General features: G+C 62.3%; 34 protein-coding genes and 1 tRNA gene. 16 read left to right on the top strand and 19 right to left on the bottom strand.

The window, feature by feature from the left end; genetic code table 11:
• The coding region (locus TX78_RS06115; RefSeq protein WP_044494661.1) for an HNH endonuclease signature motif containing protein at positions 1 to 1,524 on the top strand (1,524 nt) is incomplete at its 5' end.
• Positions 1,525 to 1,572: 48 nt separating this feature from the next.
• Here TX78_RS06115 and TX78_RS06110 read toward each other — a convergent pair.
• Both TX78_RS06110 and TX78_RS06105 read right to left on the bottom strand, forming a co-directional pair.
• Entirely contained in the window at positions 1,573 to 2,874 is a 1,302-nt protein-coding gene (locus TX78_RS06110) for a YncE family protein (RefSeq protein ID WP_049897557.1), read from the bottom strand.
• Between the two features lie 71 nt (positions 2,875 to 2,945).
• Complete coding sequence (locus TX78_RS06105) at positions 2,946 to 3,356, bottom strand: RDD family protein (protein ID WP_044494660.1); 411 nt, start codon at positions 3,354 to 3,356, stop codon at positions 2,946 to 2,948.
• A gap of 236 nt (positions 3,357 to 3,592) precedes the next feature.
• Here TX78_RS06105 and glnA (TX78_RS06100) point away from each other — a divergent pair, with 236 nt between their 5' ends.
• Positions 3,593 to 5,023, top strand: a complete 1,431-nt coding sequence (gene glnA / locus TX78_RS06100; protein ID WP_044494658.1) for a type I glutamate--ammonia ligase — start codon at positions 3,593 to 3,595, stop codon at positions 5,021 to 5,023.
• Between the two features lie 222 nt (positions 5,024 to 5,245).
• On the top strand, positions 5,246 to 6,271 hold the full coding sequence (locus TX78_RS06095; RefSeq protein WP_044494656.1) for an LLM class flavin-dependent oxidoreductase: 1,026 nt from the start codon (positions 5,246 to 5,248) through the stop codon (positions 6,269 to 6,271).
• Here the strand turns inward: TX78_RS06095 and TX78_RS06090 are convergent.
• A complete protein-coding gene (locus TX78_RS06090; RefSeq protein WP_044494654.1) occupies positions 6,259 to 9,309 on the bottom strand; it encodes a bifunctional [glutamine synthetase] adenylyltransferase/[glutamine synthetase]-adenylyl-L-tyrosine phosphorylase in 3,051 nt (1,016 codons plus the stop codon). The two genes, TX78_RS06095 and TX78_RS06090, sit on opposite strands and share 13 nt — an antisense overlap.
• Before the next feature lie 52 nt (positions 9,310 to 9,361).
• The gene (gene glnA, locus TX78_RS06085; protein ID WP_044494652.1) at positions 9,362 to 10,702 is read right to left on the bottom strand and encodes a type I glutamate--ammonia ligase; all 1,341 of its coding nucleotides are present in this window, start codon (positions 10,700 to 10,702) and stop codon (positions 9,362 to 9,364) included.
• 183 nt (positions 10,703 to 10,885) lie between these two features.
• Here glnA (TX78_RS06085) and TX78_RS06080 point away from each other — a divergent pair, with 183 nt between their 5' ends.
• Positions 10,886 to 11,584, top strand: a complete 699-nt coding sequence (locus tag TX78_RS06080; protein WP_044494651.1) for a hypothetical protein — start codon at positions 10,886 to 10,888, stop codon at positions 11,582 to 11,584.
• Positions 11,585 to 11,667: 83 nt separating this feature from the next.
• Here the strand turns inward: TX78_RS06080 and TX78_RS06075 are convergent.
• The 4 genes from TX78_RS06075 to TX78_RS06060 form a co-directional block, all read right to left on the bottom strand.
• Positions 11,668 to 11,754 (bottom strand) — tRNA-Leu (locus tag TX78_RS06075).
• A gap of 118 nt (positions 11,755 to 11,872) precedes the next feature.
• Complete coding sequence (locus tag TX78_RS06070; RefSeq protein WP_044494650.1) at positions 11,873 to 12,130, bottom strand: type B 50S ribosomal protein L31; 258 nt, start codon at positions 12,128 to 12,130, stop codon at positions 11,873 to 11,875.
• 96 nt (positions 12,131 to 12,226) lie between these two features.
• Positions 12,227 to 13,084, bottom strand: coding sequence for a sulfite exporter TauE/SafE family protein (locus tag TX78_RS06065; protein WP_044494952.1), 858 nt, complete (start codon positions 13,082 to 13,084; stop codon positions 12,227 to 12,229).
• Between the two features lie 50 nt (positions 13,085 to 13,134).
• Positions 13,135 to 13,920 (bottom strand): ABC transporter ATP-binding protein, encoded by a 786-nt coding sequence (locus tag TX78_RS06060; RefSeq protein WP_044494649.1) that lies wholly within the window; start codon positions 13,918 to 13,920, stop codon positions 13,135 to 13,137.
• A gap of 60 nt (positions 13,921 to 13,980) precedes the next feature.
• On the opposite strand from TX78_RS06060, the gene serB reads away from it, so the two are divergent.
• The 6 genes from serB (at position 13,981) to pgl (ending at position 22,470) form a co-directional block, all read left to right on the top strand.
• Entirely contained in the window at positions 13,981 to 14,979 is a 999-nt protein-coding gene (gene serB, locus TX78_RS06055) for a phosphoserine phosphatase SerB (protein WP_049897553.1), read from the top strand.
• A gap of 94 nt (positions 14,980 to 15,073) precedes the next feature.
• A complete protein-coding gene (gene tkt, locus TX78_RS06050; protein WP_044494648.1) occupies positions 15,074 to 17,203 on the top strand; it encodes a transketolase in 2,130 nt (709 codons plus the stop codon).
• A gap of 43 nt (positions 17,204 to 17,246) precedes the next feature.
• Positions 17,247 to 18,371, top strand: coding sequence for a transaldolase (gene tal, locus TX78_RS06045; RefSeq protein WP_044494647.1), 1,125 nt, complete (start codon positions 17,247 to 17,249; stop codon positions 18,369 to 18,371).
• Positions 18,372 to 18,440: 69 nt separating this feature from the next.
• Complete coding sequence (locus TX78_RS06040) at positions 18,441 to 20,087, top strand: glucose-6-phosphate isomerase (RefSeq protein WP_044494646.1); 1,647 nt, start codon at positions 18,441 to 18,443, stop codon at positions 20,085 to 20,087.
• Between the two features lie 79 nt (positions 20,088 to 20,166).
• The gene (gene zwf, locus TX78_RS06035; RefSeq protein WP_222704263.1) at positions 20,167 to 21,636 is read left to right on the top strand and encodes a glucose-6-phosphate dehydrogenase; all 1,470 of its coding nucleotides are present in this window, start codon (positions 20,167 to 20,169) and stop codon (positions 21,634 to 21,636) included.
• Positions 21,637 to 21,648: 12 nt separating this feature from the next.
• Positions 21,649 to 22,470, top strand: a complete 822-nt coding sequence (gene pgl, locus TX78_RS06030) for a 6-phosphogluconolactonase (protein WP_044494643.1) — start codon at positions 21,649 to 21,651, stop codon at positions 22,468 to 22,470.
• Between the two features lie 72 nt (positions 22,471 to 22,542).
• Here the strand turns inward: pgl and secG are convergent, their stop codons facing one another.
• From secG to uvrA, 11 genes are all read right to left on the bottom strand, one after another.
• On the bottom strand, positions 22,543 to 22,794 hold the full coding sequence (gene secG / locus TX78_RS06025) for a preprotein translocase subunit SecG (RefSeq protein WP_044494641.1): 252 nt from the start codon (positions 22,792 to 22,794) through the stop codon (positions 22,543 to 22,545).
• Between the two features lie 80 nt (positions 22,795 to 22,874).
• Positions 22,875 to 23,687, bottom strand: a complete 813-nt coding sequence (tpiA, locus tag TX78_RS06020) for a triose-phosphate isomerase (protein ID WP_044494639.1) — start codon at positions 23,685 to 23,687, stop codon at positions 22,875 to 22,877.
• A 62-nt stretch (positions 23,688 to 23,749) separates the two neighbouring features.
• On the bottom strand, positions 23,750 to 24,982 hold the full coding sequence (locus TX78_RS06015; RefSeq protein ID WP_044494638.1) for a phosphoglycerate kinase: 1,233 nt from the start codon (positions 24,980 to 24,982) through the stop codon (positions 23,750 to 23,752).
• A 139-nt stretch (positions 24,983 to 25,121) separates the two neighbouring features.
• A complete protein-coding gene (gene gap, locus TX78_RS06010) occupies positions 25,122 to 26,132 on the bottom strand; it encodes a type I glyceraldehyde-3-phosphate dehydrogenase (protein WP_044494636.1) in 1,011 nt (336 codons plus the stop codon).
• A 208-nt stretch (positions 26,133 to 26,340) separates the two neighbouring features.
• Positions 26,341 to 26,970 (bottom strand): superoxide dismutase, encoded by a 630-nt coding sequence (locus TX78_RS06005; protein WP_044494634.1) that lies wholly within the window; start codon positions 26,968 to 26,970, stop codon positions 26,341 to 26,343.
• A 129-nt stretch (positions 26,971 to 27,099) separates the two neighbouring features.
• Positions 27,100 to 28,077, bottom strand: a complete 978-nt coding sequence (gene whiA, locus TX78_RS06000) for a DNA-binding protein WhiA (protein WP_044494632.1) — start codon at positions 28,075 to 28,077, stop codon at positions 27,100 to 27,102.
• 81 nt (positions 28,078 to 28,158) lie between these two features.
• Complete coding sequence (locus TX78_RS05995) at positions 28,159 to 29,181, bottom strand: gluconeogenesis factor YvcK family protein (RefSeq protein WP_049897552.1); 1,023 nt, start codon at positions 29,179 to 29,181, stop codon at positions 28,159 to 28,161.
• Positions 29,181 to 30,074 (bottom strand): RNase adapter RapZ, encoded by an 894-nt coding sequence (gene rapZ / locus TX78_RS05990; RefSeq protein WP_101750625.1) that lies wholly within the window; start codon positions 30,072 to 30,074, stop codon positions 29,181 to 29,183. The genes TX78_RS05995 and rapZ overlap by 1 nt, the downstream gene beginning before the upstream one ends.
• Positions 30,075 to 30,129: 55 nt before the next feature.
• Positions 30,130 to 32,097, bottom strand: coding sequence for an excinuclease ABC subunit UvrC (gene uvrC / locus TX78_RS05985; RefSeq protein WP_044494630.1), 1,968 nt, complete (start codon positions 32,095 to 32,097; stop codon positions 30,130 to 30,132).
• Between the two features lie 5 nt (positions 32,098 to 32,102).
• Positions 32,103 to 32,780, bottom strand: coding sequence for a lysophospholipid acyltransferase family protein (locus tag TX78_RS05980; RefSeq protein ID WP_044494945.1), 678 nt, complete (start codon positions 32,778 to 32,780; stop codon positions 32,103 to 32,105).
• A gap of 74 nt (positions 32,781 to 32,854) precedes the next feature.
• On the bottom strand, positions 32,855 to 35,836 hold the full coding sequence (gene uvrA / locus TX78_RS05975) for an excinuclease ABC subunit UvrA (RefSeq protein ID WP_044494942.1): 2,982 nt from the start codon (positions 35,834 to 35,836) through the stop codon (positions 32,855 to 32,857).
• 184 nt (positions 35,837 to 36,020) lie between these two features.
• Between uvrA and TX78_RS05970 the strand changes: the two genes are divergently transcribed.
• The 6 genes from TX78_RS05970 (at position 36,021) to uvrB (ending at position 44,277) form a co-directional block, all read left to right on the top strand.
• The gene (locus TX78_RS05970) at positions 36,021 to 36,767 is read left to right on the top strand and encodes an HAD hydrolase-like protein (RefSeq protein ID WP_044494628.1); all 747 of its coding nucleotides are present in this window, start codon (positions 36,021 to 36,023) and stop codon (positions 36,765 to 36,767) included.
• 71 nt (positions 36,768 to 36,838) lie between these two features.
• Positions 36,839 to 37,507, top strand: coding sequence for an MBL fold metallo-hydrolase (locus tag TX78_RS05965; RefSeq protein WP_044494941.1), 669 nt, complete (start codon positions 36,839 to 36,841; stop codon positions 37,505 to 37,507).
• A gap of 40 nt (positions 37,508 to 37,547) precedes the next feature.
• Positions 37,548 to 40,163: a DEAD/DEAH box helicase gene (locus TX78_RS05960; RefSeq protein WP_407635381.1), complete on the top strand. Its 2,616-nt coding sequence runs from the start codon at positions 37,548 to 37,550 to the stop codon at positions 40,161 to 40,163.
• A gap of 10 nt (positions 40,164 to 40,173) precedes the next feature.
• Positions 40,174 to 41,508: an alpha/beta fold hydrolase gene (locus TX78_RS05955; RefSeq protein ID WP_044494939.1), complete on the top strand. Its 1,335-nt coding sequence runs from the start codon at positions 40,174 to 40,176 to the stop codon at positions 41,506 to 41,508.
• Positions 41,509 to 41,511: 3 nt separating this feature from the next.
• Entirely contained in the window at positions 41,512 to 42,126 is a 615-nt protein-coding gene (coaE, locus tag TX78_RS05950) for a dephospho-CoA kinase (protein WP_324603310.1), read from the top strand.
• 9 nt (positions 42,127 to 42,135) lie between these two features.
• Positions 42,136 to 44,277, top strand: a complete 2,142-nt coding sequence (gene uvrB, locus TX78_RS05945) for an excinuclease ABC subunit UvrB (RefSeq protein ID WP_044494624.1) — start codon at positions 42,136 to 42,138, stop codon at positions 44,275 to 44,277.
• Positions 44,278 to 44,395: the final 118 nt, after the last annotated feature.

The raw sequence follows: 44,395 nt of genomic DNA, 5'->3' as shown, positions 1-44,395 counted from the left end.
CCCGAACTGTCTGCCGCCTGGGAACAGCAAGTCACCGCCAGGCGTGCTGAAGCAGCCACCATCACCGCACTTCTTGACTACCGGCAACGGACTGCCGCGCATTATGCCCGGGAACCCCTGGTCACCCGGTCTGAGGCAGACCGTGCCGCTGTTCGTGATGCCGCCCGGATCCTCGGGGTCAGTGACCGTACTGCTACCACTGTCCTGAACACCACACAGGAGGCTAAGTGCCTTCTCCCCCGCACGTGGGGAGCATTCTGTGAGGGTCTTATTGACCTGCCCCGGGTGCGGAAAACCGTCGACGCCGCCACTAGTGACCTCCCCGACGACCTGCTGCGACAACTGGACCAGGCCGCAGCAGAGCAAGCCCAACGCCGTAGTCTCTCAGAGTTTCATCACTGGCTCACCCGCTACATCGCCTCACTAGACCCAGAGGCCTACGCCAGGGCTTGTGAGAAGGCGTCCCAGTCCCGGTTCGTACGGTTTCAGCACCAGTCCCACGGAATGAGTTATCTGCAGGCGTATATCCCGACCTTGGAAGCTGCCGCTATCGAGAAACGACTCAAAGCCGCGGCCCGCGGACTCGACCAGACCAGTGACCCGCACACCAGTGATCCCCAAGCAGCGGATCCCCGCACCGGTGCCCCTCGCACCCTGGCGCAGCGGGAAGCAGACCTCCTCACCGCATGGCTTCGCGATGGACGCGTCTATGACGCCGCGGTTGATGCCAAGATCATGATCATGATCCCCGAGGCCAGCCTCACCGGAGAAACAGATGAACCGGCGATGGCAGCAGATCGGTCATGGATGATCCCCGCCGAGCAGGCACGCCACCTTGCCGCAGATCCCGAAGCCAATCACCACTGGTACCAAGGCCATACCCGCAAGGATCCCAAGAACGCAGAGTATGACCTGCTCAGTGCCCGCTATATCGGACGCTACCCACCAGCACACCTACGCGACGCACTGATCTTCCGAGACGGGACCTGCCAAGCAGACGGATGCACCATCAGCGCCGAACGCTGCGACATCGACCACCAGACCCCCTGGGAACAGGGTGGGGAAACCACTGCCAGCAACCTCTGGGCACTGTGCCGACGACATCACCGCATGAAATCCCACGGCTTCCTCCACCCACCACCACAAACCAAAAGCTCAAACAGCGGCGCAGAAACCGGCGGCGGAACTGGCAGTGGAACTGGCGCTGGCGGCGGGGCAGACACAGTCAGTCATACCCGACAGTGGGATGGCGCGGGAAGAAACCGCGATCCCTACAACGCACCAAGGTCAGGCTGTAGTCCGGGCGAGTACCTCAGCCAGCCGGGACAGCGAACTCACAGGCAGCGAACTCACAGCCCCTGGGAAGCACTCCTGGAGGAGAACTACAGCGATTCTGTTCCGCCTGCCGAACAGCAGACGTATGTAAGCTGCGCCCAGGCCCCGTCCAATCAGCAGGGCGAGGGCAGGCGTTCGCCCGATCTGCTCTGGCATAGCCTGGCAGTGACACACGGCCTCGCGGCCTAAGATCCCTGCCAGCACAGGGGGCCAACGACTCAGCCTGAACCGAATGCGTTAACGCGCGTTGGAGTGATCATCGTAGATACTGATCGTGCCCGAGTAGTTCGCCACCCACACACTGGCAGTGACCGGATCGTACGTCACTCCAATCGGCAGATGCCCCGTGGGCAGGCGTTCGATCTCCTCAAAAGTCTCCGCGTCGAATTTCGAGACGGTGTCCTCAAAGTAGTTCACTACGTAGAGCGCCGTGCCATCAGCTGAAATATCCATACTGCGCGGCTCCCGGCCCGTACTGGCTGTACGAATGACCTCATTGGTCTCAGTGTCGAATGCGACCAGCAGATCCGAGTGCGCAAACGTCACGTAGAGAGTTTTCGCATCAGGTGAGAGTGAAAGATGGCGAGGAAACTCTGCCTGGTTATAGATGACTTCCTGCTCACCTGTTTCCAGATCCAAGCGATACAGCTCGTTGGCGTACATAGCCGCCACAAAAACCGTCCTGTTATCTGGCAACGCCGCGATACCGCGAGGCTGAGAGTTCACCGGTACCCGATTGATCTCCTCCCCTGTTTCAGTGTCCACCACTGATAGGTCATGATCACACCAGTTCGAGACCAGCAGCCGTGAGCCATCCGGGGTCAGCTCCACAAATTTTGGTACCCGTCCGACTTCAATGAACTGATCCCAATCCTGATCTGCCACGCTGTACCGATAGACCGCCGACGGGGCTACAGCATCGCCGTTACGGCAATCGTCATACGCACCGGCGCCCATGTCCTCAAGCCGATACTGAGAGACATACGCATACTGTCCGTCCTCGGTCCACACCGCCTCCACCGGGGCGCCAACCACCGACTCCGGGTATCCCGAGGCTCCTAAGGCCCCTGGGCTCACACGGTCCGACAGTTCCTGGACCAGTTCCTGTGCCTCAGTGTCATAGAGGGTCACCGTGTTCTGGTACATCATGTTGTTGGCGATCGCCAGGCCATGATCATTGGAGACTATCGACTTAGGTGAGATCACCGGCTCCGAAATCGTGGACTCAGCAGCCATCGTGGTGGTGTTCGATGCTGGCCATTGAGTTGCCGCAGCCTCCTCGTCATCTTCTGCGGCTTCTTCGCCCTGCTGGTCTGCGTCCTGCTGGTCTGCGTCCTGCTGGTCCTCGGCAGGCTGCGGTGACTCTTCATCAGCAGTGTCCGCGTCGTCCTCGCTGGCCTGCACAGTGGGGCCGGGGATAGTGGATTCATCCTGCGCTGCGTCCTGATCTGTCGTGTCCTGGGAACCACAGGAGGACAGCACCAGGGCCAGGCCAAGCGCCCCGGCGGTCAGGTAGTGCGGCAAAGGGCTGGAAGTCATGGGGTCCTCAGTCAGTCTCAGGTGCGTTGCAGGAAGCATCGCAAACGTAGGCGTGGGAGGGATCAGTTGCGCTACATGCGCACCTGAACCGTTCCTGCGATTTTGTCATGTGCCCCGCGCCCATCGGGGGAAATCACCACGGTTGGCAGGACCAGAAGCAGCAACCCGGAGCGAACCAACGCCCAGACCGGCCCTGGCGTCCGCGCAGGCTCACCGGGCACCAATCGCACCACCTGTAAGCGCACAAGTCGCTTGCCGATCGTGACTCCTAGCAGCCCAAGCAGTACAACATGCATCAGCAGGAAGATGCCCAGGGTCACCCAGACGTTGAGGTCGAACCAGGTCGCTGAGATGAGACTTGCAATACCCCAGTCGATAAACAGCGCAAGAATCCGTCTGCTCCAAGGCGCCAGGGAACCAGGGCCCTCAGCGGGCAGGCCCAGCTGCTGTCCGGGCCAGGCGTCGTCGTTGGTTGTGCTCACGAGGTGCCAGTCTACTTTTCTTCCACACCGTCCGCCCGAGCCGAAGGCCGCTGCTGCGCAGCGCGGTCGGCGCGCGTGCAGACTTTGTAACATGCCCGAAACAAATGCGTGACCGCGGGGAAATCGCAGTGTCGGTAGGGTGAGGGGTGAGCGCCGCCGCTTTACCCGGCACGTCCCCGCCTAGGGAATCGCTGCGGCTCACAGTAAAAGTCACTCAGATGAGGAGCACGGACGCAATGTTTTCCAGCCCTGAAGAAGTTCTGAAGTTCATCGAGGAAGAGGACGTCAAGTTCGTTGACATCCGGTTCACGGATCTTCCCGGTCTCCAGCACCACTTCAACGTTCCCGCCCACACCGTGGACCTCGACTTCTTCGAGAACGGCCAGCTCTTCGACGGCTCCTCCATCCGCGGATTCCAGGGCATCCAGGATTCCGATATGCAGCTGATCCCGGATCCCTCCACCGCGTTTATTGACGAGTACCGCGTGGCCAAGACCCTGGTCATGACGTTCTCCATCATCAACCCCCGCACCGGTGAGCCCTATGGCCGCGACCCGCGCGGCGTGGCTCAGAAGGCCGAGCAGTACCTGGCATCCTCGGGTATCGCTGATACTGCTTTCTTCGGCCCAGAAGCCGAGTTCTTCCTGTTTGACTCCGTGTCCTTCAAGTCCAGCCCCCAGGAGTCCTTCTACTCCCTGACGGCACGCGAGGCCACCTGGGGCAATGAGAACTCCCGTGAGTTCGACGGCGTATCTGACGCTCACAAGCTGGCCCATAAGGGCGGCTACTACCCCGTCTCCCCACAGGACAAGACCGCTGAAGTCCGTGACGAGATCGTCCTGGCGCTGGAGCGCGCAGGTCTCTCCGTAGAGCGGTCCCACCACGAGGTGGCTGGTCCCGGCCAGCAGGAGATCAACTACAAGTTCAACACTCTGACCCTGGCTGCCGATGACATCCAGAAGTTCAAGTACGTGGTGAAGAACACTGCTGACCAGTTCGGTCTGGTTGCCACCTTCATGCCTAAGCCCGTCTTCGAAGAGAACGGCTCGGGCATGCACGTCCACCAGTCCCTGTGGTCAGACGGAGATCCGCTGTTCTACTCCGAGACTGGCTACGCCAACCTCTCTGATACCGCACGCTGGTACATCGGCGGCATCCTCAAGCACGCCCATGCTCTGCTGGCGTTCACCAACCCCACGGTGAACTCCTACAAGCGCCTGGTCAAGGGCTACGAGGCCCCGGTCTCCCTGGTCTACTCGCAGGGCAACCGCTCTGCCGCGATCCGCATCCCCATCACCGGTTCCAACCCGAAGGCCAAGCGCATCGAATTCCGTGCGCCTGACGCCTCCGGCAACCCGTACCTGGCCTTCGCCGCCATGCTGATGGCCGGCCTGGACGGCATCAAGAACCGCATCGAGCCCCACGAACCAGTGGATAAGGACCTCTACGAGCTGCCCGCCGAGGAGCTCAAGGACATCCCGCAGGCTCCCGGTTCTCTGGACGAGGCGCTGGAAGCACTCGAGGCTGATCACGAGTTCCTGCTCGAAGGCGGTGTATTCACCGAGGAACTGATCCAGGCGTGGATCGAGTACAAGCGCGAGGAAGAGATCGCCCCGCTGAACCTGCGCCCGAACCCCTACGAGTTCGAGCTGTACTTCTCGGTCTGATCGACTGCGCAGTCTGATCGAGACCGACCATGTGGTTGAGCCCGTACCTGATTCAGGTGCGGGCTCAACTATTACCACCGGCACACGGCCATTGTTCGTCTCCCCCAACCGCTGGAGTGCCCTGTCGACCTGTGCCCGCGGAATGCGACTAGCCCGCAGACGTGGAATTACTCACGCTGATATGTGGGATGAGAACGACGCCGCCTGGCGTTGCCACTGAATATGACCGACTCAGTCTCCCGCCCCCTCTCTGTGCTGGATCTCGCGCGCGTCAGCGAAGGCAGCAGCATCGCCGATGGCATCGCTCGAAGCGTCCGGCTCGCACAATCTGCCGATCAGTTGGGTTATACCCGGCTGTGGTTCGCTGAACACCACAACATGCCCCATGTGGCGTCCTCGGCGACCTCGCTGCTGATCCAGCACATCGCCTCCCAGACCTCACGCATCCGTGTAGGTGCCGGCGGCATTATGCTCCCCAACCATGCCCCGCTGGTGATCGCCGAGCAGTTCGGCACACTGGAGACTCTTTATCCGGGACGCATTGATCTGGGTCTGGGCCGTGCCCCGGGCACTGATGGGGCGACCATGCGAGCCCTGCGCCGCGACGGCACCGAGGCGGATCGGTTCCAGTCCGATGTCATGGAGCTCAATGGCTATCTCACCGGCTACTCTCGTATCCCGGGGGTCAACGCCTATCCGGGCTGGCGCACTGACGTGCCCATGTTCATCCTGGGATCATCGCTCTTCGGCGCGCAGCTGGCAGCCAAGCTGGGTCTCCCCTACGCTTTCGCCTCTCATTTCGCCCCGCAGATGCTTGAGCACGCGGCTCACACCTACCGTGAGCACTTCGATGCCACCCAGTCATTGGCGGGTCCGGATGCCACACCGCATTTCATTGCGGCTGCCAATGTCATCGCCCATGACGACGGCGAGCTGGCTCGCACACAGCGGCGTCGAGCCGAGGATGGCTGGATCAAATCCATGCTGGGCCGGAACAAACCATTGACCGACGACGACGTCGCGATGCTGCGCGATCATCCTGCCGGTCAGCAGGTACTCACTATGCTCTCCAAGACCGCTGCTGGAACACGAGAAGAAGTCACCACCTGGCTCAACGAGTTCGCTGACTCGGTGGCAGCCGATGAGTTGATGCTGGTGAATCTCGCTCCTGATGAGGAGGTCCAGCACCGGACGCTGCAGCTGCTGGCCCCTGAAGGAGTCACGGCACCTGCAGCTCAGGTCTCGTAGAACAGCCGCTCGAAGACCTGCCGGCTGCGCCGGGTGGTTCGCAGATAGTCCTCTTCGAATGCTGACGCGTGCCCGGCGTCGTATCCGCACCAGCGGGAAATCGCTTCAAGGTCACGCCGGGCCGCGGGCAGGACATCAGAGGTCTTGCCGCTCCACACCATGATGGCAGCACGAACCCGGCTGCACAGTGTCCAAGCATCAGCCAGTACGGCAGCGTCAACCGGGCTCATCAGCTGCCGGTCTACCAGTCCGTTCAATGCCGTAAGTGTGGAGGTGGTGCGCAAGAGCTTCTCCTCATGTCCGTGCTGAAGCTGCATCAGCTGAACCAGCCACTCGACGTCGCTTAAGCCTCCGCGTCCGAGTTTCACGTGGCGCGCCGGATCAGCCCCGCGCGGCAGCCGCTCGGATTCCACACGGGCTTTGATGCGCCGAATCTCCCGGATCTGCGCGGAGTCGGGTGGCTCACCGTAACGGATGGAGTCCACCAGTTCCATAAAGTCAGCGGACAGGGCGTCACTACCGGCAAGCGGCCGGGCCCTGAGCAGTGCTTGCCGCTCCCAGACTGCCATCCAGCGCCGGTAATACTCCCGGTAGGACTCCAGAGACCGCGTCAGCAGCCCCTTTCTCCCCTCGGGACGCAGATCAGCGTCAATCTGCAGCGGGAACTCTCCCTTCACCGCTGGTCGGATCGGTTTCGACAGTAACGCTGAGAGGCGCTGGGCGAGCTTCTGCGCCTGTTGGTCGGCTTCTGCCGTTGAGACATCCGGCCGGGCACGGTGTACGTACAGCGCATCCAAGTCCGAGCCGTAGGTGATTTCTCGACCACCTTGGCGCCCCATGGCGACCACCAGAAAATCAATCTTCTGACCTTCGGCTTCGAAAATCTCGTTCTCGGCGACCCTCAGCGCTCCCAGGGTGGCGACTCGATCAGCCAAGGAGAGAGCCTCCCCGACCTCCTCCAGCTGCAACAGCCCTGAGGCATCTGCCACTGCCGTTCTCAGCATCTCGCGCTGACGGACCAACCGGGCCAGCCGCACCGCTGTGGCAGTTTCGCCGTCATGGCGCGCGATCGCGTTCTGGACCTCCGCCCAGAGCGTCTCAAAACTGCGGGGCTTCAGGGCGTCGTCGTCGCCCAACCATCTAGTGGACTCTGGAGAGTGCTCCAGCATCTGAGAGATCAGCTTCGAACTGGAGAGAATGTGGCACAGCCGCTCTGCCGCCATGGACGAGTCCCGAAGCATCGTCAGATACCACGGGCTCGTGCCCAGGGATTCGCTCAGCCGCCGGAAGGCCAAAAGTCCGGCATCGGGATCGACTCCTTCGGCGAACCAGCCCAGCATGGCCGGCAAGATCCGCTTCTGCAGCGTAGCGCGCCGGGCCACACCCTGGGTCAGGGCATTGATGTGCCGCATCGCCCCTGCCGCGTCGCGGTACCCCAGTGCCATCAGGCGCGCTTGTGCGGCCTCAGCGGAGAGCCGCACATCGTCGTCGGAAAGCACGGCTGTGGTGGACAGCAGTGGGCGGTAGAAGATCTTTTCATGGAAGGTGGAGACCTCACGAACCACTTTCCGCCAGGCGTCGAGGACTTCATCTGGCGCTGGACGTCGAAGCTCGCCTGGTGGACGGCTGGCTTGCGCAAGGGCGCGCAGTTGGTCCTCTTTTTCCGGCATGAGGTGGGTGCGGCGCATATGCGTCATCTGAATGCGGTGCTCGTAGAGGCGCAGCTGCCGGTAGCACCGCGACATGGCCTCCGCGTCCTTACTGGACATGTATTCGCCCTCGGCCAGGGCCGTGATAGCGCTGAGGGTGTCTCGCACGTGCAGGTTCTCATCTACCCGGCCGTGCACCAGCTGCAGCAGCTGAACGGTGAACTCGATGTCACGCAGTCCACCGCGGCCCAGTTTGATCTCCCGATGCGCCTGTCCTGCGGGTATATTCTCGAACACTCGCCGCCGCATGCCCTGAGCGTCCTCCACAAAACCCTCCCGAGCGGAGGACTGCCAGACCAGCGGCCAGATGCTGTCCATATACTGCTGTCCCAGCTCAGGGCTGCCAGCAATAGGGCGTGCTTTCAGCAGCGCTTGGAACTCCCAACCGTGGGCCCAGCGGCGATAGTACTCCTGGTGGGAGGCTAGCGTGCGTGAGAGCGGCCCGTCCTTCCCCTCGGGCCGCAGATTCGCATCAATCTCCCAGAGTGCGGGCTCCCCGTGGGATGCCCCCAGGGCCTGGGAGATACCGCTGGCCAGTGCGGCGGCGCAGTTCAGCCCTTCAGTGTCGTCCATCTCCTCGGGTGCCCGGTGCACAAAAACCACATCCACATCGGAGATGTAATTCAGTTCCCGGGCACCGCATTTGCCCATGCCGATCACGGCCAGATCGACCCGTTCAGCTGAGGGTCGACGCTGCTGCAGGTGCGCGCGTGAAATCGCCAGACCTGCCTCAATGGCGGCTGAGGCGGCGTCGGCGAGCTGACGTGAGACTGCCGGCTGATAGGCCAATGGATCCGCGGCGCACAAGTCACGCAGCGCCAGCCGGGTGATCTCACGGCGGTAGGCCACCCGTACCTGGCAGGCTGCCTCGGTGGCGGTGAAATCTTCGCTGAGTCTGGCGAGCGGATTCCCAGGGGCTTGCGGGTCGGCTCCAGCCGCGGTCAGCATCGTGGTGCGCAATGTGGACGACGAGACCTCCGCCGGCTCTGCGGAATAGTCCTCGAAGAGGACGTCGGTGTTCTCCGGATGCCGGATGAGAAACTCCGTGAGCGCTTCCGAAGCCCCAAGCAGACGGGCCAGCGGGAGCGCTTCAGGATAGACCTCGCCGTCGTCGTCCGCGAAGAGGCGGCGGATCTGCGGTGCCCGCTCGAGGAGCCGGATCAGGAGCAGAAGCGCTTGATCCGGCTGCGGGGCATGGCGCAGCGTGGTGATCAGGGCATCGGTGTTGAAATCCTGAAGCTGTTTGTCGCACAGGAAGGTCTTAGCGCGTTCAAGCTCCTGAAAGCCTGCCGCGATCAGGTCACGTGCTGAAACAGTGCTGGTGCTCAAGGAGTCCTTTTCTGCCGCAGCCTATGTGCTGCCACTTGCTGACCCGCCGTGGTTAGACAGCCCCGAGGTACTGGCTGACCTCAAAGGGAGAGACATTGACCCGGTAGGCGTCCCATTCCTGCCGCTTATTGCGCAGGAAGATCTCGAAGAGCTGCTCCCCGAGGATCTCTGCCACCAGCTCGGACTCCTCCATCTGACGGAGGGCCTCGTGCAGGGTGCCCGGGAGCGGATTGATGCCCAGGGCTTTGCGCTCGGCGGTGGTCAGCGCCCAGACGTCCTCGGTCACTGCCTCACCGAGTTCATAGCCTTCCCGGATGCCCTTAAGACCAGCGCCGATGACCGCCGCATAGGCCAGATAGGGGTTGGCTGCAGAGTCGATACCGCGGAACTCAATACGTGCGGAGCCGCCCTTAGTCGGCTTGTACAGCGGTACGCGCATCAGCGCTGAACGATTGTTATGACCCCAGGAGACATGGCTGGGGGCCTCTCCCCCGCCCCAGAGCCGCTTATAGGAGTTCACGAACTGGTTGGTGACAGCGGTGATCTCTGGTGCGTGAAGCAGAACGCCGGCAATGAACTGGCGGGCCGTAGTGGAGAGGTTGAACTCCGCATTGGGGGCGTAGAACGCGTTGGAGTCGCCTTCGAAGAGGCTGAAATGGGTGTGCATCGCCGAACCAGGATGCTCAGAGAAGGGTTTCGGCATGAACGTCGCGAATTTGCCGTGCTGCAGGGCCACTTCTTTGACGATGGTGCGGAAGGTCATGATGTTATCCGCCATGGTGAGGGCATCTGCGTATCGCAGGTCGATCTCGTTCTGCCCCGGGCCCACCTCATTGTGGCTGAACTCTACGGAGATGCCCACGGCTTCGAGCATATTCACCGTGTGACGTCGCAGATCCTGAGAGACCGATCCGGTCAGGTGGTCGAAGTAGCCGGCCCGGTCAGCCGGGTGCAGCTGTCCATGCGCATCTGGCTGTTCTGAGTCCAGCAGGTAGAACTCCACCTCGGGGTGGGTGTAGACGGTGAAGCCCATTTCCGCAGCCTGGTCCAGCTGGCGACGCAGTACATGCCTGGGGTCACCGGCAGCAGGTTCCTGGTCAGGAGTGAGCACATCGCAGAACATGCGGGATGTGGGCTCGTCCTCGCCACGCCAGGGCAGAATCTGGAAAGTAGAGGGGTCCGGCTTCAGCAGCATGTCAGACTCCGAGATACGCGAGAGTCCCTCAATGGAGGAGCCGTCGAAGCCGAGTCCTTCGCTGAAAGCTCCTTCCACCTCAGCCGGGGCCAGCGCCACAGACTTCAGCGAGCCGACGACGTCGGTGAACCAGAGGCGCACGAAGCGGACATCGCGCTCCTCAATGGTGCGCAGTACGAATTCCTGCTGTCGATCCATGCTCAAATGCCTCCTGGAAAGTGCTTTGTCAGCGCCGCGTCTACTCTATCGCCCAGCCGCAGTATCCGCTCACCGCGGCACGACTATCTCTGGCGAAAATGAGCTCGGCACTGAGATCTTGCCTCTGAGCAGCCAGGGCGCAGGGTCTGGTCAACTCCTTCTGCCGCTGTATAGGGTCACGGCATGCGCTCTACTCCCCTGCTGCCCGTCGTCGGTGCCATCGGCGTAATCGTTCTGGCCACCTCCTGCTCGGCCTTCGCATCGACTGCTGATAGTGAACAGACGTCAACCCCGAGCGAGTCTGCAACAGCACAGGTCAGCGGCGGTGAGCACAGCCCTGACAACGAATCCTCCGCCGTTCCGGTGGTGGAAGCACAATTGGCCGAGGGGATGACACTTCCCGAGTGTGTGGAAGACAAGATAGACGTCTTCGTCGATGCCGATTCAGTGTTCACCGAAGATGATCTTCTTCACCTTTGCCCAGCCGAGCCCGCTGAGGATCGAGTATTCCGACCCAGCCAGCAGATTTTCGGGGACGGCCAGAAAATCAACATAGTGCACCTCGACGGCGAAGCAGGCGCTGGCGTCGAGGTCCATCACCTTCGTTGCGATGACGCCGATTCCCTTGCGCATAAGGCTGCCCACAACGCCGGTGGCCAGCCTGTTGGCTGGCCCCAAGAATGGAATGGACAGGGCGTGATGCCCGATCCCTACTGCCATCCCGACTACCTCGAGATTGGTGAGTGGGAGCACTTGGAGGCGTTCGCCTCCGTTTGGGAAGGCATTGAGACGTCAACCCTTGCCGAAGCGGGTCAGCCCCAGGACGAGATCAATCAGTTCCTGTGGCAGCAGTCCCAGGCTCGAGCGGCGTGGACTCCGTAGCTGATGGTGGGGCACCCCCAGACACAAGAAGACCCCGGTCGGGTGAGGATCTCTCCTCCCCAGCCGGGGTCTTCTTACTCGCGTGCGCGGAAGGGGACTTGAACCCCTACCCTCGATATGTGAGGACTAGCACCTCAAGCTAGCGCGTCTACCTATTCCGCCACCCGCGCGAGCGGCCGCCTGATCAGCAGCTTTTCTTGGGATTCCCTCATTGATTCCTCAACGTGGGGCCAAGAGAGCTTAGCACGCCAGCGGCCTGAGTCCCTAATCGGAACCAGGAAGGGCTGGTCAGCCCTTGCCGCCGAAGCCCTTGAAGCGCTGGTTGAAGCGCTCCACGCGGCCTGCGGAGTCCATAATGCGCTGCTTACCGGTGTAGAACGGGTGTGAAGCAGCCGAGATCTCGACGTCGATCACCGGGTAGGTGTTGCCGTCTTCCCACTCCATCGTCTTATCAGAGGTGGCAGTGGTGCGGGTGAGGATCTTCTCGCCGGAAGCCAGGTCGTTGAAGATGACCGGCTGGTAGGTCGGGTGGATATCAGACTTCATGGGTTCGGTGTCCTTTTCGTATGCCGCTGGATTTTGCCAGAAGCTGGAGAAAATAAGTACGTGGGCACAGATGTGCCAGCGATCAACTATATCAGGTCAAACGATGCCGAAGAGATTATTGAGCATCACAGCCAGCGCCACCAGACCCAGCACGATGATAATGCTGCGCAGCACCACCGGACTCAGGCGCCGTCCCACCCAGGCGCCGATGAGACCACCCAGAGTGGATCCCACGGCAATCACCAGCACAATCCCCCACAGGATCACCCGGTCATCCGGATCACGCAGCACATAGTCCACCACTACGTAACTGATCGCCGCGGTGAGGTTCACAAAAGCCACTAGGAGGTTCTTGACCCCGTTGGCCTGCTGCATGGTGGCGGCCAGGAAAATACCCATGATCCCCATCAGCAGAATGCCCTGGGCCGCCACGAAGTACCCGCCGTAGATGCCGGCAAGGAATACCAGGACTATCAACGGCCAGCCCACTGAGTCGGCTGCCTTTTGCGCTGCCGTCTCGGCAGGATCTCCTGGCGAGGGGGTCTCTGGATCAGCTGCTTCTTCTGTTTTCCGTCGTTTAATCCACGCCGCCAGTCGCGGCTGGGCGATGACCATCAACAGCGAGACCAGAATCAGCACCGGTGCGACTTTGCCGAAAACCTCTTCCGGCAGCATGATCAGCAGCGCTGCACCGATCACACCTCCCACAAAGGACGCCGGCACCAACTTCGCAAGCACAGAACGCACTTGCAGGATCTCACGGCGGTATCCCCAAGCGCCGGTGAAGTTCCCCGCAATCAACCCCATCGCGTTGGACACCGTGGCGGAGACCGGAGGCACGCCCATCGCCACTAGAACTGGAAAGGTCACCAGAGTTCCGGAGCCCACCACAGTATTAATAGCACCGGCCCACACAGCGGCCACCAGGATGAGCAGCACCAGCCCAATCCCCAGGCCATGCAGCTCGAACCCGAGAACAGCGTCGATAGCGGCCTCCACAGCGGCTACTGCTTCATAAAGGCGCTGTAGCGTCCATTGCGCTCAGTCAGCTCCAACGGCATATCAAAAGTCCTGCTCAGGCTCTGCGAGGTCAGTGTGGATGAGATGGGACCGGCGTCGACTACTTCCCCGTCGCGCAGCAACAGCACATGTGTGAAGCCCGGCGGGATCTCTTCCAGGTGATGCGTCACCAGAACCGTAGCCGGTGCAGCCTCATCGGCCATCAGCTCAGACGTCCGTGCTACCAGGGCCTCTCGGCCTGCCAGGTCCAGACCCGCACCGGGCTCATCCAGCAGCAGCAGCTCCGGATCAGTCATCAACGCTCGAGCGATCTGCACCCTTTTCCGTTCGCCCTCACTCAAGGTGCTGAAGGGACGGTCGAAAACGGTGCCGACACCCCACGCGTTGAGCAGGCTGAAGGCCCGCTTCTCGTCGAAGCGCTCATACTCTTCGCGCCACCGGCCGGTCACTCCGTAGGCCGCAGTGACCACGGCGTTCAAGGCAGTCTCATGCCCGGGAAGCGAATTAGCGATGGCGTTCGAGCTCAGCCCAATGCGTGGCCGCAGCTCAAAGACATCGACGGCGCCCAGCTGCTCGTCAAGGATCTGCACCTGGCCAGCGGTGGGGAAAAGTCGCGCGGCGGCAATCTGCAGCAGAGTTGTTTTACCGGCACCATTGGGCCCGAGGATGACCCAGCGCTCGTCGTCGTTGACTTGCCAGGAGATGTTGTTCAGCAGCAGCTTGCGTCCGCGACGCACCGTGACGCCGCTGAGAGAAAGGACTGGACTCATGACCTCAACACTATCGAACAGCGACCTGATGTCTGCGCAACCAGTTAGAGTGATCTCGCTATGAGTGCTGCCACTGCCGCTGAGACCGCCCAAGACCTGCCGACCGGGACTGTAGCGATGATCGCCGCAGCTGAGCTCGATCCCGCCCTGATGCGCTCGCTCACGGCCGAGTTCGCTCGGCGCGGTACCGTCCATGCCGCCCAGGCGGAATCTTTCGCCACCCCTAGCAGCGGCATCCAGGCGGTCCGCTGGTCTGTGACACTCGATGACTCCGACGACGATTTCGGCTCGCAGTTCCTCGTGTCCCTGCTGGAAGACGCAGCTGAGCAGCTGCGCGGCCGACAGCCCAGCGACAATCCCGAGGTGACCACCACAGTGCTGTCAGTCCACCATCGCCCCACCGGGCAGATGATGCTGGTCATGGATGTCGACTCCACCCTCATTGACCAAGAAGTCATTGATCTCTTGGCTGCACACGCCGGCAAAGAGGCGGAGGTTGCTGAGGTGACCGAGCGTGCCATGCGCGGCGAACTCGATTTCAGCGAATCTCTTCATGCCAGGGTTGCGGTACTGCAGGACCTTCCCGAACAGGTTCTTCAACAGACCCTGCTGAAAGTGACCCCCACCGAGGGTGCCCCGCAACTGCTGGAGACTTTCCGTCGTCGTGGATACCCCGCCTTTGCGGTATCCGGTGGCTTCGAACAGATTCTGCAGCCCCTGGCCGAGCAACTGGGCCTCACCGGCTACCGGGCCAACATCCTTGAACTGAGAGACCGCAAACTCACCGGCAAGGTCACCGGCCAGGTGGTGGACCGGGCGGTGAAGCGCGAACAGTTGAAGCACTGGGCCCTAGACTCCGGAGTCCCGGTCTCGAACGTGGTAGCAGTCGGCGACGGCGCCAATGACCTGGACATGCTGGGGGCTGCCGGTGTGGGTGTGGCCTTCTGCGCCAAACCCGCACTGGCGGAGCAGGCTGATCTGGTCATCTCGCACCGCAATATGCAATTGATCAGCTATGCCCTGGGCCTAACCCCGCTCGAAGTGCCCGCTCACCGGTAGGCTGGAGTGAGATGCGGCACAAAGGCGTGCTTCCACATGATCCCTTTAATAGAACCACTGCTTGTAATAGAACCACTGCTTGGAGGACGTTCACGTGAACGAAACTGCCGTCAATGAGTCAGCCGCATTCACCGAGGTGGATAAGCGTGCCGTGGACACTCTGCGCGTTCTGGCCGCAGATGCCGTAGAGAAGGTCGGTTCCGGCCACCCGGGCACCGCCATGTCCCTGGCTCCTGCTGCGTATCTGCTCTTCCAGAAGGTCATGCGCCATGATCCCAGCGACCCGCAGTGGATTGGCCGAGACCGCTTTATCCTCTCCCCCGGACACACCTCTTTGACCCTTTACCTGCAGCTGTTCTTCTCCGGCTACGGCCTGGAGCTCGAAGATATCGAGGCGCTGCGCACCTGGGATTCGAAGACCCCCGGACACCCGGAGTACGGACATACCGACGGCGTGGAGATCACCACCGGACCGCTGGGTCAGGGACTGGCCTCCTCCGTGGGATTCGCCTATGGTCAGCGGCGCATGCGTGGCCTGTTGGACCCCGACGCCGCCCCCGGCACGTCCCCCTTTGATCACACGGTCTGGGTGATCGCCTCCGACGGCGACCTGCAGGAGGGTGTGACCTCTGAGGCCTCCTCGCTGGCAGGTCATCAGCAGTTGGGCAACCTTGTGGTGATCTGGGATGACAACAAAATCTCCATCGAAGACGATACCAACATCGCCTTCACCGAAGATGTGACTAAGCGTTACGAAGCCTATGGGTGGCATGTCCAGCGAGTTGACTGGCTGAAGACCGGTGACTACCACGAGGACATCGCTGAGTTGCACCGGGCGCTGGCCGAAGCCAAGGCCGAAACCTCCAAGCCATCCCTGATTGCACTGCGCACCATCATCGGCTGGCCCTCCCCCAAGAAGCAGAACACCGGTGGCATTCATGGTGCGAAGCTCGGTGGAGAAGAGCTTGCTGCACTGAAGGAGGTGCTGGGCTTCAATCCAGAACAGCACTTCCAGGTGGAGGACGATGTCCTCGCCCACGCCCGTCAGGTCGCTGCACGCGGCGCTCAGGCCCACGAAGAGTGGCAGAAGAGCTTTGACGCCTGGCGCGAGGCGAATCCGCAGCAGGCCGCCCTGCTGGATCGCCTCACTTCCGGTGAGCTGCCGGAGGGCTGGGCAGATGCGCTGCCCGAGTTCCCGGCCGGTGAGGATGTCGCCACGCGTGCCGCCTCAGGAAAGGTGATCAACGCCCTTGCCCCGGTTCTGCCAGAGCTCTGGGGCGGATCTGCTGACCTGGCCGGCTCGAACAACACCTTGATCGCCGGTGAGCCCAGCTTCGTCCCGGAGAACCGCTCCACCGACAAATTCGAGGGCAATCCCTACGGCCGGAACCTGCATTTCGGCATCCGTGAGCATGCCGCGGCCGCCATCACCAACGGCATTTCACTCTCCACGCCGCTGCGTACCTACAACGGCACTTTCTTGATCTTCTCCGACTACCAGCGACCGGCTGTGCGGCTTGCCGCTCTCATGGGAATCGGCTCCATCTTTGTATGGACCCATGACTCCATCGGTCTGGGCGAAGATGGCCCCACCCACCAGCCGGTGGAGCAGCTGGCCTCACTGCGCGCCATCCCCAATCTGGACGTCATTCGCCCTGCCGATGCCAACGAGGTAGCAATCGCTTGGCGCGAGATGATCAAGAATAACGACCGCCCCGCTGGCATCGCCCTGACCCGCCAGGGTGTGCCGACGTTCGCCCGCGGTGCGGCTGAGGCCACTGCGCAGGAGTTCGGTTCTGTGGAGGGCGCTGCCAAGGGCGCCTATGTTCTGGCTGAGGCTGTGAAGGACGGCGCTGTGGTGACTCCTGATGTCATCCTCATCGGCACCGGTTCTGAGGTCTCCCTGGCTGTGGAAGCTCGCGAAGCGCTGGCGCAGAAGGGAATTGCGGCTCGCGTAGTCTCAGCTCCCTGCCTGGAGTGGTTCGCTGCCCAGGACGCCGAATACCGTGAGCAGGTCCTCCCAGCGGCAGTCAAGGCCCGGGTGTCGGTAGAGGCCGGTTCCCCGGTGGGCTGGCGCGAGATCGTCGGTGACGCCGGACGGATCATCGGTCTCGACCATTTCGGTGCCTCCGCGGACTACAAGGTCCTCTACCGCGAGTTCGGCATCACCGCGGAAGCCGTTGCCGCAGCGGCCGAGGAATCAATCCACGCCGCCGCTGCCTAATCCGCCTACCGACCTCGAACACCCTCCCGCTAAGGAGCACATCATGACTGCAAATCCCAATACCCAGGCTCTCAGCGACGCCGGGGTTTCCATCTGGCTCGATGACCTCTCCCGCGAACGGCTGAACTCCGGTTCACTCGCCAAGCTCATCGAGACTCACAACGTCGTCGGAGTCACCACCAATCCGACCATTTTTGAGACGGCGTTGAAGCACGGCGAGGCCTACGAACAGCAGCTGAGCGAACTGGCCAACTCCGGGGCAGACGCGGAGCAGGCTGTTTTTGAGATCACTACCTCAGACGTCCGTGAGGCATGTGACCTGTTCTCCGGCGTCTATGCCGCCACCGACGGCGTAGACGGTCGGGTCAGCATCGAAGTGGATCCCCGTCTGGCTCGTGATACCGAAAGCACCATCGCCGCCGCCCGCGCGCTCTACAAGGCCGTTGATCGCGAGAATGTAATGATCAAGATTCCGGCCACTGTGGAGGGTATCGAGGCGATCGCCGCGGTGCTTTCCGAGGGCATCAGCGTCAATGTCACACTGATCTTCTCCCTGGAGCGCTACCGCGCGGTCATCAACGCTTTTATGCTCGGTCTGGAGAAGGCGCATGCCGATGGACTGGACATCTCCAAGATCCACTCTGTCGCCAGCTTCTTTGTCTCCCGAGTGGACTCCGAAGTGGATAAGCGCCTTGAGCTGGCCGCCGAGGAAGGCAAAACCGGCACCGAGAAGCTGCGCGGCAAAGCCGCCATCGCCAATGCACGGCTGGCCCACCAGATCGCCTCGGAGTCTTTCAGCTCCGAGCGCTGGCTGCTGCTAGCTGAGCGGGGTGGACGTCCCCAGCGCCTGCTGCTGGCCTCAACAGGCACCAAGGATCCCAGCTTGTCGGACACCCTGTACGTCACCGAGCTCACGGCCGCCGGCGTGGTCAACACCATGCCGGAGAAGACTCTGATGGCAGTTGCTGATCACGGAGAGTTCGACGGCGACACCATGACTGACACCTATGTGGAGTCCAACCGGGTGCTGGATGGCATATCCGCGGCAGGAATCAGCTACCGCTCCGTCGTTGATCATCTCGAAGCCGATGGACTCAGCAAATTCGAGAAGTCCTGGGAGGGCCTGCTGGGCACCATTACCGAAGGCCTCTCCCGCAACAAGGCCTAACAGCGCCCCTGCCGGCCTGCACTATCCGAGAATGTCCATGTCTGACGCTTGAAGAACCACAGGAGAATCATGAGCTCGCTGTCTCTGTCATTATTGGGTGCGGCCCGCGAGGCCGCCGACGCACAGGTCCCCGGCCTGGTGGACCACGAGTTCGCCTCCCGTCTCGGTGCCAAGGACCACACCCTCTGGGGTCAGGCCGCTGAAGATGAGGCCTCCAAGCGGCTAGGCTGGGTCGCGCTCTTCGAGGACTCTCGGGCGCTGCTGCCGAGAATCGCGCAGCTGCGTGAGGAACTCGCCGCCGAAGGCGTGAACCGGGTGGTGCTGGCCGGTATGGGCGGGTCTTCACTGGCTCCGGAAGTCATCTGCGGCACCGAGGGTTTGGAGCTGATTGTCCTGGACTCCACCGATCCGCAGCAGGTGGGCAAGGCGCTGAAGGATCTCGAGCGCACTGTTCTGGTGGTGTCGTCAAAGTCAGGCTCCACCGTCGAGACCGACTCCCAGCGCCGAATTGTGCAGCGGGCCTTTACCGAGGCCGGAATCGACGCAGCCTCCCGCACGGTGGTGGTCACTGACCCTGGCTCCCCCATGCAGGAGCAGTCTCAGCAGGCAGGTGTCCGGGCGATCTTCGAGGCCGACCCCTCCGTGGGAGGCCGTTACTCGGCTCTGACCGCTTTCGGGCTGGTCCCGTCTGGACTGGCCGGCGCTGACCTGGAAGCACTGCTGGATGATGCTGAAGATGCTCTTGAAGTGCTGACTGAAGATGATGACTCCAACCCCGCGCTGCAGCTCGGCGCCGCTATCGGTGGGACATCGCCGCTGCGTAACAAGCTGGTGATCGTCAATTCTGGATCGCCGCTGGTTGGCCTGGGCGCATGGATCGAACAGCTGGTGGCCGAGTCCACCGGCAAGGAAGGCACCGGGGTGCTGCCGGTCATTGTGGGAGACGGGGAGCCTGAACTCACTCGGGACGCTGACGACGTCCTTGTTGTCGAGCTCATCGATGCCGAGTCAGACGAAGGTTCCTCCGTGGACGGTGATACTGCTGACACTGTCGTCAGCCCCCATGTGGTGCGCACCGGCGGAAGCCTCGGCGCCCAGTTTCTGCTGTGGGAGGTGGCCATCGCTGTGGCCGGGTCTCTGCTGAACATCAATCCTTTTGACCAGCCGGATGTGGAATCAGCCAAGGAGGCTGCCCGCGGCCTTCTGGACTCACCTGCTCCCGCAGAGCAGGAATCAGTCCAGGACGGCGCCGTTGCCATCAGCGTCTCCGGTGATGAGTCACTGCTGTCCTCAGGTCAGACCAGCGTTGCCGAGGCTGTCCAGGCGTTGCTGACGCGAATCCCGGCCCACGGCTATCTCGCGGTGATGGCGTATCTGGACCGACTGGGCGAAGCGGAGCTGGAGGAGATCCGGCCGCATCTGTCCCAGGTCGCTGGCCGGCCGGTGACGTTCGGCTGGGGTCCGCGGTTCCTGCACTCCACCGGCCAGTTCCACAAGGGTGGCCCGCATGTGGGGGCCTTCCTGCAGATCACAGCCGACTCAGATACTGATATCGATGTTCCCGAGCGGCCCTTTACCCTGAGCGAGCTGATCTCCGCCCAGGCTGCCGGTGATGCCCAGGTGCTGGCCGAGCATGGCATGCCAGTATTGCGCCTTCACCTGAAGGACCGCGCTGCTGGTCTGCAGCAGGTCATCGACGCCATCAACTCCCTCTAGGCGGATCACAGTGACAGACAGTGCACAGGAGCCGACAGCGGAGAGCCGTCGGAACGGACGACAGGCCGGGCCCTGCGCCATGGTCATGTTCGGCGTGACTGGCGATTTGGCCCGTAAGAAGCTGCTGCCGGCGATCTACGACCTCGCCAACCGCGGTCGGCTGCCAGAGGGTTTCTCCCTAGTGGGATTCGGACGCCGCGACTGGAGCGACGCAGAGTTCTGCGCGGATATGCTGAAACACGTCCAGGCCGGCAATCGAACCGGGTTCAACCAGGACACCTGGGACCGGCTCGCCGGTGGTCTGCGCTTTGTCTCAGCCTCCGGATTCGACGACGAGACGGCGTATGCCCGGCTGGGTGCTGTGCTGGCAGAGCTGGCCGATGAGCGCGGCACAGGGTCGAACCACGCCTTCTACCTCTCCATCCCGCCCAACTCCTTCGAGATGGTGTGCCAGAAGCTGGCGTCCCATGGGCTGGCCAGACGTTCTGAACTTCCGGAGGACCCCTGGTCCCGGGTCATTATCGAAAAGCCCTTCGGTCATGACCTGGAGTCGGCTCAGGAGCTTAACCGCGAAGTAGAGTCCGTCTTTGCCCAGGACGAGGTCTTCCGCATCGACCACTACCTGGGCAAGGAGACGGTCCAGAACCTGCTGGCACTGCGTTTTGCCAACCGCTTCTTCGAGCCACTCTGGAACAACCAGCACGTGGATCATGTGCAGATCACCATGGCTGAGGACATCGGCATCGGCGGGCGGGCCAGCTATTACGATGGCGTCGGCGCCGCGCGCGACGTCATTCAGAACCACCTGCTCCAGCTGCTGGCACTCACCGCCATGGAAGAACCCATCAGCTTCGACGCAGATCACTTACGGCGTGAGAAGGAGAAAGTCCTCGAGGCCGTCGTCGTACCAGAGGATCTCGAGGCGACCAGCGCCCGGGGCCAGTACACCGCGGGCCAGCAGAACGGCGAAGACGTCGTGGGCTTCCTGCAGGAGGAAGGCTTTGATCCAGGGTCAACAACAGAGACCTACGCCGCTTTCCGGCTGGGGATCAAGACCCGACGTTGGGACGGGGTACCGTTCTATCTGCGCAGCGGCAAACGACTGGGACGACGAGTCACAGAGATCGCAGTGGTCTTTAAACGTGCCCCTAATCTGCTGTTTACGGACACCGATGAAGAACATTTCGGTCAGAACTCCCTGATCATCCGGATTCAGCCGGATGAAGGGGCCACGCTACGGCTGACGTCCAAGGTTCCTGGGACCCAGATGGACGTCCGTGATGTCGATATGGACTTCAGCTATGGCCGCTCATTCACGGAGGAGAGCCCGGAGGCCTACGAACGGCTCATCCTCGATGTGCTGCTGGGCGAACCGCCGCTGTTTCCTCGTCATCGTGAGGTGGAGCTCTCCTGGCAGATCCTGGATCCGTTCATCGAGCGCTGGGAGGCACTGGAAGAACAGCCGGAGCCTTACGCTCCAGGTTCCTGGGGACCGGAATCAGCACACCGGCTCATGGCCCGTGATGGCCGCAGCTGGCGGACCCCCTAAGAAAGGCACCCGATGAACATCGAAGTCAACGAGCACACCGCAGCGCCGCAGCGTGAGGTGTTCGCCGATAAAGACACCCTGACCGGAACTGTAGCCAGCAAGCTGCTTCAGGTCCTGCGCAGGACCATCGAAGCTGATAGCAGTGCCCATGTCAGCCTTACCGGCGGTGGTGCTGGTATCGGTACGCTCAGCGCTGTGGCCGAGATGCTGCGTGAGAATGCCGAAACTCAGCTGGACTGGTCCGCTGTGCACTTCTGGTGGGGAGATGAGCGGCTGCTGCCGGCCCATGATCCGGAACGAAACGATCAGCAGGCCCGCAGTGCTCTCTTGGATTTTCTGGTTGCCGAGCATGATCTCCCTGATGAGAATATTCACGCTGCCCCCACATCCGAGGACGCTGCGAATCCCACTGCAGCCGCGCAGATCTACGCTCAGCAGTTACAAGCGTTCTCGGCAGAGGAGGGCGTAGTTGTCCCGGGCAGCCAGAAAGTCCTCCGCCTGCCAGTCTTCGCGGTGATGCTGCTGGGCGTGGGACCAGATGGTCATATCAACAGTCTGTTCCCGGGTAAATCCAGCCTGGCTGTATCCGAGGTGACTACTGTGGGCGAAGAGGACTCCCCCAAGCCGCCACCGCAACGCGTCTCGATGACCTTCGATGCCATTCACACCGCCCAGCGGGTGTGGACGGTGGTGGCCGGTGAGGACAAAGCAGAAGCGGTGCGCCTGGCGTTCGAACCCGGCACACCTACTGCTGATATCCCGGCCAAGAACGCGCGCGGGGCGAGCGAGACGATCTGGCATATCGATCAGCCAGCAGCCGCCGGGCTCGCATAGAAGCACCAACAGCATAGCGAAGGAGGAGGCTTCCCCAAGGGAGGCCTCCTCCTTCGCTATGCAGCAGCTGAGTTACCAGTCCAGATTGAACTGAATCAGCAGTCCCAGCGCCACAATGATCAGTCCCCAGACAATACCCAGGGTCACAGTCAGTCGGTTCAGGTTACGTTCTGCCACGCCGGAGGAGCCCAGGGAGCTGGTGACACCACCGCCGAACATGTCAGACATGCCGCCACCGCGACCCTTGTGCAGCAGGATCAGCAAGATCAGCAGCAGGCTGATGAGGGCGAGAAGCACCTGAAGTGCAACGGTCAGAGCGGACACAGCGGCCTTTCGTGGACTGTCAGAGAGTCATCGCGATAATTCGCGGACTCCAGGATAACGCGTCAGAGCGGACACTGGGTTCAGCCCACTACGTGCTTTTCGAACTGGGCGATCTTAGCGAACTCCTCAGCGTCCAAAGACGCTCCGCCGACGAGGGCGCCGTCGACGTCGGCCCCTTGAAGAATCGAGGCGACGTTCCCGGATTTGACCGATCCCCCGTAGAGGATGCGGATGGTGTCTGCAAAGTCCTGGCTGAAGAGCCCTGCGAGCTTGGCTCGGATGGCCTGGGCCATCTCCTGAGCGTCCTCCGGGCCGGCGACCTTTCCGGTGCCGATCGCCCAGACCGGTTCGTAGGCGACGACAAGGTCGCTCAGCTGCTCAGCGCTGAAACCCTGCAGCGCTGCCTCCAGCTGGGCCAGGGTGTGCTCCACGTGCTGGCCAGCCTCGCGCACCTGGAGACCCTCGCCCACGCACAGTACCGGCGCAAGGTCATAGCGCAGGGCAGCGGCCAGCTTGCGGTTCAGCAGCTCATCAGTTTCACCGTGGATCTCACGACGCTCAGAGTGTCCGATCAGTACCTGCGAGCAGCCCAGCTTCTGCAGGAAGGCTCCCGAGATATCTCCGGTGTAGGCCCCGGAATCCTGATCGGAGAGGTCTTGTGCCCCATAGTCGAGCGACAGCTTGTCACCGACGACCAGGGTCTGCACTCCGCGCAGATCGGTATAGGGCGGGAAGACTGAGACCTGGACGCGCTCGTAGTCGTGCTCAGCGTCGGTCAGAGTCCAGGCGAGCTTCTGGACCAGGGCGATGGCCTGCATATGGTCCATATTCATCTTCCAGTTGCCGGCGATCAGCGGCCGGCGCACAAACTGGCCATTCTTCTGCAGAGTCATGATGTTCCTCTTCGTTGATGGTCTGGGCTGCGCCGCTGGCACAGAATGGACAGGCGCTCTGGTCAGGCGCCCAGTGCTTCGATTCCTGGTAGTGATTTGCCTTCCAAGTACTCGAGACTCGCACCGCCGCCGGTGGAGATGTGACCGAAGGAGCTCTCGTCGAAGCCCAGGGCCCGTACTGCAGCTGCTGAATCGCCACCGCCGACGACGGTGAAGGCTTCGCTCTCGGCCAGTGCCTGGGCTACCACGCGAGTGCCCCCGGAGAAGGCTTCCATCTCGAAGACACCCATCGGACCATTCCAGAAGACAGTCTTGGAGCGGCGGATCTCCTCCGCGAAGGCTTCAGCTGAGGCGGGTCCGATATCCAAGCCCATCGCTTCGGCGCCGTAACTGCCGTTCTCGAGGTCCTCCACGGGACGCACTTCGTGATCCGCATCGGCTGCGAACTCTGAGGCCATCACGATGTCAGTGGGGAACATCAGTGTGGTGCCGTGCTTCTGAGCCAGCTCCATCAGCCCGGTCACAGAAGGATCCTCGAGCAGGTCGTTCTCCACCAGGGACTTGCCGATGGGATATTTCATAATGGCCTTGGCAAGGGTGAACACCATGCCGCCGCCGATGATCACTGTGTCGGCTTTGGGGATGAGGTTCTCGATCACTGCGATCTTGTCGGAGACCTTGGAGCCGCCAAGCACCACTGTGTAGGGGCGGGCGGGGTTCTCGGTGAGGGTCTTCAGCACTTCAAGCTCCGCAGCCACGAGGTCACCCTGATAGGCGGGGAGCTTCTCTGCAATATCAGCAACAGAGGCGTGCCGGCGGTGGACTGCGCCGAAGGCATCATTGACGAAGGCGCCGTTGCCGGCGGTGAGGGCGGCGAGTTCGCCAGCCAGCTCTGCACGATCGGCGTCGTCTTTGGAGGTTTCCCGGGGATCAAACCGAACGTTCTCCAGCAGCAGGATCTGGCCGTTCTGAAGTTCGGCGGCTGAGGCCTTGGCGCTATCACCGGTGAGGTCGGCTGCCTGCGCCACTGCCACGTTAGTCAGCTCCGCCATTCGGGCTGCTACAGGGGCAAGGGAGTACTGCGGATCGGGCTGTCCTTTAGGACGACCCAGGTGAGCGGTGACGATGACGCGTGCGCCTGCGGCAGCCAGCTTCTCCAGCACCGGCAGCGACGCACGAATGCGACCGTCGTCGGTGACTTTGCCGTCCTTGAGCGGAACATTCAGATCGCTGCGGACCAAGATCTTACGTCCTTCGACGCCCTCGGCGAGCAGGTTCTCCAGTGTGGCTGTCATCGTAGGCGAGCTTCCCTTCTCATCGCTTCGCGAGGGCCGTCTCCCGGCCCCTGCTGCTTTACAGACTATCAATCCGCTCAGGACAGACTGGAGCCCCGGGGAGGTGTTCCCGGGGCCCCAGTCTGTTGAGCAATGCCGCTTAGGCCAGCTTCTTGCCCACGTAGGCCACCATCTCCACCAGGCGGGAGGAGTAGCCGTACTCGTTGTCGTACCATGAGAAGACCTTCACAGTGTTGCCGATGACCTTGGTCAGCGGCGCATCAAAGATGCTGGCGTGAGGGTCGCCCACAATATCGGAGGAGACGATCGGGTCTTCGTTGTAGGCGAGCACACCCTTCAGCGAGCCCTCAGCAGCCTTCTTGAAGGCGGCGTTGACTTCCTCAACTGTGACACCTTCCTTATCCACGGTCACGGTCAGGTCAGTGCCCGAACCGGTGATGGTGGGAACGCGTACCGCGAAGCCGTCGAGCTTGCCGTCCACCTCAGGAATCACCAGGCCGATGGCTGCTGCTGCACCGGTGGAGGTCGGGACTATGTTCACGCCGGCAGCGCGTGCACGGCGTGCGTCCTTATGGGGTGCATCGTGCAGGCGCTGGTCACCGGTGTAGGCGTGAATAGTGGTCATCAGACCCTCGACGATGCCGAATTCGTCGTTGAGCACCTTCGCCAGCGGGGCCAGGCAGTTGGTGGTGCAGGACGCGTTGGAGATGACGGTGTGGTTCTCCGGGTCATAGGTGTCCTCGTTGATGCCCAGGACGAAGGTCCCATCGACGCCCTTGGCGGGTGCCGAGACGATCACCTTCTTGGCGCCAGCCTGAAGGTGCTTGCCTGCGGACTCCTTGTCCGTGAAGAAACCGGTGGACTCGATGACGATATCCACGTCGAGTTCGCCCCAGGGCAGGTTGGCCGGGTCACGATCGGAGAGCAGCTTGATGCGGCGCTCGCCCACCACCAGGTAGTCACCGTCAAGGGACACCGGCGCAGGGAAGCGGCCAAGCACTGAGTCGTATTTGGTGAGGTTCACCAGAGCTGCCGGATCGGTGAGGTCGTTGATGGCAACGAGCTCAAGGTCCTGTCCCTGATCCACCAGGACGCGCAGCACATTGCGTCCGATTCGTCCAAAGCCGTTGATCGCGATCTTTGTCGCCATGGGTTTTTCCTTCCGTTTCCGGCTCGCAGAAACGCGTTGGGGATCAGCGAGCGCCGGATGTCCGGCACCGCTGACCCCCAACAACGTCGTTGTTCTCAGGTTGTCTGCAGAACGTGTTCAATTTTCTTGTGCCAGTATCTCATACCCCTGTGGCAGGGCACGATACCTGGCGTGCACCATCAGATGGTGCCTGCTCATCCCGGTGGAATCAGGCTCCGGGGGTGATGAGCTTGGCAGCGCCCTCGCGTGCCGCCTGGAAGCGAGCAGCAACGTCGTCCCAGTTCACGATGTTCCAGAAGGCCTTCACGTAGTCAGGCTTGACGTTCTGGTAATCCAGGTAGAAGGCGTGCTCCCACATATCCAGCATCAGCAGCGGCACAGTTGCCACCGGAATGCCGTTCTGCTGATCGTAGAACTGCTCAATCACCAGGTTGCCACCGAGCGGCTCGTAGGCCAGGATGGCCCAGCCGGAGCCCTGGATGGTCAGAGCGGCCTGGGTGAACTGTGCCTGGAATGCGTCGAAGGAGCCGAAGTACTCGTCAATCGCCGCGGCGATCTCACCTTCGGGACGTTCCTGGCCGTTGGGGGTCAGGTTCTTCCAGAAGATGGAGTGGTTGGTATGACCACCGAGATTGAACTGCAGGTCCTTCAGCAGCTTTGGTGTGGTGGCGTAGTCGCCCTTCTCGCGGGCCTCGGCCAGCTTCTCCAGGGCGGTATTTGCCCCGCCGACATAGGTGTTGTGGTGCTTGGAGTGATGAAGCTCCATGATGCGGCCGGAGATGTGCGGCTCCAGGGCGCCGTAGTCGTAGTCAAGCTCAGGAAGGGTGTACTCAGCCATGTGTTCCTCCTTGTGACGGGGATTTTCCTCGAGGTCGTGTGGCCTCGTTCGCCATCAATCCTATTGCGCACACCAGCTGGGCATAAGGGATTACCGACTATGACATGGGATGTTCACCAAGGGACGAAATCAGTACTCCATGTCCTCGGTGACGCTGGCCTCGGTATCTGGGATGCCCAGCTCTTCGGCGCGCTTATCCGCCATAGCGAGGAGTCTCCTGATACGACCGGCTATCGCATCCTTGGTCATGGGAGGTTCGGCCAGTCGGCCCAGCTCATCAAGGGAAGCTTGCTTATGCTGCAGGCGCAGTCGGCCGGCATATTCGAGGTGCTCAGGCACCTCTTCGCCCAGAATCTCCAGTGCACGCTCAACCCTCGCACCGGCCGCCACGGCAGCCTGCGCCGAACGCCGCAAGTTTGCGTCGTCGAAGTTGGCCAGTCGATTGGCCGTGGCACGCACTTCCTTGCGCATGCGCCGCTCCTCCCAGACCAGAAGCGTCTGGTGGGCGCCCATGCGGGTCAGCAGCTGGGCGATCGCATCTGCGTCACGGATGACTACGCGGTCCGTATTACGAACTTCACGGGCTTTGGCGGTCAGACCCAATCGACGGGCGGCACCGACGAGCGCCAGAGCGGCCTCTGGACCCGGGCAGGTGACCTCCAGGGAGCAGGAGCGCCCGGGTTCGGTCAGTGAGCCGTGAGCCAGGAACGCCCCGCGCCAGGCTGCCACGGCATCTGCCACAGAGCCGTTGACGATCACCGCGGGCAGTCCCCGCACCGGTCGTCCGCGCCCGTCCAGCAAGCCGGTCTGACGGGCCAGAGCTTCGCCTTCGCGCACGACGCGCACCACATAGCGGGAACCGCGCTTGAGGCCATTGCCGGAGACAACGATGATCTCGCAACCATGTCCGTAGACCTCCTGCAGGGCTGCGCGCAGCCTGCGAGCGGTAGCGGCGTGATCAAGCTCTGCCTCAATGACGATGCGCCGGGAGATCACGTGCAGGCCTCCGGCGAAGCGGAGCATGGCGGAGACCTCGGCCTTGCGCTCTGAGGTGGTGGTGACCTCGGCTCGTGAGAGTTCGTCCTTGACCGATTCGGTCAGCGCCATATCTTTTTCAGTTCCTCGTGGTCTGGTCGGGGCTGTCAGCGGAAGGCCATGCTACTGGACGTTGCTGCAGCTGAGAGAAAATCACTGGTGGAAGACCTCGTTGAAGGCAATCGCCAGGCGCAGCGGGTCGTGGACATCGCTGCGCTCAGAGTGCTTCACTTTGGCATAGGTGATCTCTGCGCCAAGCTGTTGAGCTGCTGCTTCAAAAGCTCCGCGCTCAGCGTCGCTGATCGAGCGCGGGTCCGCGATGATCGCGTCGATATGCAGCTCAGGGGCGTAGTGGTGAAGTACCTGCAGATGTTCCGCTGCTGTCATTCCGGAAGTCTCATCGGTGTCAGCTTTGAGGTTCATCACCACGCAGCGTCGCGCTTCAGTGTCGTAGAGGGCTGAGCGCAAGTCATGCAGCAGCAGATGCGGCAGCACCGACGTGTACCACGAGCCTGGACCGAACACGACCCAGTCCGAAAGCTCGATGGCGGTCACCGCCTCCGTGCAGGCTTCGGCCTCCGCCGGGTGGATCTGAACATCGGTAAGCCGGCCCAGCTGTCCGGCCCGAGCCAGCTCAGCCTGTGAGTAGATCCGCACTGGTTCCCCGTCGGAGTGCACGGGTTCAACGATGCCGGACATGGTCAGCGGGGTCCGGGACATAGGCAACACCTGACCACGGGCGCCCAGCAGCGCCCCCGCCCAACGCAGACCATCCACCGGGTCCCCAAGGAGCTCCCACAGTGCCACGATGAGCAGATTGCCCATTGCGTGGTTGTCCAGACTCCCGCTGACACCGTCCCGCGAGCTGAAGCGGTGCTGCATCACTTCGGCCCACGTGCGGCCCCATTCGGTGTCATCGCACAGCGCAGTCAGGGCCATGCGCAGGTCTCCTGGAGGCAGCACATCCATATCTTGGCGCAGCCTGCCAGAGGAGCCGCCGTCGTCGGCCACCGTGCAGATGGCGGTCAAGTGCTCAGCAGCGATGATCCGCAGGGCTGAGAGCGTGGCTTTAAGCCCGTGCCCTACGCCGAGCGCTGGGACACGTAGTGAGCTGCGACCCGGACTGACCACCGGGGCAGCAATAGTAGGCAGCGGTCCGGTGAACGGCTGGCTCACTATTCACGTCCCAGATCGCGGTGAACGACGTTCACGGTGACATTGGGCAGCTGATCCAGGCGGCGGGCCAGCTCTTCGCTAATGGCCACTGAACGGTGCTTGCCACCGGTGCAACCAACGGCCAGGGTCGCATAGTGCTTATTCTCTCGGCGGTAGCCGTCGAGCGCCGGCATCAGAGCTTCAACGTAGCGGTCCACGAACTCACCGGCGCCCTCATTGACCAGCACATATTCCCGCACCTTCTCGTCCTGACCGGTGAGCGGCCGCAGTTCAGGCACCCAGTGCGGGTTCGGGATAAAGCGCACATCAGCGAGGAAATTGGCATCAGCCGGCACTCCGTATTTGAAGCCGAAACTCATCACGTTCAGCCGCAGGGTGATGGGCCCGTTGTCGTTGAAGAGTTCGTTAATGGCGCTGGCCAGGCCATGGACGTTCAAGTCGGTGGTGTCCAGTACGATCTGCGCTTCGGCTTTGACGTCTTTCAGCAGCTTTCGCTCGGCGGTGATGCCATCCACGATGCGTCCCTGCCCCTGGAGCGGGTGCGGGCGGCGTCCTTGCTCGAAGCGGCGGACCAGCAGGTCATCGGAGGCGTCCAGGAACAGCATCCGATAGTGAATACCGGAAGCCTCGATCTGCGCCAGACCTTCCTGCATAGTGCTGTAGAGTCCGCGGCTGCGGACATCCAGTACCACCGCTAGCTTCTCTACGGATCCGGGGTGCCGCGCGATCAGGTCCATCATGGTGGCAATAAGCCCGGGCGGGAGTCCCTCGACCACATACCAGCCCATATCCTCCAGCGCGTGGGCTGCAGTGGTGCGGCCTGCTCCGGACATGCCCGTAATGATCAGCAGCTCGCTTTCGGGCGGCTTTACCGGCGTCAGGTCCTCGCTCATCATGTGCTCCGTTTCGGCGTCATGCATCATCGTGGCCGGGTGCCGGCCGGTCTGACTACGACTCTACCGGTCCTGCGCCGGCCTCGTCTGTGGTCTTCGTCAGGTGCTCGAGAATGCTGCGTGCAGTGTCCAGGCCGATTCCTGGTACTTCGGCTACCTGCTCCGGGGTAGCTGCCCGCAGATTCGCTACGGAACCGAAATGAGCGACGACGGCGGCGCGACGCTTGGGTCCCAGCCCTGGTACATCATCAAGTGCAGAAGCCGTCATCTGCTTGGACCGTGAGCTTCGGTGGTAGGCAATCGCGAAGCGGTGGGCTTCATCACGAATGCGCTGCAACATATACAGCGCCTCGGAGCTGCGGGGCAGCACCAGGGGGAAATCGTCCTCCGGCAGCCACACCTCCTCAAGTCGCTTGGCTAGCCCGACAACGGGCATATCCGGCAGCCCGATGGCGTCCAAAGCCGAGCGGGCTGCGTTGACCTGCGGTTGGCCGCCGTCGACGACGACAAGGCTGGGTGGGTAGGCGAACTTCGCCGATTCGCGGTCCACTACGGTGCTCTCAATGACGGTATCAGTGCCGCCTTCAGCTGAGGCCTCGGGGACGGGATCCGTGGCCTGCTCGAGCTCCTTGAGATAGCGGGAGAAACGCCGTGTAATGACATCCCGCATCGCGGAGGTGTCATCACGGGCGGCCTCGCCGCGGATGGAGAACCGTCGATAATCTTTCTTCTTGGGCAGACCGTCCTCGAGCACCACCATCGATGCCACCACATTGGTCCCGGAGGTGTGAGAGATGTCGAAGCACTCGATCCGCATCAGCGGCTCAGCCAGATCCAAGGCCTCCTGCAGCTCACGCAGCGCAGCGGAGCGAGTAGTGATGTCACTGGAGCGCCGGGCCTTGTGAAGAGTCAGCGCCTGCTCTGCGTTCTCCTGAACAGTGCCCAGCAATGCTGCTTTGTCTCCACGTTGCGGCACCCGGATCCGCACCCGGGCTCCGCGCAACTGGCTGAGCCAGGTGGTGAGCTCCTGGTAGTTCTCCGGCAGTGCTGGCACCAGGATTTCCTGAGGGATGCGTTCGGTATCTGGGATGGAACCGTACACCTGAAGGAGCAGCTGCTCCACCAGACCGGCGTCGTCGATCTCTTCCACCTTCTCGGAGATCCAGCCGCGTTGGCCGCGGATGCGGCCTTGGCGGATATGGAAGACCTGGGCGGAAGCCTCCAGCTCATCCTGTGCGAACGCGAAGATATCGGACTCCGTGTCCTCCGAGAGCACCACGGCATTTCGTTCGAAGACCCGCCGCAGGGCTTCCAAATCATCCCGGTGACGGGCCGCGTCCTCAAAGCGCAGCTCCGCAACTGCCTCCTTCATCCTGGCCTCAATGCGGCGCATATGCGGTCCGGGGCGACCGGCCATGACGTCGACAAACTCTTGGGCCAGCTCCCGGTGGTCTTCGGCGGAGATATTGCCTACGCACGGGGCCGCGCATTTGTCGATGTATCCCAACAGGCAGGGTCGGCCTGAGGCTTCAGCGCGCCTGAAAACACCCGGTGAGCAGGATCGGACTGGGAAGACCCGCAGCATGGTGTCCACAGTTTCGCGGATCGCTTTGGCCGGATGGAAGGGACCGAAGTACTTCACTCCGGGTTTCTTGTCTCCGCGCATGACCTGCACCCTGGGGTATTTCTCATTCATGGTCACCGCCAGGTACGGGTAGGACTTATCGTCCCGGTACATGATGTTGAAGCGCGGTGTGTGCTGCTTGATCCAGGTGTATTCGAGCTGAATGGCCTCCAGCTCTGAGCCCACCACCGTCCATTCCACGCTGCTGGCCGCGTGCACCATGGCGAAGGTCTTCGGGTGCAGTTGGTGGACCGACGTGAAGTAGGAGTTCAGCCGGGCGCGGAGATTCTTCGCCTTGCCCACATAGACGACTCGCCCATGCGGGTCGATAAAACGATAGACGCCCGGGTTGGTGGGGATCTCACCGGGTTTCGGTCGGTATGAGGCGGGATCGGCCATGAGCCTCAGCCTGCTTCCGCCCCCGCAGGCGGGGCGTTGTAACCGGCCGCCCGCTCCTGACCGGAAAGCTCAGCGATGGCGTCCATAATTCTGCTGGTGGCCTCGCGTCGTACCGGCAGTGGGTGCTTCTCCCCCAGCTTGTCGAAATGCAGCGGCTGGCCCACGTGCATCTCGAAGTGATGGGGTTTGATCATGTTCTTATCCGGAGCCTGAAGGTGCTGGGTCCCTTTGAGGCCGACCGGAACAACCGGAACACCAGTAGCCAATGCCAGCCAGCCGACACCGTTCTTACCGCGGTAGAGACGTCCATCGCGGCTACGAGTTCCTTCTGGGTAGATCCCGACTCCGTGGCCGGAGCGCGCGATGTCGCCCAGTTCGTAGAGCGCCTCCACCGAGGCTGATTGCTTCTGCCGCTCCACAGGTACCGAGCCGACCGACTCGAAGAAGATCTTCATAGCTTTCCCACGCAGCCCCGGCTGTGTGAAGTATTCAGCTTTGGCGAAAAAGCTCACCGGACGAGGGAAAGTCGCCTGAATCAACACCGAATCGAGAAAGGAGAGATGGTTGCTTGCGACGATGAACCCGCCCTCACTGGGCACTTTCTCCAGCCCGGTGATGGTCGGTCGGCAGGTCAACTTCACCACACCAGCGAAGCTCTTGCGGATGGCATCATGGGTGACCACCCGCTTTTCCGGGTGGTCTGCAATCTCTCGGCTCACTGAGCAGATCCTAGTTGCTTCGACCTGGTCAGCGCGATTCACTCCTTCAGGAGCGGCTTGAGGAATGCTCCGGTATGCGAACCGGTCTCCGCCGCACGGGCAGCAACCTCCTCAGGGGTCCCCTCAGCGATGATGCGCCCGCCACCAGTGCCGCCTTCGGGGCCCAAATCGATCAGCCAGTCCGCAGACTTGATGACATCAAGATTGTGCTCGATGGTCAGCACCGTATTGCCTTTGTCCACTAGTCCCTGCAATACCTGCAGCAGCTTCCGGATGTCCTCGAAGTGCAGACCAGTAGTGGGCTCGTCCAGGACGTAGATACTACGGCCATTGGACCGCCGCTGCAGCTCAGATGCGAGTTTCACGCGCTGAGCCTCACCGCCCGAGAGCGTTGTCGCCGACTGGCCCAGACGTACATAGCCCAGCCCGACATCGACCAGGGTATTGAGGTGACGTGCGATCGGCGTGAAGGCGGAGAAGAACTCCGCTGCCTCCTCAATAGGCATATCCAGAACTTCGGCGATGTTCTTTCCCTTGTAGTGGACTTCCAGGGTCTCCCGGTTGTACCGAGCGCCGTGGCATACCTCGCAGGGCACATAGACATCCGGCAGGAAGTTCATCTCAATCTTCAGCGTGCCATCGCCTGAGCAGGCTTCGCAGCGTCCGCCCTTGATATTGAAGCTGAAGCGCCCGGGCTGGTAGCCGCGTGTCTTGGCTTCCTGAGTCTCAGCAAAGAGTTTACGGATGTGATCGAAGACCCCGGTATAGGTGGCAGGATTCGATCGCGGAGTGCGTCCGATGGGGCTCTGGTCCACGTGGATGATCTTGTCCAGGTGGTCCTCGATGCCATCGATGCGCCGATGCCGTCCGGGCACCTGGCGAGCATTGTTGAGCTTATTGGCCAGCGCCTTATAGAGGATCTCATTGATCAGGGTTGACTTACCCGATCCGGAGACTCCGGTGACCGCCAGGAAGATGCCAAGCGGGATGTCCACAGTGAGGTTCTGCAGGTTGTTCTCGCTGGCATCGACGATTCGCAGTGACCGCTGCGGGTCTACCGGGCGGCGCTGGGCTGGCACGGCGATACTGCGCCGGCCCGAGAGGTAGTCGCCGGTGACTGAGCGCTCATTGGCGCGCAGCCCCTCGACCGACCCCGAATGAACGATCTGACCACCACGTTCTCCGGCACCGGGACCGATGTCCACGATCCAGTCAGCCTCTGCGATGGTGTCCTCATCGTGTTCGACCACGATGAGCGTATTCCCCAGGTCCCGCAGCCGGGTCAGCGTCTGGATCAGCCGGGTGTTGTCGCGCTGGTGCAGTCCGATGGAGGGCTCATCGAGAACATAGAGCACCCCTACCAGTCCGGAACCGATCTGAGTGGCCAGACGGATGCGCTGGGCCTCCCCGCCGGAGAGCGTGCCGGCGGCGCGTTCAAGGGTCAGATAATTGAGCCCGACGTCGAGAAGGAAATTCAGCCGCGCAAGGATCTCCTTCAGGACCTGCTCGGCGATTTTTGCATCGCGGGCTGAGAGGGTGAGGCCGTTGAAGAACGCAGCGCACTCATTCAGCGGCAAGCGGGCCACATCAGCGATGGACTTGTCCTGGACGAGCACTGACAGGCTTGCCGGGTTCAGCCGCTGACCATCACAGGCCGGGCAAGGCACCTGGCGCATGTACTGCTCGTAGCGGTCCCGGGCGTTATCCGATTCCACTTCTTCGTGCTTACGCTCGATGTATGTCAGCACGCCTTCGAAGCCGGTGGTGTAGCGCCGTTCACGGCCCCACCGGTTGCGGAACTGCACTTTGACCTTGTAGTTGCGTCCGTGCAGCAGAGCTTTCTGCACCTTCTTGGGAAGGTCTTTCCAGGGGGTGCGCAGCGAGAAGTCCAGCTCATCGGCCAGGCCTTCCATCACGCGCAGCCAGTATTCTTTGGTCCCCTTTCCTGCAGCCCAGGGGGCGATGGCGCCGTCCTCTAGGGACAGGTAGTCATCGGGAACCACCAGGGACTCATCAACTTCCAGCCGGGAACCGATTCCGGAGCAGACGTCGCAGGCGCCGAAGGGAGAGTTGAAGGAGAAAGTACGTGGCTCGATCTCATCGATCGGCAGCGGGTGCTCATTGGGGCAGGCGAGATTTTCGCTGAAGCTGCGGTACTTGGGCCCGCTCAGCTCCTCAGGGACACGGCTGGGGTCGGTGGGGCTGCCATCCTCATCCAGATCCACCATATCGATGACCACTCGGCCTTCGGCCTGCTTCAGGGCGGTCTCGATGGAGTCGGTCAGGCGCTGGCGCATGCCTTCACGGATCACCAGACGGTCAATCACCACATCGATGGTGTGCTTGTACTGCTTCTCCAGTGTCGGGGGCTCATTGAGCTGAATCAGCTCACCATCGACCACCGCACGCGCGAAGCCCTGACTGGCCAGTTCGCGGAAGAGGTCCTTGAACTCGCCCTTGCGCCCGCGCACCACAGGAGCCAGCACCTGAAAGCGGGTCTTCTCCGGTAATGCCAGGATCTGGTCCACGATCTGCTGTGGAGTCTGGCGCTCAATCCGCTCACCGCACTCTGGACAGTGCGGCACACCGATGCGGGCCCACAGCAGGCGCAGGTAATCCTGAATCTCGGTGACAGTACCTACAGTGGAGCGCGGGTTCCGGGACGTTGACTTCTGGTCAATGGACACCGCCGGTGAGAGACCTTCGATGAAGTCGATATCCGGCTTGTCCACGCGGCCCAGGAACTGGCGGGCATAGGCCGAGAGCGACTCAACATAGCGGCGCTGGCCCTCCGCAAAGATCGTGTCGAAAGCCAGTGAGGACTTACCCGAGCCGGAGAGGCCGGTAAAGACGATGAACGCATTGCGAGGCAGCTCCAGCGCCACGTTCTTCAGATTGTGCTCCCGAGCCCCCTGGACCACGATCCGGTCGGCTTCGGCTCGGCCCACTGCCCCTTGGGACGCAGCACTTGCAGAAGCCGCAGTGCCGTTGGCCCCGTGCTCTGGGGCAGGCGAGGACAGGGCGCGGTAGTAGTCATCAACGGACTCGATCACTGCGGTAGTGGTGTCAGACACGCGCACAAGTCTAAGGCCGCAACCCGATTCGAACAAGTGTTCGATTCGCTCAGTGCTTCGCTGCCAAGTCGCCCGCGAAGCGGCCGGGTCCGCGTCATGACGCCGCAGCTGGCGGTGGGAGAATGTGCCCATGCCCCTCTCCAGCGCCCCCTCCGTATCCACCGGCTTCGCCAGCAGCGTGATCTTTGACCTCGATGGCACCCTGGTGGACCCGGCTGGAGCCATCACCGGAGGCATTGCGGCCGCGCTGGCGGCCCACCGTGTACCCGTGCCCAGCCAACAGGTGCTCGACTCGATGGTGGGCCCTCCGCTGCTCACGTCGCTGAAGGCGCTGCCGGGAGTCACTCAGGAAAACGTGGCAAGCATCATGGACCATTACCGCAGCAGCTACCTGAACTCTGGTATGGCTGCGAGCAAGGTCTACCCCGGAATCAGAGAACTGCTGCAGACTCTTGGCGAGTTCGGCGTAGCCCGAGCAGTGGCCACGTCCAAGCCGGAGCCCCTGGCGCACCGGCTCTTGGAGGTCCAAGGGTTGGCGGGGCTGATCGATTCGGTCCACGGTTCGCATCCCGATGAAACAGTCCCGCACTCCGGTAAGACGGAGATCGTGGCCGCTGCACTGAGTGCAGTAGGTGCAGATGGTGTCGATGAGCACCAGCGCCGGGACCGAGTCGTGATGGTGGGCGACCGGATCTTCGACGTCGCCGGTGCCCATGCTCACGGGCTGCGCTGCATCGGGGTGACCTGGGGCTACGCGCCCGAGGGTGAACTCGAAGCGGCCGGGGCTGACCACCTTGCCGCCGATGCTGCCCAGTTAGCGGATCTGCTGCAGCAGCTGTTGGGACTGTCGTCGTCGTTGCGTTCTGCCCTGGCCTGACCGGCCAGCAGAAGATACTGGTGCAGCTCACGCATGGCGCTGACTTCCGGGCACGCCATAGACTGTGGCGCATGCCCTCGGTTAGTTCCCTGATCTACGATCTGCCCGCCATCACTGTTCGTCGTATCGCGGTGTCAGAAATGAGCAATAACGTTTATCTGCTCACCTCCAAGAAGTCAGGGGTACAGGTGCTGATCGACGCAGCCGACGACGCCGCGGCCATCAGCGAGCTGCTCTGCGCCGCTGCCGCCGACACCCCCTGCGCTCTAAACCTTCGTGCTGTGCTGACCACCCATCAGCACTGGGATCATATTCGGGCCCTGCCGGAGCTGGCCGAGAACCCTGGGGTTGAACTTGCCGCTGGAGCCGATGACGCCGCAGCCATTGAAGAGCAGAAGAGTGTCAGCATCAGCCATCGCCTGCAGCACGCAGACACTGTCCAGTACGACGGAATCAGTCTCGATGTCATCCACCTGCGCGGACACACCCCCGGCTCAGTGGCGTTTGTCTATCCGGTGGAGGATGGGCCCACCCATATCTTCACCGGCGACTCCCTCTTTCCCGGAGGCGTAGGCAAGACCTGGAGCTCCGAGGACTTCACTACCCTGCTGGACGACGTCGAGACGCGTCTCTTCGCCGAATATGACGACGACACCATCATCCACCCGGGCCACGGGGAACCCACCACGCTGGGCGAGGAAAGGCCGAAACTGGCCGAATGGCGGGAACGTGGCTGGTAAGGACTCCCCTACAGTGAGCCCCCGCCCGCTTCTGCAGAAACTGACCTCATCCCCTGAAAACCCCGGGCAGCCCCCGAGCCCGGAGGAACTCTTCGAAGCCTTCAACTCCTGGGTCACCGACCGCGGCCTGACGCTCTACCCCGCCCAGGAGGATGCCATCCTGGAGCTGGCTGATGGCGAGCATGTCATCATGGCCACGCCCACCGGCTCCGGCAAATCCATGGTGGCGCTGGCCGCCCATTTCTTCGCGCTTTCCCGGGGGCAACGCAGCGTCTACACCGCGCCCATCAAAGCACTGGTCTCGGAGAAGTTCTTCTCCCTGGTAGAAGTCTTCGGCGCCGAGAACGTCGGCATGGTCACCGGGGACTCCGCAGTCAACGCCTCCGCTCCGATCATCTGCTGCACTGCCGAGATCCTGGCCAATGAGGCCCTGCGCGATGGCGAAGAGGCCAACGTGGGTCCGGTCGTCATGGACGAGTTCCACTTCTATGCTGACCCGCACCGCGGTTGGGCCTGGCAGGTGCCGCTGATCGAACTGCCGCAGGCTCAGTTCCTGCTGATGTCGGCCACCCTGGGTGACACCACCCGCTTTGAGCAGCGGATTGCCCAGCGGACCGGAAGCGACGTCGTCGTGGTCTCCTCCGCGGTGCGTCCGGTGCCGCTGAGCTATGAGTACTCCACCGCACCGCTGACCGAGAAGCTGGAGGAACTTGCCGCAACGCACCAGGCCCCGGTGTACGTAGTGCATTTCTCCCAGCGAGAGGCTGCCGAAAGTGCTGCCGGACTGATGAGTCTGAACCTGCTCTCCAAGGCTGAGCGCGAGACTCTGAACCAACGCCTGGAACGCTTCCGCTTCGCCAAGGGCTACGGCAAAACACTGAGCCGACTGCTGAAGTCGGGGGTGGGTGTCCACCATGCCGGCATGCTGCCCAAATACCGACGGTTGGTGGAGCAGCTGGCTCAGGAGGGGCTGCTGAAGGTCATCTCTGGAACTGACACTCTCGGGGTGGGCATCAATGTGCCGATCCGCACAGTGCTGCTGACGGGCTTGAGCAAATACGACGGCGAGCGGGTCCGTCAGCTCAACGCTCGGGAGTTCCACCAGATCGCCGGACGGGCCGGTCGGGCCGGCTTCGATACCTCCGGCACAGTGGTGGTACAGGCCCCGGAGCATGTGATCGAGAATGAGCTTGCGCTGAAGAAGGCACAGGCCAAACACGGCGACGACGCGGCCAAGGTTGCTCAGGCGATGAAGTCTAAGCCGAAGAAGAAGCCGCCGGAGGGTTTCGTCTCCTGGAGCGAGAAGACCTATCAGCGGCTCATCGAGGCTGAGCCGGAACCGATGGTCTCCCGGATGAAGGTCAGCTATGCGATGGTGCTGCATCTGCTGAACCGGCCGGAGAACCCGATTATGGCGATGCGTCGACTGATCACGGCCTCGGACGAGTCCCGGGCCCGGCAGGCGCAGCTGCAACGGCGCGCTCTGCAGATTTTGCGTGAGCTGCTGGCCGCCGGGGTGCTGGAACGGCTGGAGGAACCGGATGAGGACGGGCGCACCGTTGATCTGACCCTGGACTTACAAGATGACTTTGCGCTGAATCAGCCGCTGGCTCCTTTTGCGGTGGCCGCCTTAGAGCTGCTGGATCCCGAATCAGAAACTTATGCGCTGGATGTCATCAGCGTCATCGAGTCCATTCTGGACACCCCCTATCAGGTGACCGGCGCACAGGTGAAGAAGCTCAAGGGCGAGAAGATTGCTGAGCTCAAGGCCGAGGGTGTGGACTACACCGAACGGATGCGGATCTTGGATGAGCTGACTCACCCGCGACCGCTGGCGGAGCTGCTCGAGCAGCAGTTCGAGGTGTACCGCTCCTCCGCGCCCTGGGTGGCCGATCATGTGCTGGAGCCCAAGTCGGTGGTCCGCGATATGATCGAACGGGCCTTCACCTTCGTGGATGCCGTGAACTTCTATGGTCTGGCGCGCAGCGAGGGAGTGCTGCTGCGCTATCTCTCCGACGCCTACCGCACCTTGCGTCAGACGGTGCCCACCTCGAAGGTGACTGAGGAGCTGGAGGACCTGATCGCTTGGTTGGGTGAAGTGATCGCCCAGACCGACTCTTCGTTGCTTGAAGAGTGGGAGCGCTTGGCTGCCAGTGATGATCCTGAGAAGCTGGCCGAGGTAGAACGCCGTCAGCTGGAGCAGGCTTCCGAGCCCGCCGGGTTCTCCGCCAATGTCAGGGCTTTCACTGTGCTGGTGCGCAATGCGATGTTCCGCCGAGCTGAGCTCTTTGCCCAGGAGAAGGACGAGGCGTTGGCGGCACTGGAGCGAGAACACGCAGAGTTCCTGCCTCGGGAGGGTGCACGAGCGCCGCAGACCGAATGGGCGGAGCCGGATCGCTGGGGGCAGGCGCTTGATGCGTTCTTCGACGAATACGAGGATGTGTACACCGACGCCAAGTCCCGAAGCGCGGCACTTTTCAGGCTAGACCGCCAGCCCGCCGGGCGCCCCGGGTTCTGGCATGCCGTGCAGGTCCTTGATGATGACCAGGGCAACCACGATCAGGGCATTCATGCCTGGGTGGACTTGGCTGCCTCCGATGAGGCCGAGGCAGCTGTCGTACGGGTCTACCATGTCGGCGAGCTCAGAACTGCTTAAGCTGGAGCCCATGAACGAGACTCGCCTGCTGCTCGACGGTACCCGGATCATCGACCACCGTCTCGAGGTGCCACTGGACGGTAGCGCCCCCGCTGAGCGCAACGGCAGTGAACGCATCACCGTCTACGCCCGGGAGTTCATCGGCGCCGAGGCTCAAGCCAAGGGCGAGCTGCACGTCTCTGCGCTGCCCGTACTGCTCTTCCTGCAGGGTGGCCCAGGTGGTAAGGGCAATCGGCCGGCCCGGCTTTCCGGCTGGATGGCTGAGGCGGCCAAGGACTTCCGCATCATCATGCTGGACCAGCGCGGCACTGGGCTGTCCTCCGCGCTGAACCGTCACAGTCTCACTGCTCGAGGCGCTGTGGCAGAGCAGGTAGCTTATCTCCGCCATTTCAGGGCAGACAGCATCGTCAAAGACGCCGAGGCATTACGCGAGCACCTCGGGGTGAACTCCTGGAGCGTGCTGGGGCAGAGTTACGGCGGGTTCTGCGCGCTGAGCTATCTGTCCTTTGCGCCTGAGCATCTGGACCGGGTGATGATCACCGGCGGTCTAGCACCAGTGACCGGGCACGCTGATCGGGTCTACCAGCACACCTACCGGCTGATGGCCGCTAGGAATGCCGAGTATTTTGCGCGCTTCCCGGAGGACCGGCAGCGCCTTGATGAGATCATCAGCTATGTGCGTAAGCAGAAGAGCGCCGGTGCTCCGGTGCGGCTGCTCGATGGCTCGGAGTTGACCATCCCCAGACTCCAGATGCTGGGCATGCTCCTCGGCGGCAATACCCGTGTGGACTCTCTGCACTATGTCCTCGAAGAAGCCTTCACCACTGGGGCCGACGGCGCCCAGCCGACGCTGTCCGACACCTTCCTTGCCTCCGTCGGGCAGCAGGCCTCCTTCGCCGCATCCCCCATGTATGCGGTGCTGCACGAATCGATCTACGGTCTTCCTGGAGAAACCCCCACCAATTGGTCTGCCGAACGGGTCCTTGAGCAGTTCCCGGCCTTCGCCGCCGACGCTGAGTCTCCGCTGCTGACCGGGGAGATGATCTTCCGTGAGCACGTGCAGCAGGACCCAGTCCTGGCGCCGCTGTATGAGACCGCCAACGCGCTGGCGCAGATCAGCGATTGGGATCCGCTCTACGATCTGGAACAGCTGGGCCGGAATCAGGTGCCGGCCGCAGCGGCGGTGTACACCGACGATGTGTATGTCGCTCGGGAGCTCTCGCTGGAAACCGCAGCGCGGGTGGCCAATCTCTCCGTATGGGAGACCGATGAGTTCCACCATGACGGGCTCAACGACGACGGCCCGATGATCCTGCGCGAGCTGCTCCACCGCACGGAGCACTGACCTGTGGCCGGAATACTCTCGGTTGGCCTGACCGGCGGCATTGCCTCGGGAAAGTCTGCTGTGTCGGCGCGAATGGCAGAACATGGTGCCCTCATCATTGACGCGGATCTGCTGGCCCGGCAGGTACTGGAACCTGGCACCGAGGGTCTTGATGAGGTGGTGGCCGCCTTCGGTGAGCAGGTTCTGACTACTGAGGGTGGACTGGACCGGGCCGCACTGGGCCGAGTGGTCTTTGCCGATGACGATGCCCGCGCCCGCCTCAATGCCATCGTCCATCCGCGTGTGCGTGCTGCTGCCGCGGCGCTGCGCGAAGCAGCCCCTGCCGGCAGCATCGTGGTGGAGGACATCCCGCTGCTGGTGGAGACCGGGCAGCAGGATCGGTTCGACGTCGTCGTGGTGGTTCAGGCCCCGCACTCAGAGCGTGTACGACGGATGGTGCACAACCGCGGGATGAGCCAGGATGATGCCGAAGCGAGGATCCGCGCGCAAGCCACCGATGCTGAGCGCGCCGCAGCAGCCGATGTGGTGCTCATCAACGACGGCAGCCTGGCGCAGCTGCAGCAGAAGGTTGATGAGCTGATGGTGAACCTCAGCGAACGTGTCAGGGCCACACAGTAGCCTGGTGTTATGTCTCTTGCGCCGAAGATCTCGCGGACCGTTGCTCCGTTCAAGGTGGAGAGCCCGTACCAGCCCTCCGGTGATCAGCCCAAAGCCATCGAGGAGCTCGCGACCCGTGTCCAGGGTGGCGAGAAGGACGTGGTGCTCATGGGCGCCACCGGCACAGGTAAGTCCGCCACCGCCGCCTGGCTGATTGAGCGTCTGCAGCGCCCGACGCTGGTCATGGTGCAGAACAAGACCCTGGCAGCTCAGCTGGCCAACGAGTTCCGAGAGCTGCTGCCGAACAACGCGGTGGAGTACTTCGTTTCTTATTACGACTACTACCAGCCCGAGGCCTACGTCCCGCAGACCGATACCTTCATTGAGAAGGACTCCTCGGTCAATGACGAGGTGGAGCGGCTGCGGCACTCCGCCACCAATGCGCTGCTGACCCGCCGCGACGTCATCGTGGTGGCCACCGTCTCCTGTATCTACGGTCTGGGCACCCCGGAGGAGTACATCAAGCAGATGGTGCCGCTCAAACGCGGGGACACTATCGAGCGGGACCAGCTGCTGCGCCGGTTCGTGGGCATGCAGTACGTGCGCAATGACACTGACTTCCACCGCGGGACGTTCCGGGTCCGCGGTGACACCGTGGAGATCATCCCGATGTACGAGGAGCTCGCAGTGCGCATCGAGTTCTTCGGCGATGAGATCGAGGCGATCTATACCCTTCATCCGCTCACCGGCACCGTGGTGCGCGAGGAAGAGGAAATGTACATCTTCCCCGCCAGCCACTATGTGGCCGGTGATGATCGGATGGCCAAAGCCATCACCAGCATCGAGGATGAACTGCAGCAGCGGCTGGCTGAGCTGGAATCGCAGAACAAGCTCCTGGAGGCCCAGCGGCTGCGCATGCGCACCACCTACGACCTCGAGATGATGCAGCAGATGGGCTTCTGCAACGGCATCGAGAACTATTCGCTGCATATCGACGGACGCCCGCGCGGCTCCGCGCCGCACTGTCTGCTGGACTACTTCCCTGACGATTTTCTGCTGATCGTCGATGAGTCCCATGTGACCATCCCGCAGATCGGCGGCATGTACGAGGGCGATATGTCCCGTAAACGCACGCTGGTCGAGCACGGCTTCCGGCTGCCCTCGGCTATGGATAACCGGCCGCTGAAATGGGATGAGTTCTTAGATCGCATCGGTCAGACCGTGTACCTCTCGGCTACTCCGGGCAGCTATGAGCTGGGACAGGCCGACGGCGTGGTGGAGCAGATCATCCGTCCCACCGGCCTGGTGGACCCGGAGATCGTGGTCAAGCCCACGAAGGGTCAGATCGATGACCTGCTCGGTGAAATCCGTGCTCGCACCGAACGCAATGAGCGGGTCCTGGTGACAACCCTGACCAAGCGGATGGCAGAAGACCTCACCGAATACCTGCTGGAGCACCGGGTGAAGGTGGAATACCTGCACTCGGATGTGGACACCCTCAAACGAATCGAGATCCTGCGTGAACTGCGCAAGGGGACCTACGACGTCGTCGTCGGCATCAACCTGCTGCGTGAGGGACTCGATCTGCCTGAGGTCTCACTGGTGGCCATCCTGGACGCGGATAAGGAAGGCTTCCTGCGTTCCACGACCTCATTGGTCCAGACCATCGGCCGTGCTGCCCGAAATGTCTCAGGACAGGTGCATATGTATGCCGATAAGATCACCGACTCCATGCGTCGGGCTATTGATGAGACCGAGCGTCGTCGCGAAATCCAGGTGGCCTATAACAAGGAGCACGGGATTGATCCTCGGCCGCTGCAGAAGCGTATTGCCGATATCACCGACCAGCTGGCGCGCGAGGATGCCGATACCGCGGATCTCCTGCAGGGCATGGGCGGTCTGGCCACAGGATTCACCTACGGCAAGGGGCATCGCGGCTTCACCGCCTTCCAGCAGGAGGACGACGGCGCCGCCGGTGCCGCTGCCGAGGCCACCGCACAGACCTCCGTGGCTGCAAAGACTCCAGCCACGGATCTGGCAGATCTGATCACCCAGTTGACCCAGCAGATGCACAATGCGGCTGAAGAGCTGAACTTCGAACTGGCCGCCCGGCTGCGTGATGAAATCGGAGACCTGAAGAAGGAGCTGCGGCAGATCAAAGCCGCCGAGTAATCAGCTGCTGGCGCTTGGGCGGATGAACTGGGCGCGGGCCTGATCGACCTGGGGCCTGGTGAAGCAGTCCCAGGCGTGATCGTTGAGCAGGCCCATGGACTGCATAAAAGCGAATACG

It is taken from the genome of Nesterenkonia massiliensis (genome assembly GCF_000455245.1).
Lineage (GTDB): Bacteria > Actinomycetota > Actinomycetes > Actinomycetales > Micrococcaceae > Nesterenkonia > Nesterenkonia rhizosphaerae.
The sequence above is the reverse complement of the archived record's forward strand: the minus strand, read 5'-3'. Positions and strand labels throughout refer to the sequence as shown.

Bases quoted from the DNA above. Each gene is read 5' to 3' on its own strand.
- TX78_RS06070 (WP_044494650.1), bottom strand. From the start codon at position 12,130: ATGAAGTCTGATATCCACCCGACCTACCAGCCGGTCATCTTCAACGAC.
- pgl (WP_044494643.1), top strand. From the start codon at position 21,649: ATGAACATCGAAGTCAACGAGCACACCGCAGCGCCGCAGCGTGAGGTG.
- tal (WP_044494647.1), top strand. From the start codon at position 17,247: ATGACTGCAAATCCCAATACCCAGGCTCTCAGCGACGCCGGGGTTTCC.
- TX78_RS05970 (WP_044494628.1), top strand. From the start codon at position 36,021: ATGCCCCTCTCCAGCGCCCCCTCCGTATCCACCGGCTTCGCCAGCAGC.
- glnA (WP_044494652.1), bottom strand. From the start codon at position 10,702: ATGGATCGACAGCAGGAATTCGTACTGCGCACCATTGAGGAGCGCGAT.
- TX78_RS06095 (WP_044494656.1), top strand. From the start codon at position 5,246: ATGACCGACTCAGTCTCCCGCCCCCTCTCTGTGCTGGATCTCGCGCGC.
- tpiA (WP_044494639.1), bottom strand. From the start codon at position 23,687: ATGACTCTGCAGAAGAATGGCCAGTTTGTGCGCCGGCCGCTGATCGCC.
- gap (WP_044494636.1), bottom strand. From the start codon at position 26,132: ATGGCGACAAAGATCGCGATCAACGGCTTTGGACGAATCGGACGCAAT.
- serB (WP_049897553.1), top strand. From the start codon at position 13,981: ATGAGTGCTGCCACTGCCGCTGAGACCGCCCAAGACCTGCCGACCGGG.
- TX78_RS06080 (WP_044494651.1), top strand. From the start codon at position 10,886: ATGCGCTCTACTCCCCTGCTGCCCGTCGTCGGTGCCATCGGCGTAATC.
- TX78_RS05955 (WP_044494939.1), top strand. From the start codon at position 40,174: ATGAACGAGACTCGCCTGCTGCTCGACGGTACCCGGATCATCGACCAC.
- uvrB (WP_044494624.1), top strand. From the start codon at position 42,136: ATGTCTCTTGCGCCGAAGATCTCGCGGACCGTTGCTCCGTTCAAGGTG.
- TX78_RS06110 (WP_049897557.1), bottom strand. From the start codon at position 2,874: ATGACTTCCAGCCCTTTGCCGCACTACCTGACCGCCGGGGCGCTTGGC.
- whiA (WP_044494632.1), bottom strand. From the start codon at position 28,077: ATGGCGCTGACCGAATCGGTCAAGGACGAACTCTCACGAGCCGAGGTC.
- TX78_RS06040 (WP_044494646.1), top strand. From the start codon at position 18,441: ATGAGCTCGCTGTCTCTGTCATTATTGGGTGCGGCCCGCGAGGCCGCC.
- TX78_RS06005 (WP_044494634.1), bottom strand. From the start codon at position 26,970: ATGGCTGAGTACACCCTTCCTGAGCTTGACTACGACTACGGCGCCCTG.
- glnA (WP_044494658.1), top strand. From the start codon at position 3,593: ATGTTTTCCAGCCCTGAAGAAGTTCTGAAGTTCATCGAGGAAGAGGAC.
- uvrC (WP_044494630.1), bottom strand. From the start codon at position 32,097: ATGGCCGATCCCGCCTCATACCGACCGAAACCCGGTGAGATCCCCACC.
- rapZ (WP_101750625.1), bottom strand. From the start codon at position 30,074: ATGAGCGAGGACCTGACGCCGGTAAAGCCGCCCGAAAGCGAGCTGCTG.
- TX78_RS06060 (WP_044494649.1), bottom strand. From the start codon at position 13,920: ATGAGTCCAGTCCTTTCTCTCAGCGGCGTCACGGTGCGTCGCGGACGC.
- TX78_RS05965 (WP_044494941.1), top strand. From the start codon at position 36,839: ATGCCCTCGGTTAGTTCCCTGATCTACGATCTGCCCGCCATCACTGTT.
- zwf (WP_222704263.1), top strand. From the start codon at position 20,167: ATGGTCATGTTCGGCGTGACTGGCGATTTGGCCCGTAAGAAGCTGCTG.
- TX78_RS06015 (WP_044494638.1), bottom strand. From the start codon at position 24,982: ATGACAGCCACACTGGAGAACCTGCTCGCCGAGGGCGTCGAAGGACGT.